The 44,428-nt window shown below is 73.6% G+C and carries 42 protein-coding genes; 29 read left to right on the forward strand and 13 right to left on the reverse strand.

Annotated elements, in window-relative coordinates:
- Positions 1 to 117: 117 nt before the first annotated feature.
- From arc to C1I99_RS06370, 8 genes are all read left to right on the forward strand, one after another.
- Positions 118 to 1,899, forward strand: coding sequence for a proteasome ATPase (gene arc, locus C1I99_RS06335; protein ID WP_111133266.1), 1,782 nt, complete (start codon positions 118 to 120; stop codon positions 1,897 to 1,899).
- Positions 1,900 to 2,046: 147 nt separating this feature from the next.
- On the forward strand, positions 2,047 to 4,119 hold the full coding sequence (locus C1I99_RS06340) for a hypothetical protein (RefSeq protein WP_199562007.1): 2,073 nt from the start codon (positions 2,047 to 2,049) through the stop codon (positions 4,117 to 4,119).
- A gap of 57 nt (positions 4,120 to 4,176) precedes the next feature.
- Positions 4,177 to 5,694, forward strand: coding sequence for a depupylase/deamidase Dop (gene dop, locus C1I99_RS06345; RefSeq protein ID WP_111133267.1), 1,518 nt, complete (start codon positions 4,177 to 4,179; stop codon positions 5,692 to 5,694).
- 169 nt (positions 5,695 to 5,863) lie between these two features.
- Positions 5,864 to 6,079 (forward strand): ubiquitin-like protein Pup, encoded by a 216-nt coding sequence (locus C1I99_RS06350; RefSeq protein WP_111133268.1) that lies wholly within the window; start codon positions 5,864 to 5,866, stop codon positions 6,077 to 6,079.
- Between the two features lie 65 nt (positions 6,080 to 6,144).
- The gene (locus tag C1I99_RS06355) at positions 6,145 to 6,408 is read left to right on the forward strand and encodes an endonuclease VII domain-containing protein (RefSeq protein ID WP_233512368.1); all 264 of its coding nucleotides are present in this window, start codon (positions 6,145 to 6,147) and stop codon (positions 6,406 to 6,408) included.
- The gene (gene prcB / locus C1I99_RS06360) at positions 6,327 to 7,166 is read left to right on the forward strand and encodes a proteasome subunit beta (protein ID WP_199562008.1); all 840 of its coding nucleotides are present in this window, start codon (positions 6,327 to 6,329) and stop codon (positions 7,164 to 7,166) included. Before C1I99_RS06355 ends, prcB begins: the two co-directional genes overlap by 82 nt.
- Positions 7,167 to 7,227: 61 nt before the next feature.
- Complete coding sequence (gene prcA, locus C1I99_RS06365) at positions 7,228 to 8,058, forward strand: proteasome subunit alpha (protein WP_111133270.1); 831 nt, start codon at positions 7,228 to 7,230, stop codon at positions 8,056 to 8,058.
- Positions 8,059 to 8,247: 189 nt separating this feature from the next.
- Positions 8,248 to 9,045, forward strand: a complete 798-nt coding sequence (locus tag C1I99_RS06370) for a hypothetical protein (RefSeq protein ID WP_199562009.1) — start codon at positions 8,248 to 8,250, stop codon at positions 9,043 to 9,045.
- A gap of 28 nt (positions 9,046 to 9,073) precedes the next feature.
- Here C1I99_RS06370 and C1I99_RS06375 read toward each other — a convergent pair whose 3' ends face one another.
- Genes C1I99_RS06375 through rfbB form a run of 6 tightly spaced genes read right to left on the reverse strand, consistent with a single transcriptional unit; the run spans position 9,074 to position 14,356 of the window.
- Positions 9,074 to 10,099 (reverse strand): glycosyltransferase family 2 protein, encoded by a 1,026-nt coding sequence (locus C1I99_RS06375; protein ID WP_111133272.1) that lies wholly within the window; start codon positions 10,097 to 10,099, stop codon positions 9,074 to 9,076.
- The gene (locus C1I99_RS06380; RefSeq protein ID WP_233512366.1) at positions 10,096 to 11,409 is read right to left on the reverse strand and encodes a polysaccharide biosynthesis protein; all 1,314 of its coding nucleotides are present in this window, start codon (positions 11,407 to 11,409) and stop codon (positions 10,096 to 10,098) included. The genes C1I99_RS06375 and C1I99_RS06380 overlap by 4 nt, the downstream gene beginning before the upstream one ends.
- Complete coding sequence (locus C1I99_RS06385) at positions 11,409 to 12,110, reverse strand: glycosyltransferase family 2 protein (RefSeq protein WP_111133273.1); 702 nt, start codon at positions 12,108 to 12,110, stop codon at positions 11,409 to 11,411. The genes C1I99_RS06380 and C1I99_RS06385 overlap by 1 nt, the downstream gene beginning before the upstream one ends.
- Positions 12,103 to 12,474, reverse strand: a complete 372-nt coding sequence (locus C1I99_RS06390) for a DUF2304 domain-containing protein (RefSeq protein ID WP_111133274.1) — start codon at positions 12,472 to 12,474, stop codon at positions 12,103 to 12,105. The genes C1I99_RS06385 and C1I99_RS06390 overlap by 8 nt, the downstream gene beginning before the upstream one ends.
- Complete coding sequence (gene rfbD, locus C1I99_RS06395) at positions 12,471 to 13,358, reverse strand: dTDP-4-dehydrorhamnose reductase (protein WP_111133301.1); 888 nt, start codon at positions 13,356 to 13,358, stop codon at positions 12,471 to 12,473. Before rfbD ends, C1I99_RS06390 begins: the two co-directional genes overlap by 4 nt.
- On the reverse strand, positions 13,355 to 14,356 hold the full coding sequence (rfbB, locus tag C1I99_RS06400) for a dTDP-glucose 4,6-dehydratase (RefSeq protein ID WP_111133275.1): 1,002 nt from the start codon (positions 14,354 to 14,356) through the stop codon (positions 13,355 to 13,357). The genes rfbD and rfbB overlap by 4 nt, the downstream gene beginning before the upstream one ends.
- Positions 14,357 to 14,443: 87 nt before the next feature.
- On the opposite strand from rfbB, the gene rfbA reads away from it, so the two are divergent.
- The 5 genes from rfbA to C1I99_RS06425 all read left to right on the forward strand — a co-directional run bounded on the left by rfbA (position 14,444) and on the right by C1I99_RS06425 (position 18,330).
- Complete coding sequence (rfbA, locus tag C1I99_RS06405; RefSeq protein WP_111133276.1) at positions 14,444 to 15,364, forward strand: glucose-1-phosphate thymidylyltransferase RfbA; 921 nt, start codon at positions 14,444 to 14,446, stop codon at positions 15,362 to 15,364.
- Positions 15,361 to 15,984, forward strand: a complete 624-nt coding sequence (gene rfbC, locus C1I99_RS06410) for a dTDP-4-dehydrorhamnose 3,5-epimerase (protein WP_111133277.1) — start codon at positions 15,361 to 15,363, stop codon at positions 15,982 to 15,984. Before rfbA ends, rfbC begins: the two co-directional genes overlap by 4 nt.
- A gap of 68 nt (positions 15,985 to 16,052) precedes the next feature.
- Positions 16,053 to 17,411, forward strand: a complete 1,359-nt coding sequence (pafA, locus tag C1I99_RS06415; RefSeq protein WP_088993761.1) for a Pup--protein ligase — start codon at positions 16,053 to 16,055, stop codon at positions 17,409 to 17,411.
- A 67-nt stretch (positions 17,412 to 17,478) separates the two neighbouring features.
- Complete coding sequence (locus C1I99_RS06420; RefSeq protein ID WP_111133278.1) at positions 17,479 to 17,664, forward strand: hypothetical protein; 186 nt, start codon at positions 17,479 to 17,481, stop codon at positions 17,662 to 17,664.
- 138 nt (positions 17,665 to 17,802) lie between these two features.
- The gene (locus C1I99_RS06425; protein WP_111133279.1) at positions 17,803 to 18,330 is read left to right on the forward strand and encodes a DUF421 domain-containing protein; all 528 of its coding nucleotides are present in this window, start codon (positions 17,803 to 17,805) and stop codon (positions 18,328 to 18,330) included.
- Position 18,331: 1 nt separating this feature from the next.
- Here the strand turns inward: C1I99_RS06425 and C1I99_RS06430 are convergent, their stop codons facing one another.
- Positions 18,332 to 19,417, reverse strand: coding sequence for a DUF3866 family protein (locus C1I99_RS06430; protein ID WP_111133280.1), 1,086 nt, complete (start codon positions 19,415 to 19,417; stop codon positions 18,332 to 18,334).
- Between the two features lie 189 nt (positions 19,418 to 19,606).
- Here C1I99_RS06430 and C1I99_RS06435 point away from each other — a divergent pair, with 189 nt between their 5' ends.
- The 7 genes from C1I99_RS06435 (at position 19,607) to C1I99_RS06465 (ending at position 27,839) form a co-directional block, all read left to right on the forward strand.
- Positions 19,607 to 20,605: a helix-turn-helix transcriptional regulator gene (locus C1I99_RS06435; protein WP_111133281.1), complete on the forward strand. Its 999-nt coding sequence runs from the start codon at positions 19,607 to 19,609 to the stop codon at positions 20,603 to 20,605.
- Positions 20,602 to 21,681 carry a helix-turn-helix transcriptional regulator gene (locus C1I99_RS06440; protein ID WP_111133282.1) on the forward strand — a complete coding sequence of 360 codons (1,080 nt, stop codon included), beginning with the start codon at positions 20,602 to 20,604 and terminating at the stop codon, positions 21,679 to 21,681. The genes C1I99_RS06435 and C1I99_RS06440 overlap by 4 nt, the downstream gene beginning before the upstream one ends.
- Before the next feature lie 10 nt (positions 21,682 to 21,691).
- On the forward strand, positions 21,692 to 21,940 hold the full coding sequence (locus tag C1I99_RS06445; RefSeq protein ID WP_111133283.1) for a hypothetical protein: 249 nt from the start codon (positions 21,692 to 21,694) through the stop codon (positions 21,938 to 21,940).
- A gap of 208 nt (positions 21,941 to 22,148) precedes the next feature.
- Positions 22,149 to 22,433, forward strand: coding sequence for a Sec-independent protein translocase subunit TatA (gene tatA / locus C1I99_RS06450; protein ID WP_111133284.1), 285 nt, complete (start codon positions 22,149 to 22,151; stop codon positions 22,431 to 22,433).
- An 18-nt stretch (positions 22,434 to 22,451) separates the two neighbouring features.
- Positions 22,452 to 23,405 carry a twin-arginine translocase subunit TatC gene (gene tatC / locus C1I99_RS06455; RefSeq protein WP_111133285.1) on the forward strand — a complete coding sequence of 318 codons (954 nt, stop codon included), beginning with the start codon at positions 22,452 to 22,454 and terminating at the stop codon, positions 23,403 to 23,405.
- Positions 23,406 to 24,088: 683 nt separating this feature from the next.
- Entirely contained in the window at positions 24,089 to 26,848 is a 2,760-nt protein-coding gene (locus C1I99_RS06460; RefSeq protein ID WP_111133286.1) for an AfsR/SARP family transcriptional regulator, read from the forward strand.
- A 49-nt stretch (positions 26,849 to 26,897) separates the two neighbouring features.
- A complete protein-coding gene (locus tag C1I99_RS06465; RefSeq protein WP_111133287.1) occupies positions 26,898 to 27,839 on the forward strand; it encodes a diacylglycerol kinase in 942 nt (313 codons plus the stop codon).
- Positions 27,840 to 27,867: 28 nt separating this feature from the next.
- Here C1I99_RS06465 and C1I99_RS06470 read toward each other — a convergent pair whose 3' ends face one another.
- Positions 27,868 to 28,653: an HAD family hydrolase gene (locus C1I99_RS06470; RefSeq protein ID WP_438941386.1), complete on the reverse strand. Its 786-nt coding sequence runs from the start codon at positions 28,651 to 28,653 to the stop codon at positions 27,868 to 27,870.
- Positions 28,654 to 28,730: 77 nt separating this feature from the next.
- Here C1I99_RS06470 and C1I99_RS06475 point away from each other — a divergent pair, with 77 nt between their 5' ends.
- Complete coding sequence (locus C1I99_RS06475) at positions 28,731 to 31,526, forward strand: DEAD/DEAH box helicase (RefSeq protein ID WP_111133288.1); 2,796 nt, start codon at positions 28,731 to 28,733, stop codon at positions 31,524 to 31,526.
- Here C1I99_RS06475 and C1I99_RS06480 read toward each other — a convergent pair.
- On the reverse strand, positions 31,511 to 32,422 hold the full coding sequence (locus tag C1I99_RS06480; protein WP_111133289.1) for a 5'-3' exonuclease: 912 nt from the start codon (positions 32,420 to 32,422) through the stop codon (positions 31,511 to 31,513). The two genes, C1I99_RS06475 and C1I99_RS06480, sit on opposite strands and share 16 nt — an antisense overlap.
- Before the next feature lie 157 nt (positions 32,423 to 32,579).
- Positions 32,580 to 33,848, reverse strand: coding sequence for an MFS transporter (locus C1I99_RS06485; RefSeq protein ID WP_111133290.1), 1,269 nt, complete (start codon positions 33,846 to 33,848; stop codon positions 32,580 to 32,582).
- 88 nt (positions 33,849 to 33,936) lie between these two features.
- Between C1I99_RS06485 and C1I99_RS06490 the strand changes: the two genes are divergently transcribed.
- The 4 genes from C1I99_RS06490 (at position 33,937) to C1I99_RS06505 (ending at position 37,856) form a co-directional block, all read left to right on the forward strand.
- Positions 33,937 to 34,818, forward strand: coding sequence for a winged helix-turn-helix transcriptional regulator (locus C1I99_RS06490; RefSeq protein ID WP_111133303.1), 882 nt, complete (start codon positions 33,937 to 33,939; stop codon positions 34,816 to 34,818).
- A gap of 185 nt (positions 34,819 to 35,003) precedes the next feature.
- Complete coding sequence (locus C1I99_RS06495) at positions 35,004 to 36,119, forward strand: M24 family metallopeptidase (protein WP_111133291.1); 1,116 nt, start codon at positions 35,004 to 35,006, stop codon at positions 36,117 to 36,119.
- Entirely contained in the window at positions 36,116 to 37,258 is a 1,143-nt protein-coding gene (locus C1I99_RS06500) for an acyl-CoA dehydrogenase family protein (RefSeq protein WP_111133292.1), read from the forward strand. Before C1I99_RS06495 ends, C1I99_RS06500 begins: the two co-directional genes overlap by 4 nt.
- Before the next feature lie 91 nt (positions 37,259 to 37,349).
- Entirely contained in the window at positions 37,350 to 37,856 is a 507-nt protein-coding gene (locus tag C1I99_RS06505; protein WP_111133293.1) for an Lrp/AsnC family transcriptional regulator, read from the forward strand.
- Here C1I99_RS06505 and C1I99_RS06510 read toward each other — a convergent pair.
- Positions 37,786 to 38,397: a histidine phosphatase family protein gene (locus tag C1I99_RS06510; RefSeq protein WP_111133294.1), complete on the reverse strand. Its 612-nt coding sequence runs from the start codon at positions 38,395 to 38,397 to the stop codon at positions 37,786 to 37,788. The genes C1I99_RS06505 and C1I99_RS06510 overlap by 71 nt on opposite strands.
- 151 nt (positions 38,398 to 38,548) lie before the next feature.
- Between C1I99_RS06510 and C1I99_RS06515 the strand changes: the two genes are divergently transcribed.
- Positions 38,549 to 38,731 carry a CsbD family protein gene (locus C1I99_RS06515; protein WP_111133295.1) on the forward strand — a complete coding sequence of 61 codons (183 nt, stop codon included), beginning with the start codon at positions 38,549 to 38,551 and terminating at the stop codon, positions 38,729 to 38,731.
- An 86-nt stretch (positions 38,732 to 38,817) separates the two neighbouring features.
- Positions 38,818 to 39,150 (forward strand): YnfA family protein, encoded by a 333-nt coding sequence (locus C1I99_RS06520; RefSeq protein ID WP_111133296.1) that lies wholly within the window; start codon positions 38,818 to 38,820, stop codon positions 39,148 to 39,150.
- Here C1I99_RS06520 and C1I99_RS06525 read toward each other — a convergent pair.
- Positions 39,128 to 40,288, reverse strand: a complete 1,161-nt coding sequence (locus C1I99_RS06525) for a low temperature requirement protein A (protein ID WP_111133297.1) — start codon at positions 40,286 to 40,288, stop codon at positions 39,128 to 39,130. The genes C1I99_RS06520 and C1I99_RS06525 overlap by 23 nt on opposite strands.
- Before the next feature lie 95 nt (positions 40,289 to 40,383).
- Entirely contained in the window at positions 40,384 to 41,793 is a 1,410-nt protein-coding gene (locus C1I99_RS06530) for a KamA family radical SAM protein (RefSeq protein WP_111133298.1), read from the reverse strand.
- A gap of 141 nt (positions 41,794 to 41,934) precedes the next feature.
- Here C1I99_RS06530 and kdd point away from each other — a divergent pair, with 141 nt between their 5' ends.
- Positions 41,935 to 42,996 carry an L-erythro-3,5-diaminohexanoate dehydrogenase gene (gene kdd, locus C1I99_RS06535; RefSeq protein WP_111133299.1) on the forward strand — a complete coding sequence of 354 codons (1,062 nt, stop codon included), beginning with the start codon at positions 41,935 to 41,937 and terminating at the stop codon, positions 42,994 to 42,996.
- 5 nt (positions 42,997 to 43,001) lie between these two features.
- The coding region (locus tag C1I99_RS06540) for an amidohydrolase (protein ID WP_111133300.1) at positions 43,002 to 44,428 on the forward strand (1,427 nt) is incomplete at its 3' end.

The raw sequence follows: 44,428 nt of genomic DNA on the forward strand, positions 1-44,428 counted from the left end.
CCCCCCGCCCCACCCTTGGCGATCAAGGTTCGGTGACGAGGGCGTTGCGTGGGACCGAATCGGCCTCATAGCGGCTAGTGTTAGGGCAGAACGTTCAAGCCCCCGGGGAGGTGGGACGTGGCACGCAGCGACGACGCGGACTCGCGCGCCGCACGGTGGGAGAAGGAGGCCCACGATCTCTCCACGCAGGTCGCGTTCCTGCAAGAGGAACTCGCTCTGGTGCGGCGCAAGTTGACCGAAAGCCCCCGACACGTCCGGCAGCTCGAAGAGCGGCTGGCGGCCACGCAGGCACAGTTGGCGCGGCTGACCGAGAACAACGACCGGCTCGTGAGCACCCTCAAGGAGGCTCGCGCGCAGATCGTGACGCTCAAGGAGGAGATCGACCGCCTCGCGCAACCGCCGAGTGGCTACGGCGTCTTCCTGGCGCGGCACGACGACGGGACGGTGGACGTCTTCACCGGCGGCCGCAAGCTCCGGGTGGCCGTCTCGCCCTCGCTCGACGTGGCCGAGCTGCGGCGCGGCCAGGAGGTCCTGCTCAACGACGCCCTCAACATCGTCGACGCGTTCGGCTACGAGCGGGTCGGCGAGGTGGTGATGCTCAAGGAGGTCCTCGCGGGCCCCGGCGGCGCCCCGGGTGACCGGGCGCTGGTGGTCTCGCACTCCGACGAGGAGCGGATCGTGCACCTCGCCGAGACCCTGATCGGGGTGCCGATCAGGGCCGGTGACTCGCTCATGATCGAGCCCCGCTCGGCGTACGCGTACGAGCGGATCCCCAAGAGCGAGGTCGAGGAGCTCGTACTGGAGGAGGTGCCCGACGTCGACTACACCGACATCGGTGGCCTCCAGTCGCAGATCGAGCAGATCCGCGACGCCGTGGAGCTGCCGTTCCTGCACGCCGACCTGTTCCGCGAGCACCAGCTCCGGCCGCCCAAGGGCATCCTGCTCTACGGCCCGCCCGGCTGCGGCAAGACCCTGATCGCCAAGGCGGTGGCCAACTCCCTGGCCAAGAAGATCGCCGAGCGGCGGGGCGAGGAGAAGCACACCAGCTACTTCCTCAACATCAAGGGCCCTGAGCTGCTCAACAAGTACGTCGGCGAGACCGAGCGGCACATCCGGCTGATCTTCCAGCGGGCCCGGGAGAAGGCCGGCGAGGGCACCCCGGTGATCGTGTTCTTCGACGAGATGGACTCGGTCTTCCGCACCCGCGGCTCCGGCGTCTCCTCTGACGTGGAGAACACCATCGTTCCGCAGCTGCTCAGCGAGATCGACGGCGTCGAGGGGCTGGAGAACGTCATCGTCATCGGCGCCTCCAACCGGGAGGACATGATCGACCCGGCGATCCTGCGCCCCGGCCGGCTCGACGTGAAGATCAAAATCGAGCGGCCGGACGCCGAGGCGGCCAAGGACATCTTCTCGAAGTACATCCTGCCCGGGCTGCCCCTGCACCCGGACGACCTGGCCGAGCACGGCGGCGACCCCCAGGCCACCGTCGCGGCCATGATCGACGCGGTCGTGCTGCGGATGTACTCGGAGACCGAGGAGAACCGCTTCCTCGAGGTCACCTACGCCAACGGCGACAAGGAAGTCCTCTACTTCAAGGACTTCAACTCGGGCGCGATGATTCAGAACATCGTCGACCGGGGCAAGAAGATGGCCATCAAGGAGTTCCTCACCTCCGGCCGCAAGGGGCTGCGCCTGCAGCACCTCCTCGACGCGTGCGTCGACGAGTTCCGCGAGAACGAAGACCTGCCCAACACCACCAACCCCGACGACTGGGCCCGGATCTCCGGCAAGAAGGGCGAGCGGATCGTCTACATCCGCACACTCGTCTCCGGCGGCAAGGGCGCGGAGGCCGGCCGGTCCATCGAGACCGCCAACAACACCGGCCAGTACCTGTAGCCGACGACACGGAAGGGCCCCCGGCGCACGTCGCGGGCCCTTCCGTCACGTCTTGACACGTTCCACCGGTGGCCCGGTCCCTCCAGGCGATATGCCGGACTCGTCGGTAGACTTCCCACGCCGCCGTCGACCCTGCCAGAGGAGCCTGTGCCGTCCGAACTCACCGTCGCCGAGCCGCCGAGCACGGCGGCCGTGGACGCGCAGGCGCCCGCGCCGCCCCGACGCCGCTGGCGCGGCCTCGGGGCCGTCGCCGGGGCGCTCTCCGCCGCCTGGCTCCTGCCCCTCCTCGCGCACGCCCTGAACGCCGACTCGCTGCTGCCCGCGCTGGTGCTGCTGGGCACGGCCAGCCTGCTACGCGGCGGGCGTTCCCTCCTCGACCGGCTGGTCCTCGCGGTCGCCCTGCTGCTCGGCGCGGCCACCGCCGGTGGCCTGCTCTTCACGGTCTGGCCCTGGGGGATGCGGCCGGTGCCGCTGACCGGCGTGGCTCTCAGCGTGCTCGTCCTCGCCGCCACCGCGCTCCGCCGCCGCCCCCGGCTCCCACGCCCCGGCTGGGGCGACCTGTTCCCGCTCGCCGGCACCGCCGGGATGATGGTCTACCTGAGCGGGCCCTGGCGGCGCGCCCACGACCTCGCCGGCCAGCTGTCCATCCTCGGTCGCGGCGAGGACAACTGGCGACACCTGGCCCTCTTCGACGTCGTCGGCCGCCTCGGCGGGTACGCCTTCGTCGACCCGGTCGCCGCTCGTGACCAGATCCTCTCCCAGCTCCTCTACTATCCGCAGGGCTGGCACCTGGTCACCGCCATGCTCGACGGTTTCCTCGTGCCCGTCGGGGTCACCCCGCGCGGTCCCGGGGCCGTGGGCCACTACGGCTTCTGGACTATGGCCAGCTTCGGCTTCCTGGTGCTGGCGCTGGTCTGGGCCGCGCAGCGGATCGCCGGCCCCATCCATCCGCTGCACCGCGGCGCGCTCACCGTCGTGGTCTGCGCGCTCGTCCTCGGCACCCAGCTGCCCCGCACGCTGGTCTCCGGCTACCCGAGCGAGACTCTCGGGCTCGCGCTCACCGTGCTCCTCGCCACCCTCGTCGGCCGCCCGGTGGCCGGCACCCGCGAGCAGTTCACCCTGCTGACCGCCCTGCTGGTCGCCGTCGGCTTCACCTACTACCTCTTCCTCCCTCCCGCCGCCGTGCTGGTGCTCTGCTGGATCGTCGGGCACTGGCGGGAGGCGCTGCGCCGCTGGGCCACCGTCCTGACCGTCGGGCTCGCCGGGGCCACCCTCGCCCTCGTCGCCCCGCTGCTCGGCGTACTGCGGGCCGGGCAGACCGAGGCGCTGGACGCCGGGTCCGGCATCGGGGCGCTCACCGAGAGCTGGCGTGCCCTGATCTGGCTCGGTGGCATCGTCGGCGTCGCCCTGCTCGGGCAGGTCGGCCGCGCCGATCCCACCTGGCGTCGCTGGCTGCTGATCTCCGCGATCGGTGTCGCCCTGCCGCTCGGCATCGCCTGGTACAACACCTCCACCGGTGCGGAGCCCGGCTACTACTTCAGCAAGTCGGCCCACCTGGCCACCGCGCTGCTCGCGGTCGGCACCGCGGCCGTCGTCCGGCTGCTGCCGGCGCCGCGCCGCGGCTGGTCCCCGCGCGCGGTCGGCGCCAGCGTCACCGGCGTGCTGGGCGCGGTCGCCGCCATGGTCGTGGCCGTCGCCCTCTGCGGGGTCACCGGATGGCACCCGAGCCTGCTCGTGGCCCACGAGCGGACCTGGACGCAGCGCTGGGTCCACCAGGATCTGCACCTGCCGTCCCGGGAAGCCTGGATCTGCGCCGAAGCGCAGCGGCGCTTCCCCGACCAGCCCGGCACCACCACCATCGTCCTGGACCGCGGCCCGTACCGCGGCTACGTCGAGACGCTGTGTCTCTCGGCCCTGCAGGGCACCACCGCGCGCACCGAGTCCGGTGTCTACAACATGGAGTTCGTCGAACCCGATCGCACCCGCCTGATCGTCCAGCGGATCTCCGGGCCGATCCGGTTCATCACCGCCGACCCGAGGGCGGAGCGGCGCGTCCAGGGGATGCTCCGTCGGGAACCCGAGCTGCGTCACCGGGTGAACTCGGTTCCCCTCACCGTCCCCGACTGCGACGTGCTCCCGCCCGCCCCCGCCAGGGCCGCGCCGAACACCGGGCCCGCGACACCGTCCCGGGCCGAGCCTGCATGCCCCCCGGCGCGCTGAGGCCGACTACGCTCGACTGGACGGGGGACCGGTCGGGCGAGCGAAGCGGGTAGGTCGATGAGCGTAAGACGGATCATGGGCACCGAGGTCGAGTACGGCATCTCCGTGCCCGGCCAGGCCGGGGCCAACCCGATGGTCACCTCCTCGCAGGTGGTCAACGCCTACGGTGCCCGCCCAGAGCTCAACCGTGGCGGCCGGGCCCGGTGGGACTACGAGGAGGAGTCACCGCTGCGCGACGCGCGCGGCTTCACCTACTCCGGCGCCGCCTACGACCCGGCCGAAGCCCTCGCCGACGAGGACCTCGGCCTGGCCAACGTGATACTCACCAACGGCGCCCGGCTCTACGTCGACCACGCGCACCCCGAGTACTCCACCCCCGAGGTGACCAACCCGCGCGACCTGGTGCGCTGGGACAAGGCGGGGGAGCGGGTGATGGTCGAGGCAGCCCGCCGCGCCGCCACCATCCCCGGCACCCACCCGATCCACCTCTACAAGAACAACACCGACAACAAGGGTGCCAGCTACGGTGCGCACGAGAACTACCTGATGCGGCGGCAGACGCCGTTCGCCGACATCGTGGCGTACCTGACGCCGTTCTTCGTGACCCGCCAGGTGGTCTGCGGCGCCGGCCGGGTCGGCATCGGCCAGGATGGCGGCCAGAGCGGCTTCCAGATCTCTCAGCGCGCCGACTTCTTCGAGGTCGAGGTCGGCCTGGAGACCACCCTCAAGCGGCCCATCATCAACACCCGCGACGAGCCGCACGCGGACGCCGACAAGTACCGGCGGCTGCACGTCATCATCGGCGACGCCAACCTGTCGGAGATCTCCACGTACCTCAAGGTCGGTACCACCGCGCTGATCCTCACCATGATCGAGGAGAAGGCGCTCGGCGGGGACCTCGGCATCGCCGACCCGGTCAGTGAGCTGCGCGCGGTCAGCCACGACCCGTCCCTGACCCACCTCATGCGGCTGCGCGACGGCCGGCGGCTGACCGCCCTGGACGTGCAGTGGGCGTACTACGAGCGGGTGAGGTCCTTCGTGGACGACCGTTACGGCGCCGACGTGGACGAGCAGACCACCGACGTGCTGGCCCGTTGGGAGAGCGTGCTGGACCGGCTCGGCCGCGACGTCATGCTCTGCGCCGACGAGCTGGACTGGGTGGCCAAGCTGCGGCTGCTGGAGGGCTACCGGGAGCGGGAGAAGCTCGGCTGGGGCTCGCACAAGCTGCAACTGGTCGACCTGCAGTACTCCGACGTGCGCCCGGAGAAGGGCCTGTACCACCGGCTGGTCTCCCGGGGCGCGATGAGGACGCTGCTGACCGACGAGGAGTCGCGCACCGCGATGACCGAGCCGCCGGAGGACACCCGGGCCTACTTCCGGGGCCGCTGCCTGGCCAAGTACGCCTCCGAGGTGGTTGCCGCCAGCTGGGACTCGGTCATTTTCGACGTCGGACGGGAGTCGCTGGTGCGGGTGCCGATGATGGAGCCGGAGCGCGGCACCCGCAAGCACGTCGGGGCGCTCTTCGACCGCTGCCCCAGCGCCAAGGACCTGCTGGAGACCCTCACCGGCGGCTGACCGCCTCTGGTGGCCCGTGGCGTGCCCGCCCGGGCGCGCCCAGCGGTTCGGCGTGCCGATGGGCTTCGGACACCGACGGTGGCCCGCCGCGTGCCCGCCCGGCGCGCGGCGGGCCTTTCGTCGCTCCCGCGAGGTAAGTTCGTCGCAGACGATCGTGGAGGAGGCAGCAATGGCCACTCGTGACAGCGGCGGCCAGTCGCAGACCGGCAAGTCCCGGCAGGGCGAGGAGATCGAGGACGTCACCACCGAGGCGAACCCGGAGGTCGCCGAGCGGCACGCCGAGATCACCGAGGACGTCGACGACCTGCTCGACGAGATCGACTCCGTCCTGGAGGAGAACGCAGAGGAATTCGTCCGGGGCTATGTACAGAAAGGCGGAGAGTAGGCATATAGGGGTAATCTGACCTCCGGCGGCGCCATGGCGCGGGGCAGCGGGAGGTCGACGAGCTCCTGGCCGAGCAGGGCGGCGGGTGCGCGATCTGTGGCGCCGCCGACCCGCAACATCTGGACCACGATCATCGCGCCGGGTGGGTGCGCGGGATACTCTGCTTCAACTGCAACGGTGGTCTTGGCCAGTTCCGTGGCGATCAGTCGCGGCTGGCTGGGGCGATCACGTATCTGAGAGGAACCACGTGGCAGCGGGTTTTGATCCATCCGGGCGTCTACCAGATGTGTTCACCAACGCGGGGACGTCCTCCTTCACCTCGTTCCTGAGCAAGGTGGCCCCTGAGATGTTGCCCGGCCGACGGCCGCTGCCGCCGGGCATGGCCGCCGACATGGCGCCGCACGCGACGACCATCGTGGCCATCGCCGCCGCCGGTGGCGTGGTGATGGCCGGCGACCGGCGGGCCACCATGGGCAACCTGATCGCCCAGCGGGACATGGAGAAGGTGCACCCGGCCGACGCGTACTCGCTGGTGGGCATCGCGGGCACCGCCGGCGTCGGCATCGAGCTGATGCGACTGTTCCAGGTGGAGCTGGAGCACTACGAGAAGATCGAGGGCGCGATGCTCTCGCTGGACGGCAAGGCTAACCGACTCGCCTCGATGATCCGGGGCAACCTGGGCGCGGCGATGCAGGGGCTGGCGGTCATCCCGTTGTTCGCCGGCTTCGACCTGGCGGCGAGCGACCCGGCGAAGGCCGGCCGGATCTTCAGCTTCGACGTCACCGGCGGCCCCTACGAGGAGACGGGCTACGACGCGATCGGCTCCGGGTCGCTGTTCGCCAGGTCGGCCCTGAAGAAGCGCTTCCGGGCCGGCCTGTCGATCGACGACGCGGTCGGGCTCGCGGTTGAGGCGCTCTACGACGCGGCCGACGACGACACCGCCACCGGCGGTCCGGACCTGACCCGGCGGATCTACCCGGTGGTGATGACCGCGACGGCGGAGGGCACCCACCGGCTCACCGACGCCGAGACGGCGGCGATCGCCGAGCGCGTGGTCTCCGGCCGGATGGAGAACCCGGGCGGCTGATCCGCTCCCGCCCGCACCAGTCAGCAGTCGTCCGCACAGCGCCCTAAGGAGAACCGCCGCCGTGGCCATGCAGTTCTACGCCTCGCCCGAGCAGATCATGCGCGACCGCTCCGAGCTGGCCCGTAAGGGCATCGCCCGGGGCCGCAGCGCGGTGGTCCTGAGCTACGAGGGCGGGGTGCTCTTCGTCGCCGAGAACCTCTCCAGCGCCCTGCACAAGGTCAGCGAGATCTACGACCGGATCGGCTTCGCCGCCGTCGGCCGATACAACGAGTTCGAGAACCTGCGCCGCGCGGGCGTGCGGATGGCCGACCTGAACGGGTTGAGCTACGACCGGCGGGACGTGACCGGCCGGGGGCTGGCGAACGCTTTCGCGCAGACCCTCGGTGCGATCTTCACGGAGCAGTCCAAGCCGTTCGAGGTGGAGATCTGCGTGGCGCAGGTCGGGGCCACCGCCGAGGACGACGAGATCTACCGGCTCACCTACGACGGCTCGGTGAACGACGAGCCGGGCCGGATGGCGATGGGCGGGCAGGCCGAGGCGATCACCGGCGTGCTCAAGTCGCACCACCGTCCGGACATGTCGCTCGGTGACGCGGTGAAGGTCGCGGTGCAGGCGCTGGGCAGCGTCGGGGGCGAGGGTGGCGCCGCCCGCAGCATCGCGGCGAACCAGCTGGAGGTGGCGGTCCTGGACCGGCGCCGGGTGGGCCGGACGTTCCGGCGGATCACCGGGGCCGCGCTGACCGCGCTGCTGGACGGGGGCGTCGCCGCGGAGCCGGCCGCCGCGGGCGGCCCGGAGAAGCCGACGACGCCGACGGAGGAGGGGCACAAGCCGGTCAGCTCCGCCGGCTCCGCCGACCTGGAGGACAAGCCGGGCGACCGGGCCGGCGAGTAAACCGTCACGCCGCGCCGGGGTTCGGGTCGTCCGGGCCCCGGCGTACGCGTTTCACAGCGCGACGACGTGGCGCCTCGGCGGCTGACGCCGCCGGGGGTGGAGGATCGATCGACAGGGAGCCGGTTGACCGGCAACAGCGAGGAAGCGCGCCCTGGCTTGGCGCCCGGTGTCCGCTCGCCGGTGGGCACCATGTTCGCGGCGCTGTACGGGGAGCTGGCGCCGCATCCGTGGCGGGACCCGGACGCCGACCAGGACGCGTACTTCCTGTTCCACGAGAGGTCGCTTGCCATGGGGTGGCTTGACGACACCGACACGGCTGTCCGGAAGACCGCCGCGGGCACCGACGAGAGAGAGCTCGGGGCGGCGGGCCTGTGGGGCATGAACGACGCCGGGGAAGACCATCCGCTCGCTGCTGCCGAGGCGTCGCTGGTCGCGTGGTTTCAGGTGGGGGTCGAACCGGTGTCCGGCGACCGGCCGCTGCCGGTGCAGCCGTTCCTGCGCTGCGCGGGTGACGCGGCGGCGCGGATCGGCGCCCTGAGGCTGCGGGCGGTGCAGGTGTTGCTGCCCGTCCAGGGACTTGACACCTCGTCGCGCCAGGAGTGCGCCCGGATGCCGTCGCTGCTCACCGCCGGCTGGTTCGGCGGCGGTGACCCGCAGTCAAGGACGCCGGTGCGGGTCACGCTGGACAGCGGCCAGGCTCCGTCCATCCCCTCGGCGGCGCCGCAGATGCGGGAGCGGATGAGGCGGCTGGACCAGGACGTGTTCGGGTGCGAGTCGCACTCCCTGACCGATCACGATCCGCTGACGATGCGGCCTCCGTTCGACGACAGCTTCTGGAACGGCCCGTCGCTGCACCGGGCGACCTTCCACGGGACGCTCGCCGAGTGGTCACTGGATGCCCTCGGCTGGCTGGGCGGCTTCCTCGCCGACCTGAGCGCCCGGCACGGGGTCACCACCCCGCTGCTGCTCACCGCCAGCCGATCGTGAGCGGCGGGCTGGCCGAAACACCGCGCGGTCAGCGGCGGAGCAGCGGCTTGGCCAGCGCCCAGTAGCCGGCGGCGACCGCGTTGAAGACGCCCATGCCGGGAGGCGAGTCGACGTTCGACGGGGCCACCCGGGCGGTCATCAGCTCGGCGATCACGCCGTCCGGGACGGTCCGCTCGGTCTGCAGCTGCCGGCGGCGGGCGCGGACCCAGCCGCGGTTGCGCCACAGCCAGCCCCAGCCGCGCACCTTCTGCTTGGTCCAGCCGCCGGCGAGCGCGGCGGCGAGCATGGCGGCCTCGGTGAGCAGCAGCACGGGGGCGAGCACCACCAGGGTGCGCGCCTCGTACGCGGTGAGCAGGGTGACCAGCCGGTTCCGTTCGACCAGGTAGAGCTTGAGGTTGTTGCGGGAAAACTCGTAGTGGTGCCGCACGACGGCGTCCGGCACGTACTCCAGGCGCAGCCCGCGCTGCCACAGCCGGAGGCTGAGTTCGGTGTCCTCGTGGTAGGCGAAGTACTCCGCGGCGAAGCCGTCGAGTTGCTGCCAGAGCTGCCGGCTGATGACGAAGCAGCAGCCGCTGAGCGACGGCACGCGGGTGCGCCGGGCGTGGGCGCTGGCCGGTTCGCCGTTGCCGCCGGCCCAGGACAGGCCGGTGAAGTGCAGCGGATTGCCGGAGGTGTTGATCAGTTCGGGCGCGTCGGCGAGGCGGATGGAGGCCATGGCGGCACCGACGCCCGGTTCGGCGGCCACCGCGACGGTCTTGGCCAGGGCGTCCGGCGCGACAACGGCGTCGGAGTTGACGAACGCGAGCCAGTCGCCGGTGGCCTCGGCGGCGCCGACGCGGCAGCCGCCGGCGTAGCCGGTGTTCTCCTCGGGGCGCAGCACCCGGACACCGGGGAAGCCCTTGACGATGTCGATGCCGTCGCCGGTGCAGCCGTTGTCGACCACGATCAGCTCGATGTCGACGTCGGTGCTGGCCAGTACGGCCCGGGCGGCGTCGACCAGCCACGGCTCGGCGCCGTAGGCGAGCATCACCGCGGTGACGGTTGGTCGGTTCATCGGATGCCTCCGGTTACGCCGGTCACGCTGGGCGCGACGGCCTCGAGGGGCGGGTGTGCGGCGGGGACGGGGCGGCCGGCGCCACGCAGCAGGACAGCCATGGTGGCGGCCACCACGACGGAGCCGACGGTGTAGCCGAGCTCCACCCGCAGTGCGACCGACAGCGGCGCCAGGGTTGCGACGATCAGCGCGGCCACGCCCACGGTCCAGGCGACGGCCTGCGCCCGGTGCCGGTCGAGCGCGAGCAGGGCCTGGCCGAGCACCATCGCCCAGAGGTAGGCGAGGGTGGCCACGGCCAGCCAGGCGAAGTCGCCGTGGCCGAGCACGTCCGGGGCGTCGAAGAGGGCCCGCACCAGCCAGGGACCGAGCAGGACGGCGCCGAGTCCGCCGAGGAGGCCCAGCGCGGTCACGACGCCCAGCGCCCTGCGCAGCAGGCCGTGGAAGGCAGCGTGGTCACCGGTGGTGGCCGAGGTGGCCAGCCCGGGCAGGAGCGACGCCTGCAGCGAGGCGAAGACGAACAGCGGGATGCGCACCAGCACGAGCGCGGAGAGCAGCGCCCCCGCGGTGGCGACGTCGGACGGGTCGAGCAGCCGTACGTTGATCACTCCGACGTTGACCACGACCTGGGAGAGCAGGCTGGAGACGGTGAGCAGCCCGAGGCCGCGCAGCAGTGCGCTCCAGGCGACCGGCACGCCGCCACCGACGGCGCGCAGCACCGGCGGGAGGGTGAGCAGGACGCCGGCCAGCGGGGCGATTACCAGCACCAGCCCGTACCACAGGGGCGAGGTGACGCCGGTGAGCCCGAGCAGGGCGACCATGCCGATGCGCAGCCCGCCGTCGACGCCGAGCTGGCCGCCGTACCAGGGGAAGAGCTGCAGGCCGGAGAGGACGCCGCGGGTGGTGTAGGCGACCGCCATCGCGGCGAGCGCCCCGATCAGCACCAGGACCATGCTGCCGTCGCCGGCGAAGAGTCGGTCGGCGAGCGGCCGGTACGCGGCGGCGACCGCGAGCACCATCAGCGCGAGGACCCCGGCGGCGAGGGCGGCGCCCCGGGCCAGCACCGGCCCGGGCGGCAGCCCCTGGCTGCGGCGGGCGGCGACGACCCGGGCGACCTCCTGCTCGACCGGCAGGAACACGCCGATGCCGAGGGTGAACACGATCGACCAGAGCACCGACAGGGAGCTGTAGTCGGCCTCGGTGAGGCTGTGGCCGGCGACCGCGAGGTGGACGTAGGAGGCCAGCCCCAGCAGGGCCAGCCCGGCACCCACGGCGAGGGTGCCGGGCGGGACGAGGTTGACCAGTCGTCGCATCACCGGCGGATGAGCGCCAGGGTGAGCACCGCGAACGCCCGGCCGAGGTAGATCATGGCCTTGGCGGGGGAGTGGCTGGGGGTGCCGGCCATCCGCTTGCGCATGGCCACCGGGACCTGGCGGATCTTGTAGCCGCGGCGCGCGGTGTGCACCAGCGTCTCGACGGTGTCACCGAGGTACTCGGCCGGGTACCAGCCGGCGAACATTTCGATCACCCGCCGGTTGGCGGCGCGGAACCCGGAGGTGGTGTCGGTGAGCTTGGTCCTGGCGACCTTGGAGAGCACCGCGGAGAGCATGACCATGGCCCAGCGGCGGGGGCCGCGGACGCTGTAGTCGCCCTCGCCGGCGAAGCGGGCGCCGATGACCAGGTCGTTGTCGTCGAGCAGGTCGACCAGCTTCGGTACGTACCGGGGGTCGTGCTGGCCGTCGGCGTCGATCTGGATGGCCACGTCGTAGCCGTTGTCGCGGGCGTAGCGGTAGCCCAGCCGCATGGCGCCGCCGACGCCGAGGTTGTAGGGGAGCTTCGCCACCCGCGCGCCGGCGGCGGCGGCGACGGCCGCGGTGCGGTCGGTGGAGCCGTCGTCGACGACCAGCACTTCCACGCCGGGCAGCTCGCCGCGGACCTCGCCGACCACGTCGGCGATCGAGCCCGACTCGTTGAGCGCCGGGATGATGATCAGTACGCGCTTGCCGTTAACCATCGCTGGACACCAGTTCGTCTCGGGCCGCCCGCTCGGCGTCGATCTGCGCGCGGAGTAGGGCGAAGTCTTCGGCCAGGGTGCGGGTCTCCTCTTCCAGGGCGCTGACCTCCCAGCTCAGGTGGATGCACACCAGCAGCAGGAAGACGATGCCGAGGAAGAGGACGAGGCTGACGCCGGAAACCACGCCGAAGAAGCCGGCGACGTTGTCCAGCAGCCGGGGGAACAGCGACAGCGGGATCACGATGAGCAGCACGCCGAGCCAGAGCATGGCGTACTTTTCGCGGAGCTGACGGCGGCGCAACAGCTCGACGATGGTGGCCAGCAGCAGCAGGCCGGTCAAGCCGGTGATGAGGGTGAGCTTCATGCGACCTTCCACGGGGCGGGTGGAGTGGCGGAGGCGAATGCGTCGGCCAGTGTGGTGTGCCAGTCCGGCAGGGGTGGCAGAGCCGCGGCGGCCCACCGGCCGTGCCCTAGCACACTGTACGCCGGCCTGGGGGCGGGACGGCGAAACCGGTCGCTGGTGGTGGGCCGGATCCGCGCCGGGTCGAGCCCGCGCAGGGCGAACACCGCCCGGGCCAGCCCGTACCAGGTGGTCCGGCCGGAGCAGGTGCCGTGGTAGACGCCGGGGGCGGCCCGGCCGGCCAGCGCCGCGTCGGCGAGCGCCACCAGCTGCGCCGCCAGGGCGTACGACCAGGTGGGCTGGCCGTGCTGGTCGTCGACCACGTCGAGCTGCTCGCGCTGCTCGGCCAGGCGGAGCATGGTGGCGACGAAGTTGGGTCCGTGCGCGCCGTAGAGCCAGGCGGTACGGACGATCATGCCGGCGTCGGGCAGCAGCCGGGTGACGGCCCGCTCCCCGGCCAGCTTCGAGCGGCCGTACGCGTTGACCGGCGCGGTCGGCGCGTTCTCGGCGTACGGCTGGTCGGCGTTGCCGGGGAAGACGTAGTCGGTGGAGACGTGGATCAGCCGGGCCCCGGTGTCGGCGCACGCCTGCGCGAGGTGGGCGACGCCGTCGCCGTTGACGGCGGTGGCGGCCTCCTCCTGCTCCTCGGCGGCGTCGACGTCGGTCCAGGCGGCGGCGTTGAGCACCACGTCGTGGCCGGTGACCGCGGCCCGCACGGCGGCGGCGTCGGTGATGTCCAGGTCGGTGCGGGTGGCGGCGGTCACGGCGAGGTCCGGCCGGGCGTCGAGCACGCCGAGCAGGTCCCGGCCGAGCATGCCGCCCGCGCCGGTGACGAGTATCCGGCTCATGCGGCCGGTGCCGACTTCAGCGGCTCCCACCAGGTGCGGTTGTCCTGGTACCACTGCACCGTCTCGGCCAGGCCGCGGTCGAGGTCGATGCTCGGGGCGTACCCCAGCTCCTGGCTGATCTTGGTGATGTCCAGCGAGTAGCGGCGGTCGTGGCCCTTGCGGTCGGCGACCGGGACGACCCGGTCCCAGCCGGCGCCGCAGGCCTCCAGCAGCCGGCCGGTGAGTTCCTTGTTGGTCAGCTCGGTGCCGCCGCCGATGTTGTAGACCTCGCCGGCACGGCCCTTCTGCTGCACCAGGGCGATGCCCCGGCAGTGGTCGTGCACGTGCAGCCAGTCGCGGACGTTGCCGCCGTCGCCGTAGAGCGGCACCGTCCCGCCGTCGAGCAGGTTGGTGACGAACAGCGGGATGACCTTCTCCGGGAACTGGTACGGGCCGTAGTTGTTGGAGCAGCGGGTGAGCACCACGTCCATGCCGTGGGTGCGGTGGTAGGCCAGGGCGAGCAGGTCCGAGCCGGCCTTGGAGGCGGAGTATGGCGAGTTCGGCGCCAGCGGCCAGGTCTCCGTCCAGGAGCCGGAGTCGATCGAGCCGTACACCTCGTCGGTGGAGACGTGCACGAACCGGCCGGTGCCGTGCCGCAGCGCGGCGTCGAGCAGCGTCTGGGTGCCCAGCACGTTGGTGGTGACGAACGGCGCGGCGCCGGCGATCGAGCGGTCGACGTGCGACTCGGCGGCGAAGTGCACGATCACGTCGTGACCGGCGACGACCTCGTCGACCAGTGCCGGGTCGCAGATGTCGCCCGGCACGAAGCGCAGCCGGGGGTCGTCGCGCACCGGGTTGAGGTTGGCCAGGTTGCCCGAGTAGGTCAGCTTGTCCAGCACGGTCACGGTGGCCGGTTCGAGCGCGGGTACGCCCGTGGCGCTGCCGAGCGGCTTGCCCAGCAGCATGCGTACGTACTCCGACCCGATGAATCCGGCTCCGCCGGTGACGAGGATCCTCACGGGTCCGGAAGTGTACGCGAAGCGGTGCGGGAAGCGGGGGACGCGACCCCGGCGTCCGGTTCGGGGCGGTCCCGGTAGGCTCCCCGGGTGCGCGGAATCCTACTCGCCGGCGGCACCGGGTCCCGGCTCTGGCCGATCACCAGGGCGGTGTCCAAGCAGCTGATGCCGGTCTTCGACAAGCCGATGATCTACTACCCGCTCTCCACGCTGGTGATGTCCGGCGTCCGGGAGATCCTGGTGATCACCACGCCCGAGGACCAGAGCCAGTTCCGGCGGCTGCTGGGCGACGGCAGCCAGTGGGGCCTGCGGCTGGAGTACGTCAGCCAGGCCCGCCCGGAGGGCATCGCCCAGGCATTCGTGCTCGGCGCGGACTTCATCGGGGACGACTCGGTGGCGCTGATCCTGGGCGACAACATCTTCTACGGGGTGGGCCTGGGCCGGCAGCTCGCCGCCCACGGCGAGCCGGTCGGCGGACGCGTGTTCGCCTACCCGGTGGCCAACCCGGAGGCGTACGGGGTGGTCGACTTCGACGCCGACGGCAAGGTGCTCTCCATCGAGGAGAAGCCGGCCCGGCCGAAGTCCCGCTATGCGGTGCCGGGGCTGTACTTCTACGACAACCGGGTGGTCGACATCGCCCGCAAGCTCACCCCCAGCCCGCGCGGCGAGCTGGAGATCACCGCGGTCAACGAGGCGTACCGGGAGATCGGTGAGCTGTCGGTGACGGTGCTCGACCGGGGCACCGCCTGGCTGGACACCGGCACCTTCGCCTCGATGATGCAGGCCGCGGAGTTCGTGCGGGTGATCGAGGAACGGCAGGGCATGAAGATCGGCTGCGTCGAGGAGGTGGCCTGGCGGGCCGGCCTGATCGACGACGACCAGCTGCGCGCCCTGGCCGAGCCGTTGACCAAGAGCGGCTACGGTGACTACCTGCTCGGCCTGCTGGCCGAGCACAGGCGAGGGGGTGCCCCGATGAGCACGCGGCGGGCGCGGACGGAGGTGGACCGGTGAAGATCCGACCGCTGAGCATCGAGGGCGCCTGGGAGATCACCCCGCAGCAGCACGGCGACGCGCGCGGGATGTTCATGGAGTGGTACCGCTTCGACCGGCTCGCCGAGGCGGTGGGGCATCCACTGCGCCTGGCCCAGGCCAACATGTCGGTCTCCGCGCGTGGCGTGGTGCGTGGCATCCACTTCGCCGACGTCCCGCCCGGGCAGGCGAAGTACATCACCTGCGTGCGCGGCGCGGTGCTGGACGTGGTGGTGGACCTGCGCCTCGGCTCGCCCACCTTCGGGCGTTGGGAGGCGGTGCGGCTGGACGACGCCGACCGCCGGGCGGTCTACCTCGGCGAGGGGCTCGGGCACGGGTTCTGCGCGCTGACCGACGACGCCACACTGAACTACCTCTGCTCCACCACCTACAACCCCTCGGGCGAGCACGCGGTGCACCCGCTGGACGAGGAGCTGGGCATCGAGTGGCCGGCCGAGACGCCGCGGCTGTCCGCCCGGGACGCCGCCGCGCCCACCCTCGCGCACGCGCGCGGGGCCGGGCTGCTGCCGGAGTACGAGGCCTGCCGGTCGTTCGTGGCGGGGCTGCGGCCGGACGGAATGTCGTACTCGGACGGGATTTGATCGCCCGGGGCGCACCACCTGTGGTGTGACAGTGACGGACGGGGCCTCCGGACGGCTAATGTCTCATCATGGAGCGGCGAATCTTCGGCCTCGAGACCGAGTACGGCGTCACCTGCACCTACCGGGGGCAGCGGCGGTTGTCCCCGGACGAGGTCGCCCGGTACCTGTTCCGCCGGGTGGTGTCGTGGGGCCGGTCGAGCAACGTGTTCCTGCGCAACGGCGCCCGGCTCTACCTCGACGTCGGGTCGCACCCGGAGTACGCCACCCCGGAGTGCGACTCGGTGGTCGACCTGGTCGCCCACGACCGGGCCGGCGAGCGGATCCTGGAGGGGCTGCTCGTCGACGCGGAGAAGCGGCTGCACGACGAGGGCATCGCCGGTGAGATCTACCTGTTCAAGAACAACACCGACTCGGCCGGCAACTCGTACGGCTGCCACGAGAACTACCTCGTCTCCCGGCACGGCGAGTTCGGCCGACTGGCCGACGTGCTGATCCCGTTCCTGGTCACCCGGCAGTTGATCTGCGGGGCGGGCAAGGTGCTGCAGACCCCGCGCGGCGCGGTCTACTGCCTGTCGCAGCGCGCCGAGCACATCTGGGAGGGGGTCTCCTCGGCGACCACCCGCAGCCGGCCGATCATCAACACCCGCGACGAGCCGCACGCCGACGCCGAGCGCTACCGCCGGCTGCACGTCATCGTCGGCGACTCGAACATGAACGAGGTCACCACGCTGCTGAAGGTCGGCACGGCCGACATCGTGCTGCGGATGATCGAGGCCGGGGTGGTGATGCGCGACCTGACCCTGGAGAACCCGATCCGGGCGATCCGGGAGGTGTCCCACGACATCACCGGCCGGCGCAAGGTGCGGCTGGCCTCCGGCAAGGAGGTCAGCGCGCTGGAGATCCAGCAGGAATACCTGGCGAAGGCGACCGAGTTCGTGGAGCGGCGCGGCGGCGACCAGACCGCGAAGCGGGTGGTGGAGCTGTGGGGCCGGGTGCTGCGCGCGGTGGAAACCGGTGACCTGGAGCCGGTGGCCCGGGAGATCGACTGGGTGACCAAGCTGCGGCTGATCGAGCGCTACCAGCGCAAGCACGACCTGCCCCTGTCGCACCCCCGGGTCGCCCAGATGGATCTCGCCTACCACGACCTGCGTCGGGGTCGCGGCCTCTACGGGCTGCTGGAGCGCCGGGGCGAGGTCGACCGGGTGGCCACCGACCCGGAGATCTTCGAGGCCAAGGAGACTCCGCCGCAGACCACCCGGGCGCGGCTGCGCGGGGAGTTCATCCGGCACGCCCAGGAGAAGCGGCGCGACTTCACCGTCGACTGGGTGCACCTGAAGCTCAACGACCAGGCGCAGCGCACCGTGCTGTGCAAGGACCCGTTCCGGGCGTACGACGAGCGGGTCGAGCGGCTGATCGCCAGTATGTGACGGGCTCCCGCACCCCCGGCGGCGGCCACCGCCGCCGGGCCGGGTGGCCCGGTAGGCTGATCGCGCCATGACGACTCCCGAACCCCCCGAGAACGGCCGAGCGCGGCAGAACTGGGTCGAGCGCCGCCGCGAGAAGATCCGTGCCGAGATCGAGCGGAACCGGCGCGGGGAGTACACGGTGCCCACCTGGGTGCTGGCGCTCGCGCTGGTGCTGATCGTCGGCGCCTGGCTGACCCTGATCTTCATGGCCTGACCACGCCGGCCACGTCTCGCTGGCGGGTCCCCGTGCCTGACCTGTCCGAGCCGGTGCCGCCCATCGCCCGGTGCGCCGACGCCACGGGTGTCCGGTCCGGCGAGGCGTGGGAGCTGTGTGCACGGGTAGCCGGGCGCCGTGACCGACTGGCGGAACCTGTTCGTCCCGGACACCCCGCTGCTGGAGACGGCCATCCGGGGCAGCGTCATGTACCTGGCGCTGTTCGTGCTGTTGCGGGTCATCATGAGGCGGGAGAGCGGCACCACGGGCGTCACCGACCTGCTGGTCATCGTGCTGCTCGCCGACGCCGCCCAGAACGGAATGGCCGACGACTACCGCTCGGTCACCGACGGGGTGCTGCTGGTCGCCGTGATCATCGGCTGGTCGTACCTGCTCGATTTCGTGGCCTTCCGGTGGCCGGTCGCGGCCCAGCTGATCCGGCCCGACCCCCTGGTGCTGGTCCGCGACGGGCGGATCCTGTGGCGCAACATGCGCCGGGAACTGATCAGTGAAGCGGAGCTGCGCGGGCAGCTGCGCGAGCAGGGCGTCGACGACCTGGCCGACGTGCGGGAGGTCCGGATGGAGTCCGACGGGCAGCTCAGCGTCATCACCCGCGGCGGCCAGGAGGAGCCCCGGCGCCGGCCAGGGCAGCGCGGCTTCCCCTGAGTCAGCCGGCGATCCGGGCGGCGTGCCGGCCGGCCGCCGCGGCGGTCAGGAAGTAGGCGTGGTCGGCGTCCAGCCCCCGGCCCATCGTCGACAGCGGCACCGGGCTGGCCCGCAGCGCGGCGTCCAGCCCGTCGACCGGGACCCGGACGACGGTGTGCCGCGCCGCCAGCGGCGCCAGCGCCGCGTCCACCGCGGCGGCCAGCGCCGGGTCGAGGCCGTCGGGCACCACCAGGTCGGCCGGGGCGAGCGCCACCCGGCCGTACGCGGTGAGGCTGTGGTGGGACACCCCCCGGTGCCGCGGCCGGGGGTCGGCGTCGGAGATCCGCAGCGACCCGACCGGGCGACCGCCCAGCGTGGCGATGGCGTTGACCGCCTCCCCGACGGCGACCCCGGAGAAGCCCCACCGGGTGCCGGTGCCCAGGTTGCCCGGGCCCTGGGCGACCACGGCCACGTCGGCGCGCAGCACGTGCCGGGCGGCCAGCAGGCCGCTGTGCACGGTGCTCGCCTCCAGGTCCCCGCCGAACGCCTGCCCGACCGAGACCGTGCCGGCCAGTTCGCCGCGCAGCCCGGCGAGGGTGCGGGAGAACCAGGCCGGCAGCGCCCCACCGTCGGTCAGCACGTACGCCACCCGGGCGTGCGGGGCGTCGGCGCGGATGCCGGCCAGGATCGCCGGCAGCGCGGAGTGCAGGTCGGCGGTGACCACCGGCAGGCCGTCCAGGTCGTCGGCCGCGGCGAGCACCTCCCGGTGCGGGGACGCCTCCTCGTCGACGCCGAGCAGGATCGGCTGCAACGGGGTGTAGCGGGCCTTGACCAGGTGGCCGGCGTCCCGGCTGTCCAGCGCCCGCGGCGGGTCCGGCGGTAACCGGTCGGGCAGCGCCACCACCAGGGCGTAGCCGCCGGTGCCCAGGCCCATCAGCAGTGCGCCGGCGTTGAGCAGCACCCGGTCGCCGGCACCGGGCCGGCCGACCAGCTCCGGGTAGGCCAGCGCGCGCATGGTGGTGCCGTCGGGCAGCGCGACGTCGAGCTCCACCGCCCCGGCCCACTCCCGCCGCACCGCCGTCACGGTCCCCGCCCGCCATCGCACCATGCCGGCACGCTAGCGCCGTCGCCCGGGCCGGCCGCGCCCGGGGACGCCCGGACCGCCCGGTGGCGACGCCCGGAGCGCCACGGGCCCGCGCCGGACGGTCGGGGGCGACCCGGACCGGCCGCTGGCGACCCGGGCCCGGCGTGCCGCGTGGGTGCGCGGCTGCGGCGCCCGGGCTGCTAGCGTTCCAGTGTGTCGCGGAGCCGCACCGAACGCCTGGTCAACCTGGTGATCTGCCTGCTGTCGACGCGACGGTTCCTGACCGCCGCGCAGATCGCCGCGACCGTGCCCGGCTACGAGCACGATCCGGCCGACGCGCGTGACCACGAGGCGTTCCAGCGCAAGTTCGAACGGGACAAGGCTGAGCTGCGCGAGTTGGGCGTACCCCTGGAGACCGGCATGGCGAGCGTCTTCGACGCGGAGCCCGGCTACCGGATCGCCCCGCGCGAGTACGCGCTCCCGGACATTCCCCTCGAACCGGACGAGGCCGCCGCGGTCGGCATCGCCGCGCGGCTGTGGCAGCACGCCGGGCTGGCGGCCGCCGCCTCCTCCGGCCTGGCCAAGCTGCGCGCCGCCGGCGTCGACGTGGACCCGCAGGCCACCCTCGGGCTGGAGCCGATGGTCACCGTCGACCCGGCGTTCGCACCGCTCACCGCCGCGGCGCGGGACCGGCGCGAGGTGAGCTTCCACTACCGGGTGCCCGACCGGGACGAGCCCGGCCGCCGGCGGCTGCAGCCGTGGGGCGTGGTCTGCTGGCGGGGCCGCTGGTACGTGGTCGGGCACGACCTGGACCGGGACGCGACCCGGTGCTTCCGGCTGTCCCGCGTGGTCGGCGCGGTCCGGGTCACCGGCGCGCCCGGCGGCTACCAGCCGCCGGCCGGTGTCGACCTGATCAGCCACGTGGCGCGCTGGTCGGGGCCGGTGGAGCGGACGGGCCGGGCCACCGTGCTGGTCGCCCCCGGCCGGGCCGCCGGGCTGCGCCGGTGGGCGGTCGACGTCACCGCCGGGCCCGACGGCGACCGGCTCGTGCTGCCCTACGCCGAGCCGGAGTCCCTCGCCGGTCAGCTCGTCGGCTACGGCCCCGACGTGCGCGTGCTCGACCCACCAGAGGTGCGGGAGGCGGTCATCCAGCGGCTCAAGGAGATCGCCGCCCGGCACGACGAGGTGGCCGTCGCCGGAGGTGCCCGATGACCCGGCCGCCCGCCCGCGGCGGATCCCGCGCGTCGGCGGACCGACTCGCCCGGCTGCTCAACCTGGTGCCCTACCTGCTGGCCCGGCCCGGCATCGAGATCGCCGAGGCGGCCGGTGACCTGGGGGTCACCGAGAAGCAGCTGCGCGAGGACCTGGAACTGCTCTGGGTGTGCGGGCTGCCCGGCTACGGCCCCGGCGACCTGATCGACATGGCCTTCGACGGCGACCGGGTGACCATCACCTACGACGCCGGCATCGACCGGCCGCTGCGGCTGACCCCGGACGAGGCGCTCGCGCTGGTGGTGGCGCTGCGGATGCTCGCCGAGACGCCGGGGGTGGCCAACCGGGAGGCGGTGGAGCGGGCCCTCGCCAAGATCGAGAACGCGGCCGGCGACATGGTCGGGGCGCCGGTGGCCGTCCGGCTGCCGGCGGACACCCGGCGGGTGGCGGAGCTGCGCGCCGCCGTCGAGCGCGGCCGGGCGCTGCGGATCACCTACTACACCGCCGCCCGCGACGAGACCACCGACCGGGTCGTCGACCCGCTGCGGATGCTGATGGTCGGCGGCCGGGCCTACGTGGAGGCGTGGTGCCGCCGGGCGGAGGCGGTGCGGCTGTTCCGGGCCGACCGGATCGACGCGGTCACCGAGCTCGACGAGCCGGCCGTGGTGCCGCCCCAGGCACGCCCGCACGATCTCACCGACGGCGTGTTCCGGCCCTCGCCGGACCTGCCGCTGATCACCGTGCGGATCGGCCGGGGCGAGCGGTGGATCACCGAGTACTACCCCTGCGAGCGGGTCGAGGCCGGTGACGGCGACCAGTGGCTGGTCTCGCTGCGGGTCACCGACCTCGGCTGGGCCCGCCGATTCGTGCTCGGGCTCGGCCCGGACGTCACCGTGGTTGCCCCGGCCGAGCTGGCCGAGCAGGTCCGCGCCGCGGCGGTCGCCGCGCTCGACGCGTACGCCACGCCGGCGCTGCCCGCCGCGCCCCGGCGCCCCGAGCCCGGCCCGGTCGACCGGCCGGGCGCCGCGGCGGACGCGCCGCCCGCCGATCCGGCAGTGACCGCGGGCACCCAGTAGGCTGGCCGCCGTGGTGACCTGGATCGTGCTCGCGGTGGTGCTGTTCGCGCTCGTCGTGCTCGCCCTGGCCGTCCGGCCGCTGGTGGCGCGGCTGCCCCGGCTGCGGCGCGCGGCGGTGGCCCTGCGGCGGCGCGCCGCCGAGGCGGAGGCGCTGCGCGAAACCGCGGAGACGCTCCAGCAGCGGGCCGAAGGGCTCCAGCGTCAGCTCGACACCACCCAGCAGCGGCTGGCACTGATCAGGGCCAAGCGCGGCGGTTGATCCACCCGGCGTCGCGGCGCTGCGGTTCCGGCCCGGTTGCGCGCCGGAACGATCCGCCCGCCGGACGGTTGACGGGACACTCGGGGTTGGTCAAGACTTCACCGGCCGGGACGAACCACCAGCGCCCGGCGGGTGGCAACGGCCCACGGCGCACGTACGATGGGCTGCGGTACACCCCTTGCAGACACACAAGCGACTGGAGCTTCCCATGGGTGCCCTCAAGCCGTGGCACATCGCCGTACTCGTGGTCGTGCTGATCCTGCTCTTCGGCGCGAAGCGGCTCCCCGACGCGGCCCGTTCGCTGGGCCGCTCGCTGCGGATCATCAAGGCCGAGACGAAGAGCCTGCAGGACGACGACCGCGACCTCGCCGAGAAGGCCGACGCGCAGGCCGGCTACCAGCCGCTGCCGCCGAACTCCGCGCAGCAGGCCCCCTACCAGGCCCCGCCGCAGCAGCCGGTCGCCGACCCGGTGCACCGCGTCCGCGACAACTGACGGAAGAGCCCGAGCACCGTGGCCTTCGCTCTCCGCAAGCGCGGCCCGAGCAATTTCGAGCGGGCCGCCGACGGCTCGATGACCCTGATCGAGCACGTCCGCGAGCTGCGCAACCGGCTGTTCAAGGCGTCACTGGCGGTCGTGGTCGGCTTCGGCCTCGGGATCTGGCTCGCCGGGCCGGTACTGCACCTGCTGCAGCAGCCATACTGTGACCTGCCCAAGGCGCGCCTGGCCAACGGGTCCTGCGCCTTCGTCCAGCTCGGTCCGGCCGACCTGTTCCTGCTGCAGCTGAAGGTCGGCCTCTGGGTGGGGCTGATCGTGGCCGCGCCGGTCTGGCTCTACCAGCTCTGGGCGTTCATCGCTCCCGGTCTGCACCGGCACGAGCGGCGGTACGCGTACATCTTCACGGCCCTGGCCGCGCCGCTGTTCGCCGGCGGCGCGGTGCTGGCCTACTTCGTCACCTCGAAGGGCCTGGAGTTCCTGCTGAACGTCTCCGGCGGGGGCGACATCACCACCACCCTGGACATCACCCGCTACATCAGCTTCATCACCAACCTGATCCTGCTGTTCGGGGTGGCGTTCGAGTTCCCGCTGCTGGTTCTGATGCTCAACTTCGTCGGCATCGCCAGTGCGAAGCGGCTGTTGAGCTGGTGGCGGGTGGCGGTCTTCGTCTTCTTCGCCTTCTCCGCGGTGGTAACCCCCACCCCGGACCCGTTCGGCATGACCGCGCTGGCGATCTGCCTGTGCGCGCTCTACTTCGCCGCGGTCGGCGTCGCGTTCGTCAACGACAAGCGCAGGGGTCGGGGCAAGGAGATCTACGCCGGCATCGCCGACGACGAGGTGTCGCCGCTGGAGTTCGACCGCGAGCCGGTGGAGGCGGGGCAGTCGGTCGACGCGGTCGCGCCGATCAGCGCACCCGAGCCGGTCGTCGCGCCGGCTCCGATCGACCGCCGCTACGACGACATGACCTGACCGTCCGGCCCGGCGACCCACGCGCGGAACGCCGCCCCCGTCGCGGGGGCGGCGTTCCGTCTGTGGCACCGGGGTGTGGAACCGGCGATCCCGCTGCCGTGTCGCAGCCAGAGTGGGGGTACGGCGTCGCCGTACCCCCACCGGATTCCTCGTGCTCGGCCAGGATGCTGAGCATCTCGGTGTCCCATTCGCCCTGCAGCCACAGGCCGTCGTGGTACGCGGCGTAGAGCCGGGCCCCGGCCGGCACGGCGGCCGGCCGGACCACCGACAGGGCCGGGTTCGGCCGCCAGGTGGTGATGTCGTCCAGCACGGCCACGACGCTGGCGTCCGGGTTGAGCGCGGCCAGCCGCTGCGGCGACGTCCCCACGCCCGTGGGCACCTCGACGTGGACGCGCCCGCCGGTGACCCGGCCGGTTAGCGGGAGAGCACCCGGTCGACCTCGATGACGAAGGTCGCGTACGTGCCGCTGCGCCGTGCCGTGCGGGCCGGTGAAGCCGATCCCGTCGGTGACCTCCACGAATCGCTTCGACAGCTTCGAACTCCGCGCCGCCCTGCCGGTGTGCTTAAACGCCCCGTCACGCCGGGATGAACGTGGGTCGACCGCCGGATGAGCATCCGGCAACCCCAGCTCACAGCCCGGGAACGCGGTCGGCCCGCGGCCGGGAGTGATCCATAGTGGAGGTGTGGAGACCGACCGGAACGGGGGCCGGCGTTACCATCTGCTCGGCCCGGTGGGGGTCCACGTCGGCGGCGTGCCGCTGCCGGTGGGCGGCCCCAAACCGCGGACGATCCTGGCGGCGCTGCTGTTGGAGGCCAACCGGGTGGTGTCCGAGGAACGGCTGATCGCCGTGGGCTGGGGCGAGGCGTGGCCAACCACCGTCCGCGGTCAGCTGCAGGCGTACGTCTCCGGCCTGCGCAAGCTGCTCGGGCCCGCGGTGGTCGCGCGTCGCCCGCCCGGCTATCTCCTCCAGGTCGCGCCCGGCGAGCTCGACCTGCACGACTTCGACGAGGCGGTGGCCCGGGCGCGGGACGGCACCACCGGGCGTCCCGGCGAGCGGGCCGCGCTGCTCCGCCGGGCACTGGACCTGTGGCCTGGGCCGACACTCGGAGGCACCACCGAGGCGCTGCTGGACGCGCAGGGCCCCGCCCTGCGGGAGCGCCGGTTCGGGGTGCTCGAGGAGCTGTACGACGCCGAGCTGGACGCCGGCCGGCACGCCGAGGTGATCGGGCCGCTGCGCCAGGCGGTGCGGGACAACCCGTTTCGAGAGCGGCTGCACGCCCAGCTCATGCTCGCCCTGCACCGGTGCGGGCGGACCGCCGAGGCACTGGAGGTGTACGCCGCCGCCCGGGCCCGGCTCGCCACGGAACTCGGCGTGGAACCCGGTCGGCTGCTGCGCCGGGCCCACCAGTCGGTGCTGCGCGAGGAACCGCCGTCACCGGCCGTCGAGACGGCGCCGACCGTGCCGCGCCAGCTGCCCGCCCCGCTGCCCGCGTTCATCGGCCGCGCTGCCGAGCTGTCCGCGCTGGACGCGGCGGCGTGCCCGGACTCGGGAGTGCGGGTTGTCGCGGTCACCGGCTCCGCCGGAGTGGGCAAGACCGCGCTGACGGTGCGCTGGGCGCACACGGCGCGGGCCCGCTTCCCGGACGGGCAGCTCCACGTCGACCTGCGGGGCTTCGACCCCGGCGGCCCCGCGGTGACACCGGCCGAGGCGGTCCGGGGCCTGCTGGACGCGCTGCGGGTGCCCGCCGGGCAGCTGCCGACCGGCTTCGACGCCCAGGTCGGCCTCTACCGCAGCCTGCTGGCCGACCGGCGGATGCTGGTGGTGCTGGACAACGCCCGCGACGCCGAGCAGGCCCGCCCGCTGCTGCCCGGCACCTGCTCCTGCTTCACGGTGGTCACCAGCCGGGCCGATCTGAGCAGCCTGGTCGCGGCGGAGGCCGCCACGCCGCTGCCGCTGGGTCTGTTCTCCGTCGACGAGGCCCGCCAGATGCTGAGCCGCCGGGTCGGCGCCGGACGGGTGCGGCGGGAGCCGCGGGCGGCCGAGGAGATCATCGAGGCGTCGGCCCGGCTACCGCTCGCGCTGGCCGTCATCGCGGCCCGGGCCGCCACCCGGCCGGCGTTCCCGCTCGCCGCCCTCGCCGCCGAACTGCGGGAGTGCGACCGGCTGGACCGGTTCGACGGTGGCGCGCCGAGCAGCGACGTCCGGACCGTGTTCGCGGTGTCCTACCGGACGCTGGGCGCCACCGCGGCCCGGGTGTTCCGGCTGCTCGGGCTGCACCCCGGCCCCACCGTCTCGGTGGCCGCCACGGCCAGCCTGGCCGGCGTCGACCCCGACGGGGCCCGGCGGGCGCTGGTCGCGCTCGCCCGCGCGCACCTGGTCGACGAGCCCCGGCCGGGCCGGTACGGCATGCACGACCTGCTGCGCGGGTACGCCGCCGAGCTTGTCCACGCGCACGACGACGCGGCGGTCCGGCGGGCGGCGGCGCACCGCCTGCTGGACCACTACCTGCACACCGCACTGGCGGCGGACCGGCTGCTCAACCCACGGCGGGACGTGGTCACCCCGGCCCCGCCGCGGGCCGGCGCCCGGCCCGAGCCGGTCGGCGACCCGCGGCAGGCGATGGCGTGGTTCGAGGCGGAGCACCCGACACTGGTCGCGCTCGTCCACCAGGCCCCGGCCGGCTTCGAGGCCCACCGGTGGCAGCTCGCCTGGGCGCTGGTCACCTTCTTCGACCGGCAGGGGCACTGGGACGACTACGTGGCGGTGCACCGCGCGGCGCTGGACGCCGTGGGGCGGGACGGCGTGCCGCTCGCCCGCGCGCACACCCATCGCAACCTGGGCCGCGCCTATGCCCGCCTGCGCCGGCTGCCCGACGCGGACACCGAGTTGCGGCGGGCGCTCGCCCTGTACGAGCAGACCGGCGACGAGCAGGGCGCCGCGCAGGTGCACGGCAACCTGTCCTGGGTACTGGAGCGGCGCGGCCGCCACCGCGCGGCGCTGCACCACGCCCGGCAGGCGATGCGAGCCTACGAACGGCTCGGGGACCGAGTCATGACCGCCAACGCCCGCAACACCGTCGGCTGGCAGTACGCGCTGCTCGGTGACCTCGACCGGGCGCTCGGGCACTGCCGGGCGGCGCTCACCCTGCTGCAGGGCGCGGGTGACCGGTTCGGCGAGGCGGTCACCTGGGACAGTCTCGGCTACATCCACCAGCGCCGCGGCCGGCCGGCGGAGGCGGTCGCCTGCTACCGCCGGGCGCTGGACCTGTTCCGGGAGGCCGGTGACCTCAGCAACGAGGGGCAGACGCTGGGCAAGCTCGCCGCCGCGCACGACGCGGTCGGTGATCCGGGCGCGGCGCGCCAGGCGCGGCAGGAGGCGCTGCGGATCCTCGAGGGTCTCGGGCACCCGGACGCGGCGCGCCTGCGCGGCGAACTCGGCTGACTCCGCGCGGGTCGCGCCCCGGGCGGGCGGTGCCAGCGCGGGCGGTACGGTGCTCGCCGTGACCGCAGCCGATCACCCCTCCGTCGCGCCGCCTGCCGACGGTCCCGTCGCCGTGCTGGCCAACCCGGCCGCCGGTCGGGGACGGCACCGGGAGCTGCTGCCGCAGCTGCTGGAGCGGCTCGCGGCCGCCGGCCGGCCGGTGGAGCTGCTCCGGGCGTGCACCGCCGAGCAGGCCGAACAGGTGTGCCACGCCGCGGTCGCCGGCGGCGCGGCCGCCCTGGTCGCGGTCGGCGGTGACGGCACCGTGCACCGGGCCCTGCAGGCGGTCGCCGGGACGGCGGTCCGGTTCGGCCCGGTGCCGGCCGGCACCGGCAACGACTTCGCGGCCGACACCGGCTTCCCGGCCGACCCGCTGGCCGCCGCCGAGGTGATCGCCGCGGCGTTGCGGGAGGGCCGCAGCCGGCCGGTGGACCTGGCCCGGATCACCGGGGCCGACGGCGTCCGGCGGTGGTACGGCGCGGTGCTCGCCGCCGGGTTCGACGCGATCGTCAACGAGCGCGCCAACCGGATGCGCTGGCCGCGCGGGTCGCGCCGCTACGACCTGGCGATTCTGGTGGAGCTGGCCCGGCTGCGGCCGCGCCGCTACACGCTGCGCCTGGACGGCGAGCCCGTGGAGACCGACGCCGTGCTGGTGGCCGTCGGCAACGGCGCCTGCTATGGCGGGGGGATGCGGATCTGCCCCGATGCGGACCCGACCGACGGGCTGCTCGACGTGGTGGTCGGCGGGCGGTTCGACCGGCGCACCCTGATCCGGGTCAAGCCGCGCATCTACCGGGGCACCCACGTGGCGCACCCGCTGGTGCACAGCTACCGGGCCCGCATCGTCGAGCTGGCCGCCGAGGGCATCACCACGTACGCCGATGGGGAGCGGGCCCTGCGGCTGCCGGTGACGGTCACCGCCGTGCCCCGGGCGGTGCACCTGCTCCGCTGACCCGGGTTGCCGCAGGGCCGTCCCGCCGTCAGGGCTGCATCCCCGCGTCCGCCAGGTCGAGCACCGCTCCCAGGCCGTTGCCCCGGCCCGGGTCGGCGGCCGGCAGCACCAGCACGGCGCACCCGGCCGCGACCGCGCCGGCGTCGGCCGGAGTGTCGCCGACCATCAGCGCCCGCTCCGGGTCGACCCCCAGCATGCCGCAGGCGCGCAGGAAGATGCCCGGATCCGGCTTGCACCGCCCCACCTCGTACGACAGGACGAAGGCGTCGACCAGCTCGGCCAGCCCCCACGCCTGGAACATCGGCCGGATGTCGAAGCCGATGTTGCTGACCACGGCCACCCGTACCCCCGCCTCGCGCAGCGCGGCCAGCGTCGGCGCGGTGTCGGGGTAGGGCACCCAGCCCTCGGGGACCAGCACCCGGTCGTAGAGCGCCTCGGCGAAGCCCTCGATGCCGGCGTCGACCGTCTCGGCGAGCCCGACGTACGCGCCCCGGTGGGCGTGCGGGTAGAGGTCCCGGTCGGCCCAGAGCTCGGCCAGCCGGGGTGGCACCCGGGCCGGCAGCGGGCCGCCCGCCCGGCCCGCGGTGAGCAGCCGGTCGGCCAGCGCGGTGGCCCGCATCCGCTCCAGGGTGACCCCGCAGGCCGCGGCGGCCGACGACACCCATTCGTGGGCGTCCTCGACCTGGGCCAGGGTGCCGTGGAAGTCGAACAGGACCCCCTCCACGGGCCGGCGAAAGGCCCGCCGGCCGGCGGCGTCGGCGGCGCCCGGGGCGGGGGTCTGGGACGTTTCGGCATGCTCCGGCACGCCGTGCACCCTACCGACCGTCCCCGACGGCGCGACCGGACGGCCTTGTCCGGTGTCGCGCGCCGGCACGCATTAATCTTGGTGCCATGTCGAGCCCCGCCGAGCGGTACGCCGCGGCGCGCCGCCGGACCGCGCAGGCCACCCAGTTCCCGGCGCTGGACGAGTTCGCCCTCGACCTGGGCTTCGACCTGGACGACTTCCAACGGGAGGCGTGCCAGGCGTTGGAGCGGGGCAGTGGCGTGCTGGTCTGCGCTCCGACCGGTGCCGGCAAAACCGTGGTCGGCGAGTTCGCCGTACACCTGGCGTTGCGCGGCACGCCCGGGCAGCCGGCGGCGGCCGACGGCGCGGCGCCCGGGCGGCGCAAATGCTTCTACACCACGCCGATCAAGGCGCTGTCGAACCAGAAGTACCACGACCTGGTCGACCGCTACGGCGCCGAGCAGGTCGGGCTGCTCACCGGCGACAACGCGATCAACGGCGACGCCCCGGTGGTGGTGATGACCACCGAGGTGCTGCGCAACATGCTCTACGCCGGCTCGGCCACCCTTGAGGGCCTGGCGTACGTGGTGATGGACGAGGTGCACTACCTCGCCGACCGGTTCCGCGGCGGGGTCTGGGAAGAGGTGATCATCCACCTGCCCGCCTCGGTCACCCTGGTCTCGCTGTCGGCGACCGTCTCCAACGCCGAGGAGTTCGCCGACTGGCTGGTCACCGTGCGCGGCGAGACCGCGGTGGTGGTCAGCGAGCACCGCCCGGTGCCGCTGTGGCAGCACATGCTGGTGGGCAGGCGGATGTTCGACCTGTTCCACGACGCCGACGCGGCCCGCAAGCACGACGTGCACCCGGAGCTGCTGCGCTACACCCGCGACACGATGCGCCGCCTCGAACTCGGGGAGGGGCGCAGCGCCGGCCCGGGCGGCGGGCGGCGCGGGCCGCGCTGGCGTGGGCCGATGCGCCCGGACATCGTGGACCGTCTCGACCGCGAGGGTCTGCTGCCGGCGATCCTGTTCATCTTCAGCCGGGCCGGCTGCGACGCCGCCGTGCAGCAGTGCCTCGCCGCCGGGCTGCGGCTCACCTCCCCGGAGGAGCGAGCGGAGATCCGCCGGGTGGTCGAGTCCCGGGTCACCGCCATCCCCGGCGAGGACCTGTCCGTGCTGGGATACTGGGAGTGGCTCGACGGGCTGGAGCGCGGCCTGGCCGCCCACCACGCGGGCATGCTGCCGGCGTTCAAGGAGGTCGTGGAGGAGCTGTTCGTCCGCGGCCTGGTCAAGGCGGTCTTCGCCACCGAGACCCTCGCCCTGGGCATCAACATGCCGGCCCGCTGCGTGGTGCTCGAACGGCTGGTCAAGTACAACGGTGAGGCGCACGTCGACCTGACCCCGGGCGAGTACACCCAGCTCACCGGCCGGGCCGGCCGCCGGGGTATCGACGTGGAGGGGCACGCCGTGGTGGTGTGGTCCCCGGAGACCGACCCCCGGCATGTGGCCGGCCTCGCCTCCACCCGCACCTACCCGCTGCGGTCCAGCTTCCGGCCCTCGTACAACATGGCCGTGAACCTGGTCGGCACGGTGGGCGCGGAGCCGGCCCGGGCGCTGCTGGAGTCCTCGTTCGCCCAGTTCCAGGCCGACCGGTCGGTGGTCGGCCTGGCGCGGCAGGTGCAGCGCAACACCGAGACCATCGAGGCGTACGGCGCCGAGGCGGTCTGCCACCACGGCGACTTCGACGAGTACTTCGCGCTGCGGGTGGCGGTCGCCGACCGGGAGCGGGCCCTCGCCCGGCAGGGGCAGAGCCAACGCAAGGCCGCGGCGGTGGCCTCGCTGGAGCGGCTGCGGGTCGGCGACGTGATCCGGGTGCCGTCGGGGCGCCGGGCGGGACTGGCGGTCGTGCTGGACCCGGCGACCGGCGGCTTCGGTGAGCCCCGACCGCTGGTGCTCACCCAGGATCGCTGGGCCGGCCGGGTCAGCCCCGGTGACTTCACCACCCCTGCCGAGGTGCTCGCCCGGATCCGGGTGCCGAAGCACTTCAACCATCGCTCGCCGGCCGCCCGGCGGGACCTGGCCGCGGAGGTCAGCGGCACCGGGCTGAACCGGCACGCCGGTCGCCGGGGTGGCCGGTCCCGGCAGGCCGCCGGTGAGGACCACCGGCTCAGCCAGCTCCGCGGCGAGCTGCGCCGGCATCCCTGCCACGCCTGCCCGGAGCGGGAGGAGCACGCCCGCTGGGCGGAGCGGCGCCGCCGCCTGGAACGGGACACCGAGGAGCTGCGGCAGCGGGTGGCCGGCCGGACCGGCTCGCTGGCGCGTACCTTCGACCGGATCGTCGCGCTGCTCACCGCGCGCGGCTACCTCGCCCCGGACGGCGCGGTGACCGACGCCGGACGGATGCTCGGCCGGATCTGGACCGAGGCGGACCTGCTGGTCGCCGAGTGCCTGCGCCGCGGCGTCTGGGACGGGCTGTCCCCGGCCGAGCTGGCCGCCGCCGTCTCCGTGGTGGTCTTCGAGGCCCGCCGCGACGTCGACGAGCGGGCGTCGCTGCCGCGCGGCGCCGTCGCCGAGGCGGTCGACGAGACCCTCAAGCTGTGGAGCGAGATCGAGGCGGACGAGGCCGCCCGCGGCCTGGCGGTCACCCGCGAGCCGGATCTCGGCTTCGCCTGGCCGATCTACCGCTGGGCGCGGGGCGAGGCGCTGGCGAAGGTCCTCGCGAGCGGACACGAGATCGACGGGGAGATGCCGGCTGGTGACTTCGTCCGGTGGGCCCGTCAGGTGGTCGACCTGCTCGGTCAACTCGCCGACTCCGGCGGCGCCTCGACCGAGCTGCGCGCCACCGCCCGGCAGGCGATCGCCGCGGTGAACCGCGGCGTCCTGGCCTATCACGCCGCCGCCTGAGGACGGGTGGCGAGGGCGTCGAGGAGGCGGCGGGCCGGGCCGGCCAGGTTCCAGCGTTCGGCCAGCTCCAGCAGCCGTTCCGGATCAGCCGGTGCGGTCGGCAGTTCGGTGCGCAGCGGCGGCAGCGGCACGTCCAGCGCCACCCGGACCACCTTCGGGGCGACCGCCAGGTAGTCCCGCGCGGCGGTGAGCTTGGTCCGCAGCCCGGGCGCGAAGCCGGCGGCCGGGTCGTCCAGGGCGGCCAGGATGGCGGCGATGTCGCCGTACCGTTCGACCAGCCGGGCGGCGGTCTTCTCGCCGACGCCCGGCACGCCGGGCAGGCCGTCGCTGGGGTCGCCGCGCAGGGCCGCGAAGTCGGCGTACCGGTCGGCCGGCACGCCGTAGCGGGCGCGCACCGCGGTGCCGTCGCAGTTCTCCAGCTTGGCCACGCCGCGCCCGACATAGAGCAGCCGGACGCCACGCGCGTCGTCGACCAGCTGGAACAGGTCCCGGTCGCCGGAGACCACCTCCACCGGCGCGGGCTGGGTGACCGAGAGCGTGCCGAGCACGTCGTCGGCCTCGTAGCCGGCCGCGCCGAGGGTGGTGATGCCGAGCGCGTCGAGCACGTCCAGGATCACCGGTACCTGGGGGGTGAGGGTGTCGGGCACCACCTCGCCGCCCGCGGGGGCCAGCCGGTGCGCCTTGTACGACGGCAGCAGCGCGACCCGCCAGTCGGGCCGCCAGTCGTGGTCCATGGCGCAGACCATCCGGTCTGGCCGGCGGGTGCGGATCAGGGTCGCCAGCATGTCGAGGAACCCGCGCACCGCGTTGACCGGGCTGCCGTCGGCGGCCCGGGCGGCGGACTCGGGGATGCCGAAGAAAGCCCGGAAGTAGAGGCTGGGCGCGTCGATGAGCATGATCGGGGGTTGCTGTGCCACGTCCGACAGCGTGGCACAACCCACCGACGTTCGGCGTCCGGCGCGGCGGGTGGCGGCGCGGTCAGGACGCGCCGTCGTCGCGGTGGCGCCGCTTCCGCCGGGCCAGGTACCGGATGCGCTGGCCCCGGGCGGCCGCTCAGCGGTCGGCGGCCACCCGGGAGCGGTCGTAGCCGGCGGCGGCCCGGTCGTGGTCGGTGAGGTCACGCAGGTGCCGGACGGGCGACAGCAGCAGCACCGCCGGTGCGCAGACCGCCGCGCCGGCGAAGGCCAGCAGCGTGGTGCGGGCGCCGACGGCGCCGGCCAGGGCGCCGGCGGTGAGGCCGCCGATCGGGATCGCGCCCCAGGAGACGAACCGGACGGTGGCCATCACCCGGGAGAGCAGGTCGGGCGGGCTGGCGATTTGCCGGTAGGTCCGGGTGGTCACGCTGAGCACCACCACGCCGCCGGCGAAGACGACGTTGCCGACCGCGAAGGCCGCGTACGCCGGCCAGCCGCTGCCCCAGGGGACGAGGAACGCCCCGCCCACGGAGACCGCGCCGGCGGCGATCAGCGCGCGGGCGGTGCCGAGGCGGGCCGTGATCCGGGGGGTCAGCGCCGCCCCGACCAGCGAGCCGACGCCCTCGACGGCGAGCAGCGCGCCGACCAGGCCGGGCGGCGCGTCCAGCTCCCGGACCAGGTAGAGCGGGTAGAGCGCGAACTGGGCCCCGCAGACGAAGTTCACCGCCGTCGCGGCCCACATGCCGGGCCCCATCACCGGGTGGTACGCCACGAACCGCCAGCCCTCCCGGATCAGCTTGCCGAGCGGCGGCCACCGGTCGGGTGCGGCGGCGCGCCGGGCGGGCAGGGAGCGGAGCAGGGCCGCCGAGACGAGGTAGCTGGCCGCGTCGACGAGCAGGGTCGGCACCGCGCCGAGCGCCTGCACGGCGAGCCCGCCGAGGGATGGCCCACTGAGCTGGGTGGCGGCGTGGGTGGCCGAGGTGAGGCTGTTGCGGGACTGCAGCTGCTCCCGGTCGACGATGCTCGGCAGGAAGGTGGCGTTCGCCACGTCGGAGAGCACGGTGGCGAAGCTGATCACCAGTGCGGTGACGATCAGGTGGGCGACGGTCAGCCGGCCCGACCACCAGGCGAGCGGGATCGACGCGACGGCCACCGCGCGGGCCAGGTCGGCGCCCACCTGGGCGCCGCGCAGCGGCAACCGCTGCACGATGACACCGGCCGGCAGCCCGATCACGAGCCAGGCGACGTAGCTGGCTGCCGCGACCAGCCCCATCTCGAACGGGCTGGCGTCGAGCACGGTCAGGGCGGTGAGTGGCAGGGCCACCGCGCCGACCGCCGACCCGACCGAGCTGGCCGTGCCGGCGGTCCACCAGCGCCAGAACACCCCGGCCCGCTGTCCGACGCCCATGGTCGTCCGCCCCCGTTCCCGCAAGCCAGTAAGTTCCAATCTGGAACGGACTATAGTCGGGGCGACGAAACTGGTGGGGGTGGGGGAGTTGCGGCGGGCCGACCTCGCGGACGCGGACTGCGGCATCGCCCAGGCGCTGGGCGTGCTGGGTGACTGGTGGACCTTCCTCATCGTGCGCGACGTCGCTGGCGGCACGACCCGCTTCGACGCCCTCCAGCGGGAGCTCGGGGTCAGCCGGCGCGCGCTGGCCGAACGGCTTGCCGGGCTGGTGGAGCATGGCGTGCTGGAGCGCCGGCCCTACTCGCGGCACCCGCTCCGCTTCGACTACCTGCTCACCGCCAAGGGTGAGGGCCTGCTGCCGGTGCTCATCGCCCTGCAGGACTGGGGCACCCGCCACGTCATGGGCGACGGGGAACTCACCGCGACGGCCGCCGCCACCTCCCCTGAGGCGCGCCGGGTGCACGACCTGGTCGGGCGGCGGCTGCCGGAGGTGGTGCTGCCCCGGCACGACGGCCAGCCGGTGGCGGTGGCCGGCGGGCGGAGCTGGCGGGTGCTCTACCTTTTCCCCGGGGCGTTCGCCCCGGCGGCGCGAGGGCTCCCGCCGGGCTGGGCGAACATCCCTGGCGCGGGCGGCTGCACCCTGGAGTCGACCACCTACGCGGCCCGGCACGCGGACTTCGGGGCCGCCGGTGCCGAGGTCCGGGGGGTCAGCACCCAGCGCCCGGACCAGCTGGCCGATTTCGTGGCGTACGCCGGGCTGCCCTTCCCGCTCCTGTCCGACCAGGATGGCCGGCTGGCGGCCGGGCTGCTGCTGCCCACCTTCCGCGCCGGGGGCGTCGAGCGGTTCAAGCGGCTCACGCTCCTGGTCGACCCGGGCGCGGTGGTCCGCGCGGTCCAGTTTCCGGTCACCGACCCGGCCGGCTCGGTGGACGAGATGCTCGACCTGGTCCGCCGCCGGTCCGCGGCCTGAGCCCGTCCGCCGCCGCGGGCCGTGACGCCGGACCGGGGGCGTGGGCCGGGGGAGCAGGGGCCCGAGGAAGCCAAATCTGAAGACTGTTTACCGTGAGAGCTGACGACGTTTATCGATGAACGGGAGTGCGCTCTCCGGCGCCGGGTCGGCTAGGTCGTCGCCCAAACGACCGTTAAGCTGACGGGGTGGGAACCGACGATCTGTACCCGCCGCAGCGGCTGGTCGCCGCGCAGCGCGCCACCGCCGCCGCCGGCCTCGACGCGCTGCTGCTCACCCCCGGATCGGACCTGCGTTACCTGACCGGTTACGACGCGCACGTCGGCGAGCGGCTGACCTGCCTGGTGCTGCCCGCCGAGGGGGAGCCGACGCTGGTCGTGCCCACCCTGGAACGCCCGGCCGCCGAGGCGTCTCCGGCGCCGGCCACCGGTGTGCGGATCGTGGACCACGCCGACGGCACCGACCCGTACCCCCTGGTCGTCGCGGCCCTCGGTGGGCCGGTGGCAGCGGTCGGGCTGGCCGACCGGATGTGGGCCGAACAGGTCCTCGCCCTGCGCGCGGCGCTGCCCGGCGTCGCGCAGCGGCTCGCCTCCGAGGTGCTGCGCGAGCTGCGGATCCGCAAGTCCCCGGCCGAGGTGGCGGCCCTCGCCGAGGCGGGCGCGGCGATCGACGCGGTGCACGCCCGGATGGGCCGGTGGCTGCGCCCCGGACGCACCGAGGCCGAGGTGGGCGCCGACATCGCCGCGGCCATCCGGGCGGCCGGTCACGTGACCGTCGACTTCGTCATCGTCGCCGCCGGCCCGAACGGCGCCAGCCCGCACCACGGCACCTCCGACCGCCCAATCGGGGCCGGTGAGCCGGTGGTGGTGGACATCGGCGGCACCATGCCCTCGGGCTACCGCTCCGACTGCACCCGTACCTACGTCGCCGGCGGGCGCGCCCCGGCCGAGTTCACCGACTACTACATGGTGCTGCACGCCGCCCAGGCCGCGGCGGTGGCGGCGGTGCGTCCCGGGGTGACCGCCGAGGCGGTGGACGTCGCCGCGCGGGCGCCGATCGCCTCCGCCGGCTACGGCGACGCGTTCCTGCACCGCACCGGCCACGGCATCGGCCTGGACGGCCACGAGGAGCCGTACGTGGTGGCGGGCAACGCCCGGCCGCTGGAGCCGGGCATGGCGTTCTCCGTCGAACCCGGCATCTACCTGGCGGGCCGGCACGGCGCCCGCATCGAGGACATCGTCGTCTGCACGACGGACGGCGGGCAACGGCTCAACACCACCCCCACGGAGCTCATCGCGCTATGACTGTCGACCGGATCCTCCCCACCGACGAGGCCCACGACCTGCTCGACCTCGCCACCGAACTCGCCGACCGGGAACTGGCCCCGAAGGCCGCCGGGTTCGAGGAGCGCGCCGAGTTCCCCCGGGAGGTGCTGCGCACCCTGGGCCGGGCCGGCCTGCTCGGCCTGCCGTACCCCGAGGAGTACGGTGGCGCGGCCCAGCCGTACGAGGTCTACCTGCAGGTGCTGGAGATCCTGGCCAGCCGCTGGCTGGCGGTCGCCGAGGCGGTCAGTGTGCACACCCTGTCCTGCTACCCGCTCGCCCAGTTCGGCACGGACGAGCAGCGCAAGCTGCTGCCCGACATGATCGGCGGGGAGCTGCTCGGCGCGTACTGCCTCTCGGAGCCGCAGGGCGGCTCGGACGCGGCGGCGCTGACCACGAAGGCCGTGCGCGAGGGCGACTCCTACGTGGTGACCGGCACCAAGGCGTGGATCACCCACGCCCGGGTGGCCGACTTCTACAACATCTTCTGCCGCACCGGCGGACCCGGCCCGAAGGGCATCTCCTGCCTGCTCGCCGACCGTGGCACGCCGGGCATCCACCCGCAGGCCGCGGAGCGGACGATGGGCCTGCACGCCTCGCCGGTGGCGCAGATCGCGTTCGACGGGGCGCGGGTGCCGGCCGAGCGGCTGATCGGCGGGGCGGGGGGCGGCTTCGGCATCGCGATGTCCGCGCTGGACTCCGGCCGCCTCGGCATCGCCGCCTGCGCGGTCGGGCTGGCCCAGGCGGCGCTCGACTACGCGGTCGGCTACGCCCGGGAGCGGCAGCAGTTCGGCCGGCCGATCATCGACTTCCAGGGTCTCGGCTTCACCCTCGCCGACCTGGCCACGCAGATCTCCGCGGCGCGGGCGCTGACCCTGGCGGCGGCCCGGCTGCGCGACGCCGGCCGGCCGTACTCGATCGAGGCGGCCAAGGCGAAGCTGTTCGCCACCGACGTGGCGATGCGGGTGACCATCGACGCGGTGCAGGTGCTCGGCGGCGCCGGTTACGTGGCCGACCATCCCGTGGAGCGGTACATGCGCGAGGCGAAGGTGCTGCAGATCGTCGAGGGCACCAACCAGATCCAGCGGCTGGTCATCTCCCGGTCCCTGGCCAAGGGCTGACCGACACGGAACGCGACGACGACGGGCCCGTGGGTGACGCCCGGCGGGCCCGTCGTCGCACTGTGGCGTTTTTCCCGGTAGGTTGCACGCCGTGGAGGAGATCGACCGCGCCATCGTCGCCGCGCTGACGGCTGACGGCCGGCTGTCGTACACGGATCTGGCGGAGAGGGTGGGCCTGTCGGTGTCCGCCGTGCACCAGCGGGTGCGCCGGCTGGAGCAGCGCGGGGTGATCAAGGGGTACGCCGCGCGGGTCTCCTTCGAGGCCCTCGACCTGCCGCTGACCGCGTTCGTGGCGATCCGGCCGTTCGACCCGTCACAGCCGGACGACGCCCCGGAGCGGCTGGCCCACCTGCCGGAGATCGACTCGTGCTACTCGGTCGCTGGTGAGGATTTCTACCTGCTGCTGGTGCGGGTGGCCAGCCCGACCCACCTTGAGCGCGTGCTGCAGGAGATCCGCACCGCGGCGAACGTCACGACCCGGACGACGGTGGTGCTCTCCACGCCGTACGAGAACCGGCCGCCGAAGATCAGTGCCGATCCGAACCCGCGGGTACGGGCCCGGGCGGCGGGTGAGCCGGCTGGTTCCAGCGCAGGATGACCTGCCGGCCGTGTTCGTGACCGAGCACGCTGACGGTGGCGGTGTCCAGCCGTAGCCGCCCGCCGGCCGACGGGGGCAGGCCGATCCACCGGGCGCCGAGCACGCGGAGGCTGTGCGCGTGGCCGACCAGGGCGACCGTGCCGCGGTCGAGCAGGGGAGCGACGCGGGTGAGCACGCGGTCGAGCCGGTCGCCGACCTGGCCGGGTGACTCGCCGCCGGGGCAGCCGTCGGTCCAGATGTTCCAGTGCGGGTGGTCGCCGTGGATGTCGGCGGTGGTGCGCCCCTCGTACCGGCCGTAGTGCCACTCGGCGAGGTCATCGTCGACTGCGCTGATGGTGAGGCCGGCGAGCTGCGCGGTGCGCACCGCCCGGGTGCGGGGACTGGTGAGTACCGCGACGAACCGCCGCCCGGCCAGCGTCGCGCCGAGCGCGCGGGCCTGTCGTTCGCCGTCGGGCGTCAGCTCCAGGTCGGTGTACGAGGTGTGCCGGCGGCTGGCACTCCAGGTGGTCTCGCCGTGCCGGATCAGCAGCAGCTCTCCCATGGCCCCAGTCAACCATCCGGTGCGGGAGCACCGCGAGCGTCCTGTCCTATCCTCCTAGGATGCCATACGGGTGGTGCTCGCCGGCACCGCGTTTGCCGCCACCCACGACGGGCAAGCGACCGGGACGACGCCACCGAGCGGAGGAGGCGAGATGAGCTTCACCGACAAGGCCCGGAAGAAGGTCGAGGAGCTGGCCGGTACCGCGAAGGAGCGGATCGGCGACATGGCCGACAACGAGCGGATGCGCGCGGAGGGGGCGGCGCAGCAGCGCGACGCCCGGGCCAAGCGGGCCGGCGAGCAGACCGAGAATGTGCAGGCACCCTTCACGCGGTGAACCGGCGAGTCGCGGCGGCCCCCGGCATACCTACCGGGGGCCGCCGCACGTGCGGACCGCCGGGGTGGGCGGCTAGGGTCGCCGGCGTGAGCGTCGCCCGATCCCTGCTGTTGTTCGCCCTGGCCGCTCTGGCCGAGATCGGCGGGGCGTGGCTGGTCTGGCAGGGGTGGCGGGAGCACCGTGGCCTGTGGTGGGTCACGGCCGGGGTGATCGCCCTGGGCTGCTACGGCTTCGTGGCCACCCTCCAGCCGGATCCGCACTTCGGGCGGATCCTGGCCGCGTACGGCGGGGTGTTCGTGGCGGGGTCGCTGGGGTGGGCGGTGCTGGTCGACGGGTTCCGGCCGGACCGCTGGGACCTGACCGGCGCCGCCATCTGCCTGGTCGGGGTCGGCGTGATCATGTACGCGCCGCGCGGCTGACCGGTCGCGTCGGGCCGGCGGGGCGGCGGCCGTCGAGGATCAGCATCGCGGTCACCGGGGCGATCACGACGACCAGGTGCAGGGTGGCGTTGACGTAGGCGCCGACCGGGATCGTGGCCAGGACCAGGGCCGCGGTGACCAGGCGGCTGCCCGAACGGCCGTGGCGGACGACGCGGCGGACGTCGGCGATCCCGACCAGGAAAAGGGCGACTCCGCCGGAGAGGGCGAGCGCGGCCGGCCAACCGGTCGGGGCGTCGGGATGGGCGACGGTGGCGTGCAAGCTGGTGGCGGTGGCGATGATGCCGAGCAGCAGGACGAAGTGGGCGAGGATGTAGACGCGGGCGGACAGCCGGCTGCGGGGGCCGAGTTCGGCGCGGTCGAGGGCCGCCTCGGCGGCGCCGGCCTCGGTGAAATAGGTCCACCAGAGGGCGGCGGGGAGGGCGAGGGCCAGCACGATGGCGCCCACCGTGCTGGGGGTGAGGTGGTCCAGGGGCGCGCCCATGCCGATGGTGACCACGGTCTCGCCGAGGGCGACGATGACGAGCAGACCGTGCCGTTCGACGAAGTGGCCGGGGACGATCCGGAAGCTGGCGGCGACGCCGAGCCAGGAGTGGCCGGGGAGCAGGTAGGGCAGCACGGTCTGGGCGAAGACGGCGGCGGCCCAGAGGGCGTACACGGCGGGTCCGGAGAGCAGGCCGGCGGCGAGGACGAGCAGGGCGGCGCCGAGATTGTAGGGGGCCAGCCGGCGGACGCCGGCACGGGCGGTGCTCTGGCTGAACAGGGTGAGGTGGACGGTGACCACGACGAGGTAGCCGATGCCGAAGAGCAGGCCGCTGCCGGTGAAGGCGTCGGGAATGGCGATGGCGGTGAGCAGGAAGCCGGCCATCGCGGCGAAGAGGAGGAGTTTGTGGGCGGGGCGGCGGGGTGGCACGTGATTGGTGAGCCACGCGTATCCGCTGTAGAGGTACCAGAGCAGGCCGAGGATCAGGATGATGCTGCCGAGGCCGCTCCAGTCGAGGTGGTCCTCGAGCAGGTGGGCGAGTTGGGTGATGGTGAGGACGAAGACGACGTCGAAGAAGATCTCGACGGGGGTGGCCCGGTCGGCGGGGGCGGTGTCGCGCCGCTGTCGGGTGCTCATGAGGGTGGAGGCTAACCGGGCCGGGTGCGGTGGTGGGCGCAAACGCGTCACCCCCGGCGTCGGTGTGACGGCGGGGGTGACGGGGTGCGGGTGGGTCAGCCGTCGGCGCGGTGGTCGGCCCACCACTTCTGCCCGGTCTCGGGCAGGGTGTCGATCGGGTCGTAGTAGGCGTAGCGCTTGTTGAGGGCCTCCAGGTCGGCGGATTCGATGGAGGTGCGGTAGTTCTTGGTCCAGTAGGAGATGCCGCGTTCGCGGTCGTACTCGGTGAGCATGTGTACCCAGCGTTTGCCGACGAAGGGGACGTCGCAGACGATCCGTGGGGTGGCGTAGCCGGGCAGGTAGCCCATGATGTCGTGCTGGAGCTGCTGGGCGTGCCACACGGGGACCCGCCAGTGTTCGGCGTTGGGGATCATGTCGCACATGTAGAAGTAGTACGGCAGGATGCCGGCTTCGCCCTGTAGGGCGAAACAGAGGTCGAGCAGGTCGGGGGCGGTGGCGTTGACGCCGCGCATGAGTACGCCCTGGTTGCGGACGTCGCGGACGCCGACGTCGAGGGCGGTCTGGGTGGCCTTGGCGACGAGCGGGGTGAGCGACTGGGCGTGGTTGACGTGGGTGTGGAGGGCGAGGTTGACCCCGCGGCGGGCGGCCGTGCGGGCGACGCGTTCGAGGCCCTCGACGACGTCGGGCTGGAGCCAGTGCTGGGGCAGGCCCATGAGGGCCTTGGTGGCGAGGCGGATGTCGCGGATCGTTTCGATCTCGAGCAGCCGCATCAGGTAGGACTCGAGGTTGCGCCAGGGCACGTTGGCCACGTCGCCGCCGGAGACGACGACGTCGCGGACGCCGGGGTGGCCCTTGAGGTACGCGATGTGGGCGTCGTAGCGGTCGACGGGTTTGAGGGTGAGTTTGAGCTTGTCGACGGTGGGGGTGGAGTTGCCGACCAGGTCCATCCGGGTGCAGTGGCCGCAGTACTGGGGGCAGGTGGAGAGCAGTTCGGCGAGGACTTTGGTGGGGTAGCGGTGGGTGAGGCCCTCGGCGACCCACATGTCGTGTTCGTGCAGTGAGTCGCGGGTGGCGTAGGGGTGTGACGGCCAGTCGGTGCGCCGGTCGGAGGCGACGGGGATCATGTAGCGCCGGATGGGGTCGGCGAGGAACGCCTCGGTGGTCATCGGCGCGAACGGGACCATGGTGTTGAGCATCTGCGGGGGGACGAGCATCGACATGGTCGCGAGCGCGGCTTGGTCGGTGGCGAGGTCGTCGTAGAAGGAGTCGTCGACGAGGTCGCCGAGGACGGTGCGCAGCTGCTTGATGTTCTTGACGCAGTTGACGCGCTGCCACTGGGCGTTCTCCCACTGGTCGCGGGTGACGTGGCGCCAGCCGGGGAAGCGGGTCCAGTCGGGTTCGACCAGGGGTGCGCGGCGGTATTCGTAGGGCTGCCCGGCGGTGGGGACCGTGGTCGGCGCGGGGTGGGGCGCAGGGATGGTCTGCACCGGTTGTGTCTGGGTCACGGCCCCTCCTCGGTGTGGTGCGGGTGGTCAGCGGCCCGAAGGCTACTGGAAAATATCCCGTGAAGAAATTAGTCTGCCGGAAGTTTTCCCGTTACGCGAGCCCTGGCCGGGGCTTCGGGCGGCTGGACAGGGGAGGTCGGCGTGACGTCACCGGTGGGTCTGCACCGCGTTGTGGAACCGGCGGGGGTGCTGCCGCAGGCGGCGTGGCGGCTGGACGCCCGCCCGGAGATCGCGCCGAACGAGGTGCGCATCCGGGTGGAGCGGTTGAACCTGGACGCGGCGAGTTTCCGGCAGTTGTGGGAGAAGCACGGCGGCGACGGGGACGCGGTGCGCGCCGAGGTGCTGGAGATCGTGGCGGCCCGGGGGAAGATGCAGAACCCGGTGACCGGGTCGGGGGGCATGCTGATCGGCACCGTGGAGGAGTCCGGGCGGCGCTCCCCGCTGGGGTTGAAGCCGGGGGAGCGGGTGGCGACGTTGGTGTCGTTGACGCTGACCCCGCTGACGATTCTCGACGGGCTGGCCCGGTGGGACGGGCGCAGCGAGCAGGTGCCGTGCGACGGGTACGCGATCCTGTTCGCCCGGTCGATCGCGGCGGTGCTCCCCGACGACCTGGATCCGCAGTTGTCCCTGGCGGTGCTGGACGTGTGCGGCGCGCCGGCGTTGACCGCGCGGGTGGTGTCGGGGTATGTGGCGGAGCGGCAGCGGGCGGGTGATCCGGCGCCGGTCCGGGTGGCGGTGATCGGCGGTGCCGGCAAGAGCGGGTCGCTGTCCCTGGCGGCGGCGCGGCGGGCGGGCGCGGCGCGTACGGTCGGGGTGGTGCCGGTGGCGGCGGAGCGGGACGCGCTGGAGGATGCCGGTCTGGCGTCGGCGGTCGCGTTGGCCGACGCCCGGGATCCGGTGGCGCTGTCCACGGCGGTGACCTCGGCGTTGGGCGCGCCGGCGGACGTGACGGTGGTGTGCGTGGACGTGCCGGGCTGCGAGCACGGGGCGGTGCTGGCGACCGCGGACGGCGGCACGGTGGTGTTCTTCTCGATGGCGACGAGTTTCGCGGCGGCGGCGTTGGGCGCGGAGGGCCTGGCGGCGGACGTGACGATGCTGGTGGGCAACGGGTACGTGCCGGGGCACGCGGAGTTGGCGTTGGGGTTGTTGCGTGCCGAGCCGGGGGTGCGCGCGTTGTTCGAGGCCAGGCTGGCGGCAGACTGAGTGCCATGACGAACCCCTCGACGTTGTACCGCGGCGCGGTGCTGCACTGTCCGGCCGACCCGTCGGCGACGGCCCTGCTGGTCGCCGACGGCAGGATCGCCTGGTTGGGGACGGACGCGGACGCGCCGCCGGCGGATCAGGTGGTGGACCTGGCCGGGGCGTTGGTGACGCCGGCGTTCGTGGACGCGCACGTGCACGCCACGGACACCGGTCTGGCGTTGTCGGGCCTGGATCTGTCCGGGGTGCGCTCGGCCGGTGAGCTGCTGGACGCGGTGGCGGGGTTCGCGGGGGGCCTGCCGGCGGACGCGGTGGTGCTGGGGCACGGCTGGGACGAGTCGAGCTGGCCGGTGCCGTCGCCGCCGGACGCGGCGGCGCTGGACCGGGCGGCCGGGGGCCGGGGGGTGTACCTGTCGCAGGCGTCGATCCATTCGGCGCTGGTGTCGGGGGCGTTGCTGGCGGCGTGCCCGCAGGTGGCCGCGGCGGCCGGCTTCGACGCGTCGGGGTGGTTGCGCCGCGACGCGCACCACGTGGTGCGGGCGGCGGCGTTCGCCTCGGTGACCCGGGCGCAGCGGGTGGCGGCGCAGCGGGTGGCCCTCGAACACGCGGCGGCGCTGGGGATCGCGGCGGTGCATGAGTGCGGCGGTCCGGAGATCTCCGACGAGGATGACTTCACCGGCCTGCTGGGCATCTCCGGTGCGGGGTTGCCGGAGGTGTACGGGTACTGGGGTGAGCTGGGCGGCGCGGCGCGGGCGCGGGAGTTGGGCGCGGTCGGTGCGGGGGGTGACCTGTTCGCCGACGGGGCGTTGGGAGCGCGCACCGCGCACGTGTCGCAGGCGTACCTCGACGGGGACGGCTGCGGGCACGGGTACCTGTCGGCGGAGCAGGTGCGTGACCATCTGCTGGACTGCGCGGCGCACGGTCTGCAGGGCGGGTTCCACGCGATCGGTGACGCGGCGATCTCGACGGTGCTGGACGGGTTCGCGGCGGCGGCGGAGAAGGTCGGCACGGATCGGCTGCGGGCGGCCCGGCACCGGGTGGAGCACGCGGAGATCATGAGCAAGCGGCTGATCGCCGGGTTCGTGGAGTACGGGATCGTGGCGAGCATGCAGCCGGCGTTCGACCGGTTGTGGGGTGGCGCGGGCCGGATGTACGAGTCGCGGCTGGGTCTTGCCCGGTCGTTGGAGTCGAACCCGATGGGGTCGATGCACGCGGTGGGCGTGGCGTTGGCGTTCGGGTCGGATTCGCCGGTGACGCCGCTGGACCCGTGGGGGTCGGTGCGGGCGGCGGCGGCGCACCACAACCCGGCGCAGCGGATGAGCGTGCGGGCGGCGTTCGCCGCGCACACCCGCGGCGGGTGGCGGGCGGTGCACCTGGACAACGAGGGTGTCCTCGCGTTGGGGGCGCCGGCGACGTTCGCGGTGTGGTCGACGCC

The organism is Micromonospora deserti, from assembly GCF_003236335.1.
GTDB classification, from domain to species: Bacteria; Actinomycetota; Actinomycetes; order Mycobacteriales; family Micromonosporaceae; genus Micromonospora; species Micromonospora deserti.

What these genes read in the sequence shown, in the direction of transcription:
- tatA (WP_111133284.1), top strand. Translation starts at nt 22,149, where the DNA reads ATGGGTGCCCTCAAGCCGTGGCACATCGCCGTACTCGTGGTCGTGCTG.
- C1I99_RS06515 (WP_111133295.1), top strand. Translation starts at nt 38,549, where the DNA reads ATGAGCTTCACCGACAAGGCCCGGAAGAAGGTCGAGGAGCTGGCCGGT.
- C1I99_RS06370 (WP_199562009.1), top strand. Translation starts at nt 8,248, where the DNA reads ATGTTCGCGGCGCTGTACGGGGAGCTGGCGCCGCATCCGTGGCGGGAC.
- C1I99_RS06440 (WP_111133282.1), top strand. Translation starts at nt 20,602, where the DNA reads ATGACCCGGCCGCCCGCCCGCGGCGGATCCCGCGCGTCGGCGGACCGA.
- rfbD (WP_111133301.1), bottom strand. Translation starts at nt 13,358, where the DNA reads ATGAGCCGGATACTCGTCACCGGCGCGGGCGGCATGCTCGGCCGGGAC.
- C1I99_RS06510 (WP_111133294.1), bottom strand. Translation starts at nt 38,397, where the DNA reads ATGGGAGAGCTGCTGCTGATCCGGCACGGCGAGACCACCTGGAGTGCC.
- C1I99_RS06430 (WP_111133280.1), bottom strand. Translation starts at nt 19,417, where the DNA reads ATGGTGCGATGGCGGGCGGGGACCGTGACGGCGGTGCGGCGGGAGTGG.
- C1I99_RS06480 (WP_111133289.1), bottom strand. Translation starts at nt 32,422, where the DNA reads ATGCTCATCGACGCGCCCAGCCTCTACTTCCGGGCTTTCTTCGGCATC.
- C1I99_RS06375 (WP_111133272.1), bottom strand. Translation starts at nt 10,099, where the DNA reads ATGAACCGACCAACCGTCACCGCGGTGATGCTCGCCTACGGCGCCGAG.
- pafA (WP_088993761.1), top strand. Translation starts at nt 16,053, where the DNA reads ATGGAGCGGCGAATCTTCGGCCTCGAGACCGAGTACGGCGTCACCTGC.
- C1I99_RS06500 (WP_111133292.1), top strand. Translation starts at nt 36,116, where the DNA reads ATGACTGTCGACCGGATCCTCCCCACCGACGAGGCCCACGACCTGCTC.
- C1I99_RS06390 (WP_111133274.1), bottom strand. Translation starts at nt 12,474, where the DNA reads ATGAAGCTCACCCTCATCACCGGCTTGACCGGCCTGCTGCTGCTGGCC.
- C1I99_RS06350 (WP_111133268.1), top strand. Translation starts at nt 5,864, where the DNA reads ATGGCCACTCGTGACAGCGGCGGCCAGTCGCAGACCGGCAAGTCCCGG.
- C1I99_RS06485 (WP_111133290.1), bottom strand. Translation starts at nt 33,848, where the DNA reads ATGGGCGTCGGACAGCGGGCCGGGGTGTTCTGGCGCTGGTGGACCGCC.
- C1I99_RS06475 (WP_111133288.1), top strand. Translation starts at nt 28,731, where the DNA reads ATGTCGAGCCCCGCCGAGCGGTACGCCGCGGCGCGCCGCCGGACCGCG.
- C1I99_RS06420 (WP_111133278.1), top strand. Translation starts at nt 17,479, where the DNA reads ATGACGACTCCCGAACCCCCCGAGAACGGCCGAGCGCGGCAGAACTGG.
- C1I99_RS06385 (WP_111133273.1), bottom strand. Translation starts at nt 12,110, where the DNA reads ATGGTTAACGGCAAGCGCGTACTGATCATCATCCCGGCGCTCAACGAG.
- C1I99_RS06525 (WP_111133297.1), bottom strand. Translation starts at nt 40,288, where the DNA reads ATGAGCACCCGACAGCGGCGCGACACCGCCCCCGCCGACCGGGCCACC.
- dop (WP_111133267.1), top strand. Translation starts at nt 4,177, where the DNA reads ATGAGCGTAAGACGGATCATGGGCACCGAGGTCGAGTACGGCATCTCC.
- C1I99_RS06380 (WP_233512366.1), bottom strand. Translation starts at nt 11,409, where the DNA reads ATGCGACGACTGGTCAACCTCGTCCCGCCCGGCACCCTCGCCGTGGGT.